We start from the raw sequence: 55,873 nt of genomic DNA, 5'->3' as shown, positions 1-55,873 counted from the left end.
GTAAAGCCCCATCGGGTCAGCATCTGCTGCATATGCTCGGTCAATGGCGCCGCGGGTATGGTGCCGGCATTGCGCCAGACGCCTTGTGTGAAATGGACGTGGCTGTTCCAGAAGCCAGCCACGATCGTCTTGCCGCTGCAATCGATCACGCGCGCATCCGCGGGCACCTGGATGTCGCCGGACTTGCCGACCGCGCTGATGACGCCGTCGGTCATCACGATCACGGAATTGAGTAGCGGAGCTGCGTCGGGCGAGGCGTAAAGATTGCCGCCGCGGAGCACGACCGTTTCGGCGTGGGCCGTCGCGGTGATGGCGGCCGAGCCAAGAAGCCCGAGGAGCAGCGCCGTGCGGAGCCAGATCCTGGTCATACACAACCCCTTTCGATCATGAACGCAGGCCGGCCGATCCCGGCACACGGCACGGTAGCCGCGACGTTCGACACCGCTTTGATCGTTGTTGCTGTCGGCGAAGTTTATTCCGCGCCGGCGCCTGAGCGCCGGTCATTCCTCGGGCGCGTTCTCGATCGGGTCGAACCGGTCGGACTCGAGCCCAAGCAGATTCCAGGATTGCAGCATGTGCGGCGGCAGCGGTGCGGTCGCGTCGATCACGCCGCCGCGCGGGTGCGGAATCACGATGCGGCGGGCGAGCAGGTGCAGCCGGTTCTGCAGGCCGCCGGGCAGCTCCCAATTCTCCTTGTTGAAATATTTGGCATCACCGACGATCGCGTGATCGATATGCGCCATGTGCGCGCGCAATTGATGCGTCCGACCGGTCACCGGCTTCAGCGAGACCCAGGCGAGCTTCTGCGCCGAGGTCTCGACCACGGCATAATAGGTCACGGCATGGCTGGCGCCCTCGTCGCCATGCGCCGCGATCCGCATGATGGTGTCCTCCTCGCTCTCCTCCTTGGCGAGATAGGTCGAGATGCGGCCCTGCTTCGGCTTCGGCACGCCGGCGACCAGCGCCCAGTAGATCTTGCGCGCGGAGCGATGTCGGAAGGCGCCGGTCAGATGCGTCGCGGCAAACCGCGTTTTGGCGACCAAGAGGCAGCCCGATGTCTCCCTGTCGAGGCGATGCACCAGGCGCGGCTTCTGCCCCTTTGCATCGCGCATCACCTCCAGCATCTGGTCGACATGACGCGTCATGCCGGAGCCACCCTGCACGGCGAGACCTGCCGGCTTGTTCAGCACCAGCACGTCGTCGTCCTCGTAGAGGGTCATCTCCTTCAGCGCCTGCAAGGTCTTGGTCTGAGCCTCGGACAGCGCGCCCGCCGCCTTGGGCGTGTCGAGCCGCAACGGCGGGATGCGGACGCTCTGCCCCTCCTCCAGCCGGTCCTTGGAGTCGGCACGCTTGCCGTTGACCCTGAGTTCGCCTTTGCGGACGATGCGCTGGATGTGGGAGAACGACAGGCCCGGAAACCGCGCCTCGAGGAAGCGATCGACCCGCATGCCGTTCTCGTCCGCCGTCACCACGACGGTCTGCACCTTGGTCGGCAGCGGCCGCTCGCTCGCAGCCTTCGCCGGTGTCGAGGCGACGGGCTCGCCCCGCTCCCGCCGCGGCTCGGCAAAACGCGCCGCCTTGGCCGGCGCGCGGTGCGACGGCGGGCGGTCGCTCACCTTGCACTCGTCCGGCTTGCGGCTGCGCTGCCCCGGTCCGCCCTTTGTCCGATCCTTCGGGCGATCCTTGGCTCGGTCCTTGGCGCGATCGCCCGGCGATATCGTTCTCTTGATGCGGCGGCTCATGGTGATTTTTCGGCTCCAGACCTGCATTGTGCGTAGCGCAAATGCCGCGAATCGTCACGGCGAAATCGGTGTAAATCCAGCGCGACATCGGCCGCCTTCGGCCGCACGCGGCAATCGACGGGGAAGCTTGCAATGAGACTGGCACTATCGGCCTTGGCGGCGGCGGCCGTGATGATCGCGGGCCCGGCGCTGGCGCAGAGCCCGATGCCGGACGATCTGGCCTGGAAGCTGCTGGAACTCGGCCGCGTCGGCGACTCGCCCAAGACAGCCGCGCTCTACGCGCCGCTGCAGCAGAAGGAGCCCTATCAGGGCGTCAAGGTGGAGCGCGACGTCAAATATGGTCCTGCCGACCGTCATTTGCTCGATGTGTTCACGCCCGATACGGCGTCGTCGCCCCGGCCGGTGCTGATCTTCATCCATGGCGGCGCCTTCGTCGCGGGCAACAAGCGCAATCCGGGCAGTCCATTCTACGACAACATCATGCTGTGGGCGGTGAAGAACGGCTTTGTCGGCGTCAACGCGACCTACCGCCTGGCGCCCGCCTTCCCGTGGCCGGCCGGCCCTGAGGACATGGGCGCGATCGTGCAATGGGTCTCGGAGAAGATCGGCGAGCGCGGCGGCGATCCCGCGCGCATCTTCCTGATGGGCCATTCGGCCGGTGCGATCCATGTCGCGAGCTATGTTTCCCATCCCGAATTCCACAAGGTGAAGGGCGGCGGGCTTGCCGGCGCCATCATGGTGTCGGGCATCTATGACCTGACGGCCTCTCCGGTCGGCGATGCCGAGCTCGCCTATTACGGCTCCGACCCGTCGCGCTACGCCGAGCGCTCCTCGCTGCAGGGCCTGGTCGCAAGCCCGATCCCGATGATGGTCGCCGCGGCCGAGCTCGACCCGCCGCGCTTTGTCGAGCAGTTCGAGCTGTTGAAGCAGGCCACCTGCAAGCGGCCGAGCGGCTGTGTGCGCACCTTCATGCTGCCGCAGCACAGCCACGTGTCGGAGGTCTATTCGATCAACACATCGGACACGCGGCTGACCGACCAGGTGCTGGACTTTGTGAAAAGCGGAAAATGAGGCGCTATTTGCCGCCTCGCTCCTTGCGAAGCCTTTCCCAATAATCCAGCCGCTTGCGGATCTCGCGTTCGAAGCCGCGGTCGGGCGGATCGTAGAAGGTCTGGCGTCCCAACGCCTCCGGGAAATAGTCCTGCCCCGAGAACGCATCGGGCATATCGTGATCGTACTGATAGCCGGAGCCGTAGCCTTCCGACTTCATCAGCTTCGTCGGCGAATTCAGGATGTGCTTCGGCGGCAGCAGCGAGCCGCCCTGCTTGGCGGCCTGCATCGCAGCCCCAAACGCGGTGTACGCCGCGTTCGATTTCGGCGCGGTGGCGAGATAGATCACGGCCTGCGCGATCGCGAGCTCGCCCTCCGGCGAGCCGAGGAAGTCGTAGGCATCCTTGGCGGCGTTGCAGATCACCAGCGCCTGTGGATCGGCGAGCCCGATATCCTCCACCGCCATGCGCACCACGCGCCGCGCCAGGAACAGCGGGTCCTCGCCGGCATCGAACATGCGCGCGAGGTAGTACAGCGCGGCATCGGGATCAGAGCCGCGCACCGACTTGTGCAGCGCCGAGATCAGGTTGTAGTGACCGTCGGCCGACTTGTCGTAGATCGGCGCGCGGCGTTGCAGGATGTCCTGAAGCTGCGCCGCGTTGAACACCTCGCCCTGGCGCGCGGCGCGCCAGACCTCTTCGGCAAGTGTCAGCGAGGCGCGACCGTCGCCATCGGCCATCCGCACCAGCACCGCACGCGCCTCGGCATCAAGCGGCAGCTTCCTGCCCTCGACATTCTCGGCATTGGCGAACAGCCTTTCGATCGCAGCCGCGTCGAGCGAGTGAAACACCAGCACGCGGGCGCGCGACAGGAGCGCCGCGTTGAGCTCGAACGAGGGATTTTCCGTGGTGGCGCCGACCAGCACCACGGTGCCGTCCTCCATCACGGGCAGGAAGGAATCCTGCTGCGCGCGATTGAAGCGATGCACCTCGTCGACGAACAGGAGCGTGCCCTTGCCGGTCTCGCGGCGGGCGCGCGCGGCGTCGAACGCCTTCTTCAGATCGGCGACGCCGGAGAACACCGCCGAAATCTGCTCGAAATGCAGCTCGGTGGCGTCGGCCAACAGCCGCGCCACGGTGGTCTTGCCGGTGCCGGGCGGGCCCCAGAACACCAGCGAGCCCAGCGTGCGCGTCTCCAGCATGCGGGTCAGCGCGCCGTCGGGACCGAGAATGTGATCCTGGCCGACGACATCGGCAAGCGTCCGCGGGCGCAGACGGTCGGGGAGCGGATGCGGCGCATCCTGCTCCATCCCCGCCACAGCGAACAGATTGGAAGCCTCGCGTGGTTGCTTCGGGCTCATCCGCCAAGCGTCACGTTGATCTGCTGGCCGCCGCGCACCAGCGTAATCCGCCAGATCCGCGTCCCCGTCTTCGATGCCCTCTCGAGATCGCTGGTCCGCGCGATCTTCTGGTTATTGACCGCGATGATAATGTCACCCTTCTGGAAGCCGACATTGGCCGCCGTGCCGTCATCGGCAAGCTCGGTCACCACGACACCCTCGGCTCCCGCGTCGAGATGCAGCTCGTCGGCCAGCGCCGGCGAGATGTTGGCGACCCTGGCGCCCTGGAACGGCGAGCGCGCGGTCAGCACGATCTCGTCACGGTTGGTGTCCGGCGCGGTCTCCAGCGGCACCGTGAGCTTCACCGGCTTGCCGGCGCGCTGCACGTCGATCTCCGCGCTGCCGCCAAGCGGCCGGGTGGCGAAGCGGTAGTCAAACGCATTGGGATCGTCGATCGGCGTGCCGTCGATCGCGACGATCAGGTCGGAGAGCTTCAGCCCCGCCTTCGCCGCCGGGCTGTTCGGCGCGACGTTGGCAACCAGCGCGCCGGTCGGCAGCTTGAGCCCCAGCGTCTCGGCGATCTCTGGCGTCACCGCCTGCAGCCGCGCGCCGAGCCACGGCCGCTTCACCGCCTTGCCGCCGCTCTTGGCCGAGGCCACCACCACGCGCACCATGTTGGCAGGAATCGCAAAGCCGATGCCCTGCGAGCCGCCGGAGCGCGAGAAGATCGCGGTGTTGATGCCGGCGAGCCGGCCGGTCATGTCGACCAGCGCGCCGCCCGAATTGCCGGGATTGATCGCGGCATCGGTCTGGATGAAGAACTGATAATCCGTGATGCCGACCTGGGTGCGCGCCAGCGCCGAGATGATGCCGTGCGTGACGGTCTGGCCGACGCCGAACGGGTTGCCGATCGCGAGCACGACGTCGCCGACCTGCAACTGGTCGGAATTGGCGAAGTCGAGCGTCGCGAATTTCTCCTTGTTGGTGTCCTTCAGGCGTAGCACCGCGAGGTCGGTGCGGCTGTCCTTCAGCACGATCTCGGCTTCGTATTCGCGCTTGTCGGCGAGCGACACCTTCACCTGGTCGGCGCCCTCGATCACGTGATTGTTGGTGACGACGAGACCGGATGCATCGACCATCACGCCGGAGCCGAGCGAGCGCTGCATCTGCTCGGGCTGCTGTCCCGGCACGCCGAAGAAGCGGCGGAAGATCGGATCGTCCAGGAGCGGATTGCGGTTCTGCACCATCTTGGCCGCGTAGACATTGACCACCGCCGGCTGCACCCGCTGCACGATCGGCGCGTAGGACAGCTGCAGCTCCGCCTGCGAGGACGGGACGCGACGGTCCTGCGCCGCGGCGGGATAACGGCTCGCCGTGAAGGCCAGCGCGCACAGGACGGGAATAGCGGCAAAGCGGATGAATCGGAGCATTCTCACCTCTTGCGGAAAACGCCGGAATATAGGCGCGTTCGTGCGGCAATTGAAGGGTATCCGGCCTAATATCTGGCGCCCGATCGGACGGTGCGAAGCCGGCCGGACCTGCGTCGAAGCAGCCACTACGTATCCAATGATGCTCGTCATCTTGCAGCGCAATTTCGCCTGTTGCCCACGCGCAAGCGGCCCTGCGATCGCGGACGGCGCTGTCGCGCGTCAGTCACGGTAGCCTTTCGAGACTCGTTCCCGAGTACTGCATTAGCAACTGAGGACGTGCGGCGCGACGCGGCAGCAATGCATTCGCTGTGCCGACCAGTTCGCGCTCTGATGGGACAGGATTGGCAATAGTATCCAAACGGGGACTAGTTCCCTGAATTTACGGGACTTGCCAATCGGAGGCCAGCGCGACAATTAGACATCAGGCAATCGTCGCTACCCATGGAGACCGGGCATGAAAGCCGTCGGATACCAAAAATCGCTGCCGATCGAGGCGGCGGATTCGCTCGTTGATTTCGAAACCGCAACGCCGGAGCCGAGGGGGCGCGACATCCGGGTCGCGGTGAAGGCGATCTCGGCCAATCCGGTCGACTACAAGGTACGCAAGCGCGCCGCACCGCCCGCGGGCGAATACAAGATCCTCGGCTTCGATGCGGCCGGCGTGGTCGACGCGGTCGGCCCCGATGTCAGCCTGTTCAAGCCAGGAGACGAAGTGTTTTACGCCGGCTCGATCCAGCGCCAGGGCACCAATTCAGAGTTTCACCTGGTCGACGAGCGCATCGTCGGGAAGAAGCCCAAATCCCTGTCATTCGCGCAGGCCGCGGCGCTGCCGCTGACCTCGATCACTGCCTGGGAATTGCTGTTCGACCGGCTCGGCGCGGTGCCGGGCAAGAGCCTCGATCCGCGCACGCTTCTGATCATCGGTGGCGCCGGCGGCGTCGGCTCGATCCTGATACAGCTCGCACGCCGTCTTACCGGCTTGACCGTGGTGGCGACGGCAACGCGTCCGGAATCTCAGAAATGGTGCCTCGATCTCGGCGCCCATGCCGTGATCGATCATGCCAAGCCGATGAAGGAGCAGATCGAGAAGCTGAGGCTGCCACCGGTCGGGCTGGTCGCCAGCCTCACTTTCACCGACCAGCACTACAAGTCGATCGCCGACTTCATCGCGCCGCAGGGCAAGTTCGGCCTGATCGACGATCCGCCGGAGTTCAACGTCGCGGTGTTCAAGGGCAAGGCGGTGTCGGTGCACTGGGAATCGATGTTCACGCGCTCCTCGTTCCAGACGCCCGACATGATCGCCCAGAATCATCTGCTCAATGACGTCTCGGACCTCATCGACAAGGGCGTGCTGCGCACCACCCTCGACCAGACCTTCGGCACCATCAACGCCGCCAATCTCAAGCGCGCCCACGCGCTGCTCGAAAGCGGCAAGTCGCGCGGCAAGATCGTGCTGGAGGGGTGGTAGGCATCGATGCGTAGGGTGGGTTAGCCCTAGGCGCAACCCACCGCCGCATTACCGTCGAGACATCGGCCGCGATGCCGCGCACCTTGCTGCCCGGCACCGCCGTTGCGATCGCGTTGCCGATGCCTGCGGTCGAGCCGGTGACCAGCGCAGTTTTTCCGGAAAGGTCGATTTTCATTCGGAGGTCTCCTGTCATAGCCCCCTCGCCCGCAGCACGCACATGAGTGGCAACTGTGGCATCCCTCGCGCCATGCGGTTCTCGCCGACTTTCATCCAACCGTCACAAAACGCATCGTTTGCACGCCAGTCGCTTTCACAGATTGTCAATTCAACGACTGTAAGTCGTCGCCGCAAATAGCTCGAGCGGACCTCTGGCTATATCTTCGGCAACCGGGCGCAGATCCTCTTTCAGCGACGACGACGTCCGGAGCCGTGCGACTTGACAGGAAAGCATCAGATGTTCGTAATCTCCAGGACGAAGCAGCTCCGCGCGATCATTCTGAAGCGATTCCGACCAAGCCTTCGAAGCCAGATCGCGATGCTTGGTATCGGCGGAGTAGTCATCGTCAGCGCAGCCTGTCTCGGCGGCCTCGAATACGCGGCACGCATGCAGCGCGAGTCGGACGACAGCATGCGCTTCAGAACGCAATTGTCCGAGCTGTCCGACGGCTTCCTGGAGACGCAGCAGATCGCGGCCAAGTTCCTGCGCACGCGCAATGAAGACCTGGCGAAGACTCTCGCCAATCGCGTCCAGGACGAGACGGCGATGCTCGACAGGCTCGAAGCTTTCGCAGCAGCGCTGCCGGAGGACGATCCGATCAGGCAGGTGTCCTCGTTGCGGAGCGGCATCAATCTCTATGCGACCAGGTTCCAGAATATCGTCGGCGCCCAGCGCATGCTGGGCCTGACCGACAATGATGGCTTGCGTGGAAAACTGCGCAGCTCGGCGCAGCAGTACGAGTCCCGGCTGGCGCAGCTCGACCAGCCCGGGCTGACCGTCCTTTTGCTGACGATGCGCCGTCTCGAGAAGGATTTCGTCCTGAGCGGCGAAGAGCGATTTGGCGACCAGCTCGATGAGCGTGAGGCCGAGTTCGAGATGGCGCTAGCTGCGTCAACGCTGGCTAAGGACGAGAAATCCGAACTCCTTGGTCTCGCCCGATCCTACAAGCTGGCGTTCGCCGGCGTCCTCGTCTCCCGCCAGGCGCTCGATGACCAGATGGAGGACCTCTATCAGATCTTCGACCGTATCCGGCCGATGCTGGTCAAGGTCGCCGCGGCAGCCAGCGCTCGCGCCGATCTCGCACAGCGCAAGGCCAGTGAATTCAGGCAGGTTCTGACGTGGGTGATCGGACTGACCGCGTTCGTGCTCACGTTGTTTGCCGTGTTGTTCGGCCGGCGCCTCGCTGGGCTCATCAGCGGCATGACGGCCGCGATGCGGCAATTGGCCGACGGTCGGTTCGACGTCGTCCTGCCCGGCCTGGAGCGGTCAGACGAAATCGGCGAAATGGCGCGCGCCGTCGAATCGTTCAAGACCAAGGCGCAGGAGAAGGCCCGTCTTGAGCTTGACGCGAGGCTGGAGGAGAACCGTCGCACCGCCGATCGGCACAAGGGCGAACTCGCGCGGCTGGCCGAAGCATTCGAGGCCAGCGCCGGTGGCGTCATCGATACCGTCTCCACGGCATCGGAGGAACTGGCCGCCTCGGCTCGCGATCTCAGCGACACGGCCCATCACACGCAGGAGATGTCGGCAAACGTCGCGGCAGCCTCCGAAGAAGCCTCCGACAATGTCAGGCGCGTTGCGGCCGCGGCGGAACAAATGATCGCCTCGGCGTCCGAGATCGGACAACAGGTCGAGGAATCGGCCAGCATCGCCAGCGAGGCCGTGCAGCAGACAAGGCAAACCGACGATCGGATGGCGCAGCTCGCATCCGCCGCCGACCGTATCGGCAACGTGGTACAGCTGATCGCAACGATCGCGCATCAGACCAACCTGCTCGCCCTGAACGCGACGATCGAGGCCGCCCGCGCCGGCAAGGCGGGTTCCGGCTTCGCCGTGGTCGCGCAGGAGGTCAAGACGCTCGCCAGGCGGACCGCGGAGGCGACAGAGGAGATCCGCGAGCAGATCGCCGGCATCCAGACCGCCACAAAGGAATCCGCCGAGGCTATCAGCGATATCGCAGGCATTGTCCGCCGGATCTCCCAGATCGCCTCTGGCGTTGCGAAGGCGATCGAAGCGCAAGGCGACGCGACGCGGAGCATCGCGCAGAACGTTCAGGTCGCCTCCGAGCGGACCTCCCAGGTGGCCGTCAGCATCGGCCAGGTGGCAAGCGGCGCCTCCCGGACCGGCAGCGCCTCCTCCCAGGTCCTGAGCTCCGCAAGACTGCTGTCGGACGGCAACAATCGTCTCAAGCAGGAGCTCGACAATTTCATCGCCACCATCCGCGCCGGCTGAGCGGTTACAAAAAAAGCGGCGCCCAAAGGCGCCGCTTTCGAAAACTTGACCCGACACCGGCTTACGCCGCCTCGGCTTCCTTCTCCTGCGTCGGGCCGGAATCCTGGCCCTTGGCATCGACGTCGCGATCGACGAACTCGATCACGGCCATCGCCGCGTTGTCGCCGTAGCGGAAGCCGGCCTTGATGATGCGGGTGTAGCCGCCCTGGCGGTCCTTGTAGCGGGGCGCCAGCGTGTCGAACAGCTTCTTGACCTGGTCGACGTCGCGCAGCTCCGAGATCGCCTGACGGCGCAACGCCAGACCGCCCTTCTTGCCGAGAGTGACGAGCTTCTCGACGATCGGCCGCAGCTCCTTGGCCTTCGGCAGCGTGGTGACGATCTGCTCGTGCTTGATCAGCGCGGCCGCCATGTTGGCGAACATCGCACGCCGATGCTCGGCGGTGCGGTTGAGCTTCCGATGAACCTTGCCGTGACGCATAGTCTATTCCTTACTTTGTATCTGCCGCGACGGTTCGTCGGACATGTTGCTCAGGTCGGCTACCTGCGTTCGCCCGCAAAAGCGCTATCGAGCGCTTTTGCTTTCTTGTTTGAGCATGATCCTTGTCGGAAAACCGCTACACACTTTTCCGGGATCATGCTGGTGCTTAGTAGTGATCCTCGAAGCGCTTGGCGAGCTCGTCGATGTTCTCCGGCGGCCAGCCCGGCACTTCCATGCCGAGATGCAGACCCATCTGGGCCAGCACTTCCTTGATTTCGTTCAGCGACTTGCGGCCGAAGTTCGGGGTGCGGAGCATTTCCGCTTCCGACTTCTGCACGAGGTCGCCGATGTAGACGATGTTGTCGTTCTTCAGGCAGTTTGCCGAACGCACCGACAGCTCGAGCTCGTCGACCTTCTTGAGGAACGCCGGGTTGAAGGCGAGATCGGGGATGATCTCCTGCGCGACTTCCTTGCGCGGCTCCTCGAAGTTGACGAACACGTTGAGCTGATCCTGCAGGATGCGCGCGGCATAGGCGACGGCATCCTCCGGCGAGATCGCGCCGTTGGTCTCGATCGTCATCGTCAGCTTGTCGTAGTCGAGGATCTGGCCCTCACGGGTGTTCTCGACCTTGTAGGAGACCTTGCGGACCGGCGAGAACAGGCTGTCGACCGGGATCAGTCCGATCGGCGCATCCTCGGGTCGGTTGCGCTCGGCGGCGACGTAGCCCTTGCCGGTCGTGACCGTGAACTCCATGCGGATCTCGGCGCCATCGTCCAGCGTGCAGAGCTGCAGGTCGGGGTTGAGAACGGTAACGTCGCCGACGGTCTGGATGTCGCCGGCAGTGACCGCACCCGGACCCTGCTTCTTCACGACCATGCGCTTCGGGCCTTCGCCCTGCATCTTGATCGAGATGTCCTTGATGTTGAGCACGATGTCGGTGACGTCCTCACGGACGCCAGCGATCGAGGAGAACTCGTGCAGCACGCCGTCGATGTGCACCGACTGCACCGCCGCGCCCTGCAGCGAGGACAACAGGATGCGGCGCAGCGCGTTGCCGAGCGTCTGGCCGAAGCCACGCTCGAGCGGCTCGGCGACGACGGTGGCGAACCGGGACGCGTCCGAGCCCGGCGTCACCTGCAGCTTGTTCGGTCGAATGAGTTCTTGCCAATTTTTCTGGATCGTCACTGTTTCACCCATGTGCCAGTCGAATGGACGAGCCTGGCGTTGGAGATCGCGGAACAGTCCGCGCGGTCAATTCCAAAAACGATCGCGAGCGGCCGGGCCACCCGCGATTTCAATCAAACGCGCCGACGCTTGCGCGGGCGGCAGCCATTGTGCGGGATCGTGGTCACGTCGCGGATCGAGGTGACGGTGAAGCCCGCAGCCTGCAGCGCACGGAGCGCCGATTCACGGCCCGAACCGGGGCCGGCCACTTCAACCTCCAGCGTGCGCATGCCGTGCTCCTGCGCCTTCTTGGAGACGTCTTCGGCCGCGACCTGCGCGGCATAGGGAGTCGACTTGCGCGAGCCCTTGAAACCCATGGTGCCCGCCGACGACCAGGCGATCGTGTTGCCCTGCGCGTCGGTGATGGTGATGGTCGTGTTGTTGAACGACGAATTCACGTGCGCGATGCCGGAGGCGATGTTCTTGCGTTCGCGGCGGCGTACGCGGGTGGCTTCCTTGCCCATTTCAAACCTTTCCTGTGATCTCAAGCGCCGCCGTAACGCCAGCGGCTACACCTCAAAACGCAAATAGCGAGTAGCGAACGTCCATTCGCTACTCTCCACCCGCAATTCGCAAAACTTACTTCTTCTTGCCGGCGATCGCCTTGGCCGGCCCCTTGCGCGTACGCGCATTGGTGTGGGTACGCTGGCCGCGCACCGGCAGACCGCGGCGATGCCGCAGGCCGCGATAGCAGCCGAGGTCCATCAACCGCTTGATGTTGATGCCGACCTCGCGACGGAGGTCGCCCTCGACCAGATAGTCGCGGTCGATGACTTCGCGGATCTGCAGGACTTCCTGGTCGGTCAACTGGTTGACGCGACGGTCCAGCGGGATCTTGACCTTCTCCATGATGTCGGCCGCGTTCTTCTGGCCGATGCCATGGATGTACTGAAGCGCGATCAGTACGCGCTTGTTGGTGGGAATGTTGACGCCGGCAATACGGGCCACGGACTTCTCTCCTGTCGCCGATCCCTTACGGATACGGGCTTCTCAAGTTCTTGCTTTCGCGGGCAGGTGTCCACAAACGCGAACACGACGCCCTTCCCCTCATGTCCTTCGGGGCCCGGCATCGTCATAAAACTATCCGACTTGGATGCGGGGCTTATTAAAGGATTCATGTCGGTTTCGTCAACCGCTCCTAACGCTTAGCTCGCTGTTTCGTGAGCTTTTTTGCTGCCTTCTTGGCGGTTTTCCTGCTCTTCCCGGCGGCCTTGGTCTTGGCCACCTTTTTGGCCTTTTTGGCGACCTTGGCAGCCTTCCGGGCCGGTTTGGCGGTCTTTTTGGCCCCCTTGGCGGCCTTTTTGGCTGCCCTGGACGCCGCCGCAGTCTTCCTGGCGGGCTTCGCAGCCTGCTTGGCGGGCTTCCTCGCCGCCTTGACGGCGGACTTGGCCGACTCAGCGGCCTTCGGTTCCAGCGCGCCGATCGCACCCAGGATCCGATTAATCTCGCGGGTGACGTGCTCGATGGTCATCATGCCATCGACGGTCAAGAGCTTCCGCCGCTCCGAATAATAGTGAATCAACGGTTCCGTCAGCGAACGGTACTGCGCAAGGCGCTTGGTCAGCACCTCCGGCGTATCGTCGAGGCGGACCTCCTCGCCACGCGCGCGGGTCTCCTCGGCGCGCTTCTCAACTCGGTCCAGCAATGCGCTCTCGTTCACGCGCAGTTCGACGACAGCGTCGAGCTTGAGATGCTTCTTCCTGAGGAGCTCGTCGAGCGCTTCCGCCTGCGGAACCGTGCGCGGGAAGCCATCCAGGATGAAGCCCTTCCTGGCGTCGGGCTGCTCGATGCGATCCGCGATAATTCCGACCACGACCTCGTCCGGCACCAAGCCGCCATTGGCCATGATTTCCTTGGCCTGCAGTCCGATCGGCGTGCCGGCGGCGACCGCCGCGCGCAGCATCTCGCCGGTCGAGAGCTGGACAATGCCATGCTTGTGGACCAGCCGCTGCGCCTGGGTCCCCTTGCCCGAGCCCGGCGGCCCCAAAAGGATCAATCTCATGACTAATTCGCCCCCCGGCTAGGTGAGCGAGACCCGCACACCCGTGATGTGAGTTTGGAACCGCCGCGCACCCCAATCAGCGCCGACGACCCCTGAGCTTCGACTTCCTGATCAGCCCTTCATACTGATGGGCGAGCAGATACCCCTGAACCTGCGCCACGGTATCCATCGTCACGCTGACGACGATCAAAAGCGACGTACCACCAAAGTAGAACGGCACCGAGGCGTAGGAAATCAGAATTTCCGGAATCAGACAGACGATAGCAAGATAGATCGCACCAAGCACCGTGATACGCGACAGCACGTAGTCGATATATTCGGCGGTGCGTTCGCCGGGCCGGATGCCCGGGATGAAACCGCCATGCTTCTTCAGATTGTCGGCGGTCTCGGTCGGGTTGAACACGATCGCGGTGTAGAAGAACGCGAAGAAGACGATTAGCGCGAGATAGAGGATCAGAAACAGCGGTCGGCCATGGCCGAGTTGGGTGGTGATCCACTGGAACCACTCCGGACCCTTGCCGGCATTGAAGTTCGCAACGGTGGTCGGCAGCAGCAGCAGCGACGAGGCGAAGATCGGCGGAATCACGCCCGAGGTGTTGAGCTTGAGCGGCAGATGCGAGGACTGGCCCTCGAACATCTTGTTGCCGACCTGGCGCTTCGGATACTGGATCAACAGCCGGCGCTGTGCCCGCTCCATGAACACGATGAAGGCGATCACCGCGATCGCCATCACGATGACGATCAGGATCAGGCCGGTCGACATCGCGCCCTGGCGACCAAGTTCCAGCATGTTGGCGAGCGCCGACGGCAGTTCGGCGACGATGCCCGACAGGATGATCAGCGAGATACCGTTGCCGATACCGCGCGAGGTGATCTGCTCGCCGAGCCACATCAGGAACATGGTGCCGCCGGTCAGCGTGATCGCGGTCGAAAGGCGGAAGAACATGCCGGGGTCGCTGACGACATTGCCGGCGCCTTCGAGGCCGACCGCGATGCCGTAGGACTGGAACAAGGCCAGGATCACCGTGAGATAGCGGGTGTACTGGTTCAGCGTCTTGCGGCCCGCCTCGCCCTCCTTCTTCAGGGCCTCGAGCTGCGGCGAAACGGTGGTGAGGAGCTGGATGATAATCGATGCCGAGATGTACGGCATGATGTTCAGCGCAAAGATCGCCATGCGGTGGATGCCGCCGCCGGCAAACATGTTGAACATGCCGAGGATGCCGCCGGACTGGGTGCGGAACACCTGTTCCCAGATGTTTGGATCGATGCCGGGCAGCGGGATGTAGGTGCCAAGCCGATAAACAAGCAGCGCACCCAGGGTAAACCAGATGCGCTTCTTCAGCTCGTCAGCCTTCGCCAGAGCTCCGAAATTGAGGTTTGCTGCAAGTTGTTCGGCTGCTGAGACCATGTTTCGGCTTTCTCCCGGAGCCCCCTTCGCCGACGCCCCCGCGGGGACGATCGGCAGACACCGGACATTATCTGGTGCTCGGCCTCGATAAGTCCATCATTCGATCTGCGGATTGCCCGAGCCGCGCGCGGGCAATGACGCAGATGTTACGCCGCCTCGCCTTCTTCCGCCTTGGCGGGGGCCAGGATCTTGACCGAGCCGCCAGCCTTCTCGACCGCGGCAATCGCCGACTTGGAGGCGCCGTGCACCTCGATGGTCAGCTTGGCCTTGATCTCGCCGCGGCCGAGCAGCCGCAGGCCATCCTTGGCGCGGCGCAGCACGCCGGCCTTGACCAGGGTTTCGGCGTTCACGGTCGCAGACGCATCGACCAGCTTGTTGTCGATCGCTTCCTGCAGACGATCGAGATTGATCTCGGCGAAGTCGAGCTTGAAGATGTTGTTGAAGCCGCGCTTGGGCAGACGGCGATGCATCGGCATCTGGCCGCCTTCGAAACCCTTGATGCGGACGCCCGAACGCGCGGTCTGGCCCTTGCCGCCGCGGCCCGAGGTCTTGCCCTTGCCGGAACCGATGCCACGGCCGACGCGCATCCGCTTCTTGCGGGCGCCGGCGTTGTCGGCGATATCGCTGAGCTTCATCGCCCTTCTCCTTATATCTTGCTTACTCGCCGACGACGCGGACGAGATGCTGGACCTTGCTGATCATGCCGCGAACTTCAGGGGTGTCCTGCAGCTCGGCGACCCGACCGATCTTGTTGAGCTTGAGGCCGATCAGCGTCGAACGCTGCGAGTGATGGCGGCGGATCGCGCTGCCGATCTGCTCGACCTTGATCGTCTTGCTGGCCTTGGCCATGACAATAACTCCAAATAGCGCGCTGGTTTCCCGCGCGGGTTATTCCGCCACCACTTCGGCGTCGCCGCCGACGCGGCGCGACTGCAGGGTGGAGACCTTGATGTTGCGGCGGGCGGCCACCGAACGCGGCGAATCCTGATGCTTCAGCGCGTCGAAGGTCGCGCGAACCATGTTGTAGGGATTCGACGAGCCGATCGACTTCGCCACCACGTCCTGGATGCCGAGCGTCTCGAACACCGCGCGCATCGGGCCGCCGGCGATGATGCCGGTACCGGCCGGAGCGGCACGCAGATAGACGCGGCCGGCGCCGTGACGGCCGGCGATGTCGTGGTGCAGCGTGCGACCTTCGCGAAGGGCGACGCGCGTCAGGTTCCGCTTGGCCGACTCGGTCGCCTTGCGGATCGCCTCGGGAACTTCGCGCGCCTTGCCGTGGCCGAAACCGACCCGGCCCTTCTGGTCGCCGATCACGACCAGCGCCGCAAAGCCGAAGCGCTTGCCGCCCTTGACGACCTTCGCCACGCGATTGATGTGGACGAGCTTGTCGACGAACTCGCTGTCGCGCTCCTCGCGCTCCCTGCTCCGTTCGCGTCCGCCGCGTTCGCGTTCACCTGCCATGGTGTTTTCCAATCTCTAGGAGGCCTGCGCCTCTTTCCTCGTAATCGTTCGATTCGTTTAGAAGCTCAATCCGCCTTCGCGCGCCGCATCGGCGAGCGCCTTGACGCGCCCGTGATAGATGTAGGCGCCGCGATCGAACACGACTTCCTTGACACCCTTCTGCGCCGCACGTTCCGCCAGCAGCTTGCCGACCGCCTTTGCCGCATCGATGTCGGCGCCGGTCTTGCCGGATTCGCGCATGGTCTTCTCCAGCGACGAGGCGGACGCCAGCGTCTCGCCCTTCTGGTCGTCGATGACCTGGGCGTAGATGTGCTTCGACGAGCGGAACACCGACAGCCGTGGACGGCCGCCTGCCGAACGGCGAAGCGCAAGGCGCACGCGCTGCTTGCGCCGGGCATTCGTAACCTTGAGTGACATGACCGGCTCCGTTACTTCTTCTTGCCTTCCTTGCGGAAGATAAATTCGTTGGCGTACTTCACGCCCTTGCCCTTGTAGGGCTCCGGCGGACGGTAGGCGCGGATCTCGGCGGCGACCTGACCGACGCGCTGCGGGTCGTTGCCGGTGATCGTGATCTCGGTCGGCTTCGGCACCGCGATGGTGATGCCTTCCGGGATCGCGTAGATCACGTCGTGGCTGTAGCCGAGCGCGAGCTGCAGGTTCTTGCCCTGCATCGCGGCGCGGTAGCCGACGCCGGTGATCTCGAGCTTCTTCTCGAAGCCCTTGGTGACGCCCTCGACGAGGTTCGCCACCTGCGCCCGCGCGGTGCCGTACATCGCCTGCGCGCGGTTGGTCTTGACGCGCGGAGCGACCTTGACCTGGCCGTTCTCGAACTTCACCTCGACGTCGTCATGCACGACGAACTGAAGCTGGCCCTTCGGCCCCTTCACCTTCACCGTCTGGCCTTCGACGGTCGCCGTCACACCCGACGGGATCGCCACCGGCTTCTTGCCGATACGTGACATCGTAAATTCCTTCCTCAGAACACCGTGAAGAGAACTTCGCCGCCCACATTCGCCTCGCGCGCCTCGTGGTCAGCCATGATTCCCTTCGGCGTCGACAACACCGAAATGCCGAGACCGTTGTTCACGCGCGGCAGGTTCTTCACCGAGGCGTAAACGCGGCGGCCCGGCTTCGACACCCGCTCGATCTCGCGGATGACGGGCTCTCCGTCGAAATACTTCAGCTCGATCTCGAGCTCGCTGCGGCCGCTCGCATGCTCGACGCTGGCGTAGCCGCGGATGTAACCCTCGGCCTTCAGCACCTCGAGCACGTTGGCGCGCATCTTCGAGCCGGGGCTCGAGACCTTGGACTTCGAGCGCATCTGCGCGTTGCGGATGCGGGTGATGAGATCGGAGATCGGATCGTGCGTGGACATGGTTCCGACCCTCCTTACCAGCTTGACTTCACGAGCCCGGGAACCAGGCCCTTGGAGCCGAGTTCACGCAGCGCGATGCGCGACAGCTTGTTCTTGCGATAGTTCGAGCGCGGACGCCCGGTCAGCTCGCAGCGGTTGCGGATGCGCGTCGGCGACGAGTTGCGCGGCATCTCGGCGAGCTTCAGCGTCGCCGCGAAGCGCTCTTCCATCGGCTTGGTCTTGTCGGCGATGATCGCCTTCAGCTTCTCGCGGCGGGGAGCGGCGTTCTTCGCCATCCGCTTGCGCCGGTTGTTCTTCTCGACTGAACTCTTCTTTGCCATGCTTGGCTCCTGGGTATCCGCGTTTGAGTTGCCTTGACTCAGCTACTCACTGCCGGAACGGGAAATTGAAAGCGGTCAACAAGGCGCGCGCCTCGTCGTCGGTCTTGGCGGTGGTGCAGACCGTGATGTCCATGCCACGCGCTTCCGAGACCTTGTCGAAGTCGATCTCGGGGAAAATGATGTGCTCCTTGATGCCGAGCGAATAGTTGCCGCGGCCGTCGAAGCTCTTCGGGTTCAGGCCGCGGAAGTCGCGGACGCGGGGCAGCGCCACGTTCACCAGGCGGTCGATGAACTCGTACATATGGGCCTTGCGCAGCGTGACCTTGCAGCCGATCGGCTGGTTCTCGCGCAGCTTGAAGGTCGCGATCGCGACGCGCGAATAGGTCACGATCGCCTTCTGGCCGGCGATCAGGGTCAGCTCGGCAGCGGCGGTCTCGGCCTTCTTGCGGTCGTTGACGGACTCGCCGACGCCCATGTTGAGCACGACCTTGTCCAGGCGCGGAACCTGCATCACGTTGGCATAGCCGAACTTCTCGGTCATCATGCCGCGGATCTTCTTGTCATACTCCGCGCGCAGGCGCGGCACGTAAGCGGTATCAGCCATCGATCTCTGCTCCCGAGCTCTTGGCAACACGAACCTTCTTGCCATCGGCCTGAATCTTGAACCCAATGCGGGTCGGCTTTCCGTCCTTGCCGACATACGCAATGTTCGACAGGTGGATCGGCGCCTCCTTGGAGATGATGCCGCCCTCCTGGGACTGGGTCTGCTTCTGGTGACGCTTCACCATGTTGATGCCGCGGACGAGAGCCTTGTTCTCGTCCGGACGCACCTCGAACACCTCGCCGGTGCGACCCTTGTCGCGGCCGGTGAGCACGATCACCTTGTCGCCCTTGCGGATTTTGGCAGCCATCACAGCACCTCCGGCGCGAGCGAAATGATCTTCATGTGGTTCTTGGCGCGAAGCTCGCGCGGCACCGGCCCGAAAATACGGGTACCGACCGGCTCCGACTGGTTGTTGATCAGCACGGCGGCGTTGCGGTCAAAACGGATGACCGAACCGTCGGCGCGGCGGATGTCCTTGCGGACCCGCACCACGACGGCCTTCATCACGTCGCCCTTCTTCACCTTGCCACGCGGAATGGCTTCCTTGATCGACACAACGATAATGTCGCCCACGGTGGCATAGCGACGCTTGGAACCGCCAAGCACCTTGATGCACATGACACGGCGTGCGCCTGAATTATCGGCCACGTCGAGGTTGGTCTGCATCTGAATCATTGATGCACCTCGTCCTCTTTCTGCGCTTTAGCGCGCTCAAAATTTCCCTGAAATGCCTCGGCTAAGCCGAAGTTATCAGGCCGTTTTCTTGTGTTCGCCCCGGACCACGGTCCAGCGCTTCAGCTTCGAGATCGGCTTCGATTCCTCGATCCAGACCATATCGCCGGGCTTGAACTGGTTGTTCTCGTCGTGCGCGTGGTAGTTCTTGGAACGGCGGATCGTCTTCTTGTAGATCGGATGGGTGAAGCGGCGATCGACGCGCACCACCACCGTCTTGGCTTGCTTGTCGCTGACGACCACGCCCTGCAGAGTACGTTTCGGCATAGCTTGGCCCCTTACTTCTTCTTCGCGCGCTGCTCGGCAGCGATGGTCTTGATACGGGCGATGTCACGGCGGGCTTCCCGCATCCGCGACGTGTTCTCCAGCTGACCGGTGGCGCGCTGGAAGCGGAGGTTGAAGCGCTCCTTCTTCAGGTTGAGGATCGCGTCTTCCCGCTGGTCGTCGCTCATCGCGCGAATGTCTGCAACTTTCATCTCGGCCATGGCGATTACTCCGCAATGCGCGCGACGAAGCGCGTCTTGATCGGCAGCTTGGCGGCGGCGAGCGACAGCGCTTCCCTCGCGGTCTGCACCGGCACGCCGTCGATCTCGAACATCACGCGGCCCGGCTTGATCCGGACCACCCACAATTCCGGCGAACCCTTGCCGGAGCCCATGCGGACTTCGGCGGGCTTCTTGGACACCGGCACATCGGGGAACACGCGGATCCAGACGCGGCCGGCGCGCTTCATGTGACGGGTCAGCGCGCGGCGGGCGGCTTCGATCTGGCGGGCGGTGACGCGCTCAGGCTCCATCGCCTTCAGGCCGAACTGGCCGAACGCCAACGTCGCGCCAGAGGTCGCAACGCCGTGGATACGGCCCTTATGCGCCTTCCGGAACTTCGTTTTCTTAGGTTGCATCATGGCTTTAAGCCCTCAAATTCCTGCTTTGCCTCAAGCGGCGGCCGCATCGCGGCGCGAACGCGGGGTGTCGCCTTCGGCCATCTTCTTGTCCTGGGCCATCGGATCGTGCTCGAGGATCTCACCCTTGAAGATCCAGACCTTGACGCCGCAGGTGCCGAAGGTCGTGAACGCGGTCGCAACGCCGTAATCGACGTCGGCGCGCAGCGTGTGCAGCGGCACGCGGCCCTCGCGGTACCACTCCATGCGCGCGATTTCAGCGCCGCCGAGACGGCCCGAGCAGTTGATGCGGATGCCTTCGGCACCGAGGCGCATCGCCGACTGCACGGCGCGCTTCATGGCGCGGCGGAACGCGACGCGGCGCTCGAGCTGCTGGGCGATCGATTCTGCGACCAGGGTCGCGTCGAGCTCGGGCTTGCGGATCTCCACGATGTTGATCACGACGTCCGACGAGGTGATGTCGGCGACCTTCTTGCGCAGCTTGTCGATGTCGGCGCCCTTCTTGCCGATCACCACGCCCGGACGCGCCGAGTGGATCGTCACGCGGCACTTCTTGTGCGGACGCTCGATCACGATACGCGCCACGGCCGCCTGCTTGAGCTCCTTGTGCAGGATCTCGCGGATCTTGACGTCCTCGTGCAACAGCTTGCCGTATTCCTGCTTGCCGGCGAACCAACGGGAATCCCAGGTCCGGTTGATGCCGAGACGCAGCCCGATTGGATTGATCTTTTGACCCATCGTCTTCTCCTGCGCCCTTAAGCGCTTGCCTCGGCCTCGACCTGACGAACCACGATGGTCAGGTGCGAGAACGGTTTGTACACACGGCCCGAACGGCCACGACCACGCGGCGCAAAGCGCTTCATCACGAGACCGTTGCCGACATGCGCCTCGGCAACGACGAGATCGTCGACATCGAGGTCATGGTTGTTCTCGGCGTTCGCGATTGCCGACTCCAGGCACTTCTTGACGTCGACCGCGATCCGCTTGCGCGAGAACTGCAGGTCGGCGAGCGCAGCAGACGCCTTGCGGCCGCGGATCAGCTGCGCCACCAGGTTGAGCTTCTGCGGGCTGACGCGCAGCATGCGGGCGACGGCCTTGGCCTCATTGTCCGCGAGGCTACGTTCGCGCTTTGGTTTGCTCATCGTCTAATCCTCAAGCCTTCTTGGCTTTCTTGTCGCCTGAGTGGCCATGGAAGGTCCGGGTCGGCGAGAACTCGCCGAACTTGTGACCCACCATTTCCTCGTTGACCGCCACCGGCACATGCTTCTGGCCGTTGTAGACGCCGAACGTCAGGCCGACGAACTGCGGCAGGATAGTCGAGTGGCGGCTCCAGATCTTGATGACGTCGTGACGGCCGGACGCGCGCGCGGCATCTGCCTTCTTGAGCAGAGAGCCTTCGACGAACGGGCCTTTCCAGACTGAACGAACCATGTCCGGCGTTCCTTACTTCTTCCGCTTGTGGCGGCTTAGGAGAATGAATTTGTTGGTCGACTTGTTGGTGCGGGTCTTCTTGCCCTTGGTCGGCTTGCCCCACGGAGTAACCGGGTGGCGACCGCCCGAGGTACGACCTTCACCACCGCCGTGCGGGTGATCGATCGGGTTCATGACGACGCCGCGGTTGTGCGGACGCCAGCCGAGCCAGCGAGTCCGACCGGCCTTGCCGATCGAGATGTTCATGTGATCGGGGTTGGAGACCGCGCCGATCGTGCCGCGGCAACGGCCGTGCACCAGGCGCTGCTCGCCCGAGTTCAGGCGGATGATCACGTAGTCCTGGTCGCGGCCGACGATCTGGGCGTAGGTACCGGCCGAGCGCGCGAGCTGCCCGCCCTTGCCGATCTTGAGCTCGATGTTGTGCACGATCGTGCCGACCGGCATGTTGCCGAGCGGCATGACGTTGCCGGGCTTCACGTCGACATAGTTGCCGGCGACGACGGTGTCGCCCGCCGCCAGACGCTGCGGCGCCAGGATGTAGGCCTGCTCGCCGTCCTGGTACTTGATCAGCGCGATGAACGCGGTGCGGTTCGGATCATATTCCAGCCGTTCCACGGTCGCCGGCACGTCCACCTTGTCGCGGCGGAAGTCGACGGTGCGGTAGGCCTTCTTGTGGCCGCCACCGCGGAAGCGCACGGTGATGCGACCGGTGTTGTTGCGGCCGCCGGTGCCGAGCTTGCCCTCGGTCAGCGTCTTCACCGGCTTGCCCTTGTAGAGCGCCGAACGATCGACCATGACCAGCTGGCGCTGGCCCGGCGTCGTGGGATTGTAGGTTTTCAATGCCATCGTCGTTGCGCCTTATAGTCCGGTAGTCACGTCGATCCGGTGGCCCTCTTCCAGGGTCACGATCGCGCGCTTGGTGTCCGACTGCGAGCCGAGATTGCCGCGGAACACCTTGGTCTTGCCCTTGCGAACGAGGGTGTTGACGCTCTTCACCTTGACGTCGAACAGCTTCTCGATCGCTTCCTTGATCTGCGGCTTGGTGGCCTTGCCGGAGACCTTGAACAGCACCTTGTTGTGCTCGGAGGCCAGCGTCGCCTTTTCCGTCACGACCGGAGCGACGATCACGTCGTAGTGGCGCGGATCAATATTCTTCATTTGAAGCGCGCCTCCAGCGCATCAACCGCGGCCTTGGTCAGCACCAGCTTCTGGCGGCGGAGAATGTCGTAGACGTTGATGCCCTGGATGGGCAGCACGTCGATGTTCGGGATGTTGCGGGCCGCCGTCGCGAAACCGGCGTTCAGCTCCGCACCGTCGATGATCAGCGCGTTGGTGAGCCCGAGGCCGGAGAATTGACCGAGCAGCGCCTTGGTCTTGGCCTCCTTGACGGCTGCATTGTCGATCACGACAAGCCCGCCATCCTTGGCCTTGGCCGACAACGCATGCTTCAGCGCGAGCGCCCGCACCTTCTTCGGCAGGTCGGTCGCATGCGAGCGAACGATCGGACCAAACGCTCGGCCACCGCCGCGGAACTGCGGCACGCGAGCCGAGCCGTGACGGGCGCCGCCGGTGCCCTTCTGCTTGTACATCTTCTTGCCGGTGCGCCAGATCTCAGCGCGGCCCTTGGCCTTGTGCGTACCGGCCTGACGCTTGTTCAGCTGCCACTGCACGCAGCGCTGGATGATGTCCGCGCGCGGCTCGAGACCGAAGATCGCGTCCGAGAGCTGAACCGATCCGGCGTCCTTGCCTTCAAGGGTCGTGACTTTCAGTTCCATCTCACGCGCCCTCCTTCTCGGCCGGAGCCTCGGCAGCCTCGCCGCCGGCAACCTTGAACTTGCCGGGCTTCGGGGCTTCCTTCGGCAGCGGCTTCTTCACCGCGTCGCGCACCGAGATCCAGCCGCCCTTGGAGCCGGGAACGGCGCCTTCGACGAGGATCAGGCCGCGCTCGACGTCGGTCTGCACCACGCGCAGATTGAGCGTGGTGATGCGATCAACGCCCATGTGACCGGGCATCTTCTTGTTCTTCCAGGTCTTGCCGGGATCCTGACGACCACCGGTCGAACCGATCGAACGGTGCGAGATCGACACACCGTGGGTGGCGCGCAGGCCGCCGAAATTCCAGCGCTTCATACCGCCGGCAAAACCCTTACCGACCGAGGTGCCGGTCACGTCGACAAACTGGCCGACCACGAAATGGTCCGCCTGGATTTCCGCGCCCACCGGGATCAGCGAGTCCTCGGACACGCGGAACTCGGCGACCTTGCGCTTGGGCTCGACCTTGGCGACCGCGAACTGGCCGCGTTCGGCCTTGGGCATGTAGACGGTCTTGCGGGTGCCCGCGCCGAGCTGAAGGGCGACATAGCCGTTCTTCTCGGTCGTGCGGTGACCCAGCACCTGGCAGTTGCCCAGCTTCAGCACGGTCACAGGGATATGCTCGCCGGTCTCCGTAAAGACCCGCGTCATCCCGACCTTTTGTGCGATCACTCCGGAGCGCATCGGCGTGCTTCCTGTCTTTCTGTCCGCAAGCGGCGGACGTAAAAATCCAAATCCTTAGAGCTTGATCTCGACGTCGACACCAGCGGCCAGGTCGAGCTTCATCAGCGCATCGACGGTCTGCGGGGTCGGGTCGACAATGTCGAGGAGGCGCTTGTGGGTGCGCATCTCGAATTGCTCGCGGCTCTTCTTGTCAACGTGCGGCGAACGGTTGACGGTGAACTTCTCGATGCGGGTCGGCAGCGGAATGGGTCCGCGAACCTGCGCACCGGTGCGCTTCGCCGTGTTCACGATCTCACGGGTCGACGTATCGAGGATTCGATGGTCGAACGCCTTGAGACGGATGCGAATGTTTTGGCCGTTCATTGCCGTATTCTCTCTTTAGTGAGTGGCGAGTAGCGAATAGCGAATGGAGTGACCCACTCGCTACTCGCCATTCCCTATTCGCGTTCTTACTCGATGATGGCGGCGACGACGCCGGCGCCGACGGTGCGGCCGCCTTCGCGGATCGCGAAGCGCAGCTTTTCTTCCATCGCGATCGGCACGATCAGGTGCACTTCCATCGCGATGTTGTCACCCGGCATCACCATCTCGGTGCCTTCGGGCAGGTGCACGACGCCGGTCACGTCGGTGGTGCGGAAGTAGAACTGCGGACGGTAGTTTGTGAAGAACGGGGTGTGGCGGCCGCCCTCTTCCTTGGTGAGGATGTAGGCCTCAGCCTTGAACTTGGTGTGCGGCTTGACCGAACCGGGCTTGCACAGCACCTGGCCACGCTCGACTTCCTCGCGCTTGGTGCCGCGGAGCAGCGCACCGATGTTGTCGCCAGCCTGGCCCTGATCGAGCAGCTTGCGGAACATTTCGACGCCGGTGACGATGGTCTTCTGGGTGTCGCGGATACCGACGATTTCGATTTCGTCGCCGACCTTGACGATGCCACGCTCGACACGGCCGGTGACGACGGTGCCACGGCCCGAGATCGAGAACACGTCTTCGACCGGCATCAGGAACGGCTGGTCGATCGGACGCTCCGGCTGCGGGATGTACTCGTCGACGTTGCGCATCAGCTCGAGGATGGCGTCGTGGCCGAGCTTCTTGTCCTTGTCTTCGAGGGCGGCGAGCGCCGAGCCCTTGATGATCGGGATCTTGTCGCCCGGGAATTCGTACTTCGAGAGCAACTCGCGGACTTCGAGCTCGACGAGCTCGAGCAGCTCCGGATCGTCGACCATGTCGCACTTGTTGAGGAACACGACGAGCGCGGGCACGCCGACCTGGCGGGCGAGCAGGATGTGCTCGCGGGTCTGCGGCATCGGGCCGTCAGCGGCCGACACGACCAGGATCGCGCCGTCCATCTGGGCAGCGCCCGTGATCATGTTCTTCACGTAGTCGGCGTGGCCGGGGCAGTCGACGTGGGCATAGTGACGGTTGGTCGTCTCGTACTCGACGTGTGCGGTCGAGATGGTGATGCCGCGCGCCTTCTCTTCCGGCGCCTTGTCGATCTGGTCGTAGGCGGTGAACGTCGCACCACCGGTTTCTGCGAGCACCTTGGTAATCGCTGCGGTCAGCGAGGTCTTGCCGTGGTCGACGTGACCGATGGTTCCGATGTTGCAGTGCGGCTTGGTACGTTCGAATTTAGCTTTGGCCATTTGACTCTCCGTTCAATCGTTAGTTGCCAACCAACGACAATCAGGCAAACTTCTTCTGGACTTCAGCCGACACGTTCGCCGGAGCTTCGGCGTAGTGATCGAACTGCATGGTGAAGGTCGCGCGACCCTGGCTCATCGAGCGCAGATTGTTCACGTAACCGAACATGTTCATGAGCGGGACCATCGCGTTGATGACGTTGGCATTGCCGCGCATGTCTTGGCCCTGGATCTGGCCGCGCCGCGAGTTCAGGTCGCCGATGACCGAACCGGTGTAGTCTTCCGGGGTCACCACCTCGACCTTCATGATCGGCTCGAGCAGAACAGACTTGCCCATCTGCAGCGCCTCGCGGAAGCAGGCGCGCGTGGCGATTTCGAAGGCCAGCGCCGACGAGTCAACGTCGTGGAACTTGCCGTCGATCAGCTGCACCTTGACGTCGACCACCGGGAAGCCGGCGACCACGCCCGACGACAGCACGCTCTCCAGACCCTTTTCGACGCCGGGGATGTATTCCTTCGGCACCGCACCGCCCACGATCTTCGACTCGAACTCGTAGCCCTTGCCGGCCTCGTTCGGCTCGACGATCAGCGTCACGGCAGCAAACTGGCCGGTACCGCCGGTCTGCTTCTTGTGGGTATAGCTGTGCTCGACCCGCTTGGTGACACGCTCACGGAACGCCACCTGCGGCGCGCCGATATTGGCGTCGACCTTGTAGGTGCGCTTGAGGATGTCGACCTTGATGTCGAGATGGAGTTCGCCCATGCCCTTCAGGATGGTCTGACCGGACTCGTGGTCGGTCGATACGCGGAAGGACGGATCCTCCGCGGCGAGCTTGGCGAGCGCCACGCCCAGCTTTTCCTGGTCGGCCTTCGACTTCGGCTCGATCGCGATCTCGATCACCGGCTCCGGGAATTCCATCTTCTCGAGGATCACGGGGTGGGTCGGATCGCACAGCGTGTCACCGGTGCGCGCTTCCTTCAGGCCTGCCAGCGCGACGATGTCGCCGGCATAGGCTTCCTTGATGTCTTCGCGGTTGTTCGCATGCATCAGCAGCATGCGGCCGATACGCTCCTTCTTCTCGCGGGTCGAGTTCACCACGCCGGTGCCCGACTGCAGGATGCCAGAGTAGATGCGACAGAAGGTGATCGTGCCGACGAAGGGATCGTCCATGATCTTGAACGCGAGCAGCGACAGCGGCTCCTTGTCGTCCGCCTTGCGCACCACTTCGTTGCCCTTGTCGTCGGTGCCCTTGATCGCGGGCACATCGAGCGGCGACGGCAGATAGTCGACGACGGCGTCGAGCAGCGGCTGCACACCCTTGTTCTTGAACGCGGAGCCGCACAGCACCGGATAGAAGGCGCCGGTCAGCACTGCCTTGCGAAGCAGCCTCTTGAGCGTCGCCTCGTCGGGCTCCTTGCCGTCGAGGTAAGCGGCCATGGCATCGTCGTCGAGCTCGACGGCGGCTTCCACCATCTTCTCGCGATATTCCTTGGCCTGCTCGACCAGATCTTCCGGGATGTCGACATAGTCGAACTTGGCGCCGAGCGATTCATCGTTCCAGATGATGCCCTTCATCTTCACGAGGTCAACGAGACCCTTGAAGTTGTTCTCGGCACCGATCGGAAGCTGGATCGCGATCGGCTTGGCGCCGAGGCGGTCGACGATGTCGGACAGGCACTTGAAGAAGTCGGCGCCGGTCTTGTCCATCTTGTTGGCGAACACGATGCGCGGCACCTTGTACTTGTCGCCCTGGCGCCACACGGTCTCGGTCTGCGGCTCGACGCCCTGGTTGGAGTCGAGCACGCACACGGCGCCGTCGAGCACGCGCAGCGAACGCTCGACCTCAATGGTGAAGTCGACGTGGCCGGGGGTGTCGATGATGTTCAGGCGCTTGCCGTTCCAGAACGCGGTGGTCGCAGCCGAGGTGATCGTGATGCCGCGCTCCTGCTCCTGCTCCATCCAGTCCATCGTCGCGGCACCTTCGTGCACTTCGCCGATCTTGTGGCTCTTGCCGGTGTAATAGAGGATGCGCTCGGTGGTCGTGGTCTTGCCGGCGTCGATATGCGCCATGATACCGAAGTTGCGGTAGTCCTCGATGGCATGTTGGCGGGGCATGAGACTGTTCCTTAGATTCCGTTGTTCGCCTTACCAGCGATAGTGCGAGAAGGCGCGGTTGGCTTCCGCCATCCGGTGCACGTCTTCACGCTTCTTGACGGCGTTCCCGCGATTGTTCGACGCATCCAGCAGCTCCGCCGAGAGCCGCTCCGTCATGGTCTTCTCGTTGCGCTCGCGCGCGGCCGAAATGAGCCAGCGGATGCCGAGCGCCTGACGGCGCACCGAGCGGACTTCCACCGGCACCTGGTAGGTCGCGCCACCGACGCGGCGGGAGCGGACCTCGATGGTCGGCATCACATTCTCGAGCGCCTGCTCGAACACGCCGAGCGGGTTCTGCTTGGTCTTGGCCTCGATCATGCCGAGCGCACCGTAGACGATGTTTTCGGCAACCGACTTCTTCCCGGCGTACATCACCGAGTTCATGAACTTCGTAATGACAATGTTCCCGAACTTCGGGTCGGGAAGAACTTCACGCTTCTCAGCAGAATGGCGACGCGACATCTGATCGGTTCCCGCTTACTTCGGACGCTTCGCGCCGTACTTCGAACGGCGCTGCTTACGGTTCTTGACGCCCTGGGTATCCAGCACGCCGCGGAGGATGTGGTAGCGCACGCCCGGCAAGTCCTTGACGCGGCCGCCGCGGATCATGACCACCGAGTGCTCCTGCAGGTTATGGCCCTCACCCGGGATGTAGCCGATCACCTCGAAGCCGTTGGTCAGGCGCACCTTGGCGACCTTGCGAAGCGCCGAGTTCGGCTTCTTCGGGGTCGTGGTGTAGACGCGCGTGCAAACGCCGCGCTTCTGCGGCGACTGCTGCAGCGCCGGCACCTTCTTGCGCGACTTCTGCACTTCACGTGGATTAGCGATCAGCTGGTTGATCGTCGGCATGCAGCCTTCACCCTTTAGTTCGCGCGAAACCTTGAATGGCTCCGCAAATTCTTCTCGGGATCAGCCATCCCGTACGGCCCGCTCGACGCGGAACAATCAACCGCGCAAAACGAAATCGCGCCAACCACTCATCGCTGAGCGGAAAGCGCTTCGACGCCACAGAGGACCGCGATTCCCGGACTGCTCAGCGTTCGCTGCCCAGCCCGCCACCGAGGTCATGCATCCGAATTCACTCTCAAGAGGACTTGCTCAAGAGAACTAAAATCGTCCTGGCATTGCCTAGCTATCATCGACAGCGTTTGAGCGGCATTCGTCGAGGTTGGTGCCCGTCCGTCTCCCAAAAGGGACCCTAGGGTGTTCCGTTCCGACGCTGGCGTAGCTCACCGCCTGTCGTTAAGTGGGCGCCTTGTATAAGCGCGGGATAGTGAAGTCAAGCAAAACGATAATCAAAGAAGCGCCTCTGGCGCCTGCGGATTTCGCATTTCCTCCGCGCCCGCGTGCACGCCGGATTATGACAATTCCCCTGCCCCACACTACCCCACGGTGCGTTCGGGTGAATCATATTTTACCCGGACATAATATGATCAGAAACAATTCTTCCCGACCGGGTACGGGAGTCGGCCGCAAAACTAAGGTTTTATTTGCCATTCGCAGCGCAAAAAAGGCGGGTCCTGTCGTCTCGGACCCCTTATGCGGCACACCGACATTGCAATCATCGGCGGAGGCCTCGCGGGTTCGACCGCTGCGGCCATGCTCGGGCGCGCCGGGATTCCGAACATTTTGATCGACCCGCACCGGACCTATCCGTTCGATTTCCGCGTCGAGAAGCTCGGCGGAGTTGAGCAGCTGCAGCGATTCGCTGCGACGGGATTCGCCGAATCCGTGCTGCGCTCGGCCACAAGGAGCGGCGAAAACTGGATCGCGCGATTCGGCTATCTGCTCGACACTCCCCCGAACCAGCAATTCGGCATCATGTACGACGCGCTGATCGCAGCAATCCGCGCCGAAATCGCCGGACCGGCCGAATTCGTCTGCGACAAGGTTATCGATGTCAGGACCAGCGCCGAACGCCAGACGCTGGCGCTTTCCAACGGCGATACGATCTCGGCCCGGCTCTTGGTGCTCGCCAATGGACTGAACGTCGGGCTGCGCCGCAGCCTCGGCATTGGGCGCGAGGTCACCAGCCCCTGCCACTCCATCTCGTTCGGCTTCGATCTCGTGCCGGTGGGGCGTTCGGCCTTCCCGTTCGCGGCGATGACCTATTTCTCCGAGCGGCCAAGCGATCGCATCCCCTATCTGACGCTGTTTCCGATCGAAGGCCGGATGCGCGCCAATCTCTTCACCTATCGCCAGGCCGAAGATCCCTGGCTGCGCGCGATGCGGCGCAATCCGGTCGAGGCACTCAACGCCGCGCTGCCGCGGTTGCGCCGGATCACCGGCGACTTCGATGTCTCCGGCGACATCAGGGTCAGGCCCACCGACCTCTATGTCAGCACCGGCTATCGGCAGGCCGGCGTCGTGCTGGTCGGCGACGCCTTTGCGGCCACCTGCCCGGTCAGCGGCACCGGAACCGACAAGGTGTTCACCGACGTGGTGCAGCTCTGCAGCGTCCACATCCCGGCCTGGCTCGCGACCGACGGCATGGGTGCGGACAAGATCGCAACCTATTACGACGATCCGCTCAAGACGGCGTGCGACGCCTGGTCAAACGCCAAGGCGTTCTCGTTCCGCTCGGTGTCGATCGACCCCGGGCTCTATTGGCGCGCTCAGCGCTGGGCGCGCTTTCTCGCCTATCTTGTCAAAGGCCGGCTTCGGCGGCTGCGCAGCGGCGGACGCCGGGCGGCGGTGGCGCATGCGGTGCCGCAGACGCCGCAGTAGCTGGTAACCGAGCTGGCGCCCCGCTTCCATCCGGTAGCCCAGCGAATGACCGGCGCGAACGTCGATCAGCATGTCCACCATGGGACGGCGGCCGGCCCATAGCTGCGCCATGAAGCTGTCCTCGGCGGCGCACGAATTGATCGCCTGGATACCGGATCCGGCAAGCAGCTGGTCCGTGACCTTGTCGACCAGCAGCGCGCCGGGCGAGTACTTGCCGAACGTCAGATCGAACGCCGTCTTCCAGGTATAGGCCGTCGTTCCGCAATACATCAAAACCTGTGCCGCGATCGGTTCATCGTTGACCTGCAGCAGCGCGACCGATGCGCATTGCACGGCGGCGAGATTCTGCATCAGTCTCCGCGCAAACACCGCATCGCGGCCGTCCGACAGCAGCGCGGTGCCGCGCGCGCCCTTCCAGCTCGCCTGCTCCATCGTCAGAAATGTCTCGAACGCGGCGGGCACGGCGGCGGGCGATCGGTCGTTGATCACCTCGACGTTGCCCAGCGCCGACAGCCTGTTCCAGTCCTGGCGCAGCTTCTTCCGCGTCGAGCCGGAGCGCTTCACGCCGAACTCCCGCGTCACATAAGGCCGTGCGCTCGTCGTCAGCACCAGCGGAGCCACGCCGCGCGCGGCGAGCATATCCATCATCGCTTTGTGGCTCGGCGTTTCCGCATCGAACTGCATCAGGTTCATCATCTTCGGCAGCTGCGGGTTCATCTCGACTGCCGCCAGCAGCGCCGGCATCACCTCGTCGACATGGAGGGGATCGACCACCGGGTTGGACAGAAAGGCGTAGTTGTAAGGCAGCCCCTCCAGCACCTCGGGCCAGCACGGGACCACCCTGCGCCGCTGCAGGGCCCAGGCGCCGACCAGGCGGCGCGAACCTGTGCCCTCATGCCATGCGAGCATCATCCCGATGCGGGCAAAATGAGTGTCGTTCGCCGCCTTCAGCGCGGCAGGATTCATGAACACGTTCGGCGATGCCCGCAGAACGAGATCGTCCCACTGCGTGCCAAGGTCCAGATTTGGTGAATCGATCGTTACCGAAATCATCCGCAATTTGCCTGTTCGGTCGTTTCGACAGGGCATCGTGCGATGCGGAGATTGTGATTCGATTAAGCGCGGCGGTGTTGACCGGATCGTGATCAGGCGCTTCAGCGTTTTTTTGCCATTGAGGCGCAGACTCGCCGCTTCAATTCGGGGCCCATCATCCATGCGGTACACGGACGTTGCGATCGTGGGCGGCGGCCTTGCCGGCGCGACTGCCGCAGCAATGCTCGGGCGCGCCGGCGTGACGGCCTGCCTGATCGATCCGCACGTGACCTACCCGCCCGAGCTGCGCTGCGAGAAGCTGGCCGGAAACCAGCTCGAGCTGTTGCGCAAGACGGGTCTCGCCGAACAAACGCTGGACGCCACCACGCTCGACGGCGAGGTCTGGGAGGCACGCTTCGGCCTCGTGGTCGCCAGGAAACCGAGCGACCAGCACGGCGTGATGTACGACACGCTGGTCAATGCCGTCCGTGCGCAGGTCCCCGCGAGCGTAGAGATCATCCACGGCAAGGCCTACGCGATTGTAACCAGCAGCGACCGCCAAAGGATCACGCTCGCCGACGACAAGGTGGTTTCGGCGCGCCTCGTCGTGCTCGCAAACGGACTGAACATCGGTCTTCGCGAGATGCTCGGCATGCAACGCCGCGTCATCAGCTCATGTCATTCGATCACGCTTGGCTTCAACATCGCGCCGGTCGGCCGCGCCTCGTTCGAATTCCCGGCGCTGACCTACTGGCCGGGGCGGCCAGGCCAGCGGATGGCCTATCTCTCGGTCTTCCCGATCGGCGACAAGATGCGCGCCAACCTGATGGTCTACCGCGACATGACCGATCCGTGGCTGCGCGATTTCCGGCAGGCCCCCGAAGCGACGATGATGGCGGTGATGCCGGGCCTGCATCGCATGATGGGGGATTTCAAGGTGGGCACGCCGATCCGGATCAGGCCCGCCGATCTCTGCGTGACCGACGGCTATCTTCGGCCCGGCGTCGTGCTGGCCGGCGACGCGTTTTCGACGTCCTGCCCGGCCGCCGGCACCGGGACGACCAAAGTCTTCACCGATGTCGAACGCCTCTGCAACGTCCATATCCCTGCCTGGCTCGCCACGGACGGCATGGACGTCGACAAGATCAAGCAATTCTACGAGGACCCCATCAAGGTCGCATGCGAGGCGCGATGCCTCGCCAAGGCCTATCACCTGCGGTCGCTCTCGATCGAACGCGGGGTTGCATGGCGGGCTGGTCGTTGGGGCCGCTTCGCGGTTCGCCTCGCCCAGGGCGTCCGCTACGCGATCCGCAAACGGCTGCCGGTGAGGTCTGCCCGCCCCGAACGCCGCGTGATCGGCGGACAACCGCAGCGAGGCCGGCTCGCCTGATCCAGGCGAGCGCGACCGGCGACAACCCGACGGGATTACTCCTCGTCGTCCTCATCCTCATCATCGTCTTCGTCGTCATCGTCCGCGCCATGCGAGGCGTGGCCCTGGTCGTCCCAGAGCTTGCGGTAGACGCCGTTCCCGGCGAGCAACTCGGCATGCGAGCCGCGCTCGATCGCCCTGCCGCCCGATATCACGATGATCTCGTCCATCTCGACCACCGAGGTCAGGCGGTGCGTCGACCAGATCATGGTGCGGCCCTTGGCGACCTTGAGCAGCGTGTGGTTGATCGCGGCCTCCGTGGTCTGGTCGAGGGCCGAGGTCGCCTCGTCGAGCAGCAGCACGGATGGATTGCGGATGATCGCGCGCGCGATCGCGATGCGCTGGCGCTGACCGCCCGACAGCGTGTCGCCGCGTTCGCCGACCGGCGTGTCGTATCTGTGCGGCAGGCTCATGATGTAGCGGTGGATCTCGGCCTTCTTCGCAGCGTCCTCGACCTCCGCGTCGGTCGCCCCCTCCTTGCCGAGCCGGATGTTCTCGCGGATCGACATGTTGAAGAGCATGTTCTCCTGGAACACGATCGCCATATTCGCCCGCAGCGATTCCCGCGTCACCTTGCGGATGTCGACGCCGTCGATGGCGACGCGGCCTTCGTCCGGCACGTAGAGACGCAGAATCAGGTTCAGCAAGGTGCTCTTGCCGGAGCCGCTGGGGCCGACGATCGCGACGCTCTTGCCGGCCTTGAGCTTGAGGCTGAGATTGTCGAGCACCGGCGTCGACGCGCCCTCGTATTTGAACGTGACGTGGTCGAAGGTGATGTCGTTGGTGATGCGCGGCAGATCCGGTGCGCCGGGGCGGTCGGCACCGCGGGTCGGCTCGTCGAGCAGTTCCTGGATGTGCTGCACCGCCGCCGCCGACTGGATCGACATCGGAATGAAATGCATGAGATGAGCGATGTTGTACGACACCTCCCAGAACGCGCTCTCGAAGGTCACGAAGGTACCGACGGTGATCTGCCCCTTGGTCGCCAGGTAGGCGCCGATCGCCAGCACCACGAGGTGCAACAGCAGTACCGCGATGGTGACGGTGCGCTCCACCATGGTCGACAGGAACATGGCGGAGGCCGCCTTCGCCCTGACGTCGCGGTTGCGCAGGGTGAACCAGCCGAGCGCTCGGCGCTGCAGGTTGAACGCCTTCACCACCGCCTGCGCTGCCACGTTCTCCTGCACCGTCCCCAGCAGCGCCGCCTCGTTCAGCTTCTGCTCGTAGTTCGCCTGCACCGCCTTCGGTGTCAGGATGCGCGGGCCGATCAGCGTGATCGGAAATATCAGCAGTGCGACCGCAGCGAGCTGCCAGCTGAGGAACAGCATCAGGATGATGCCAGCGAACAATTCGAAGAACGGCAGCGCCGCGCTGTTGGCAAAGTTCTTGATCGAGCCTTCGAACGCCGAGAGGTCGATCGAGAAACGCGACAATATCTCGCCGCGCTTGGTGCGCGCGAAATAGGCAGACGGCAGGTTCTGGACATGCTCGAACAGCCGCGTCCGCACGTCGGCAATGATGCCGGCGGCGAGCCGCGCGTCCCAGCGCTCGTACCACACCGCGATGATCGAGGTGACGATGCCCGCGACGGCAAGCACGCCCAGGATTTTGTAAAGGGCTCCGAAATCCTCCTCGCCGAGCGCGTCGTCGATCAGGAATTTCAGGCTCAGCGGCATGATGACGTTGAACAACGTCTCGACCAGCACGCCGATGGTCACGAAGGCGAACGGCCTCTTGTAGCCAGCCAGGATTGGCTTGACGAAGCCGAAGATCGTGGAGAGCGCGCCGGCGGCTTCCTTGGCGGTGAAGACGGCCAGATCCTCGTCGTCATCATCATCGTCGAGATCGAGCTCGTCCTCCTCGTCGTCATCGTCCTGTAGCGGCGCGGCAGCCGGCTTCGGCGAGACGGCCGGCGTAGGCGCGCCCGGGAGCTTCTTCTTCAGCTCGGGATCGTCGGGATCGAGCAGTTTCGGAGTGTCGGATGCGGGAGACTTGGGCGCCATGAAACCAACCGATGCTCCACGGCCGGCATGACCGCAAATCGAAATTGCAGCGGCAAGCACTGCGGCGGCGATCCTATGCGATCAGGACCAGTTCGGCAAAGCGTTTGGGACAACCAACCCGTGGCGCGGCGGCCCCATGGATTCGGCCGGACCGCTGCTGCTTGACGGATTGTTGACGCGAGATGCCTGCCTCGCGCCCCTCCCCGTTAATCGTCCTCGTCGGCATCGACCTTGTCGAAGAAGGAATAGCGCAGGCTGTCGGCGTCGGCGTACCACTGCCCCGGTCCCTTGTTGGCTGCAAGCGTCAGCGCCCACAACGCATCGGTGCAGTCGTGGCGGTGCATCGACAGGTCGAACCCGTTGCTGAAGAACAGCTCCGACCATTCCCACCAGGTGCCGAGCTTCTTCACCCCCCGCAACAGGTCGTAGCGGTCGATCACCGCCGGCGCCATGTCCGAGGTCACCGAGCCGAACACAAGGCCGGTCTTGACCACACGGTTGAGCTCGCGCACGGCGCGCGGCACCTGCTTTTCGCCGAGATGGCACAGGCTGGTCTCGAACACGAAATCGAACTCGTTGTCCTTGAACGGCATGTCGGCGATCGAGCCGAGCTTGTTGTACTTCGTCAGCGCCTTCGGCGTCTTGCCGTGGATGTAGCGGTTGTTCTCGATACCCCAGGCGTCGATGCCGCGTTCGCGCAGCGCGCCCACCAGCTCGCCGCTGGCGGAGCCCGCGATCAGCAGCTTGTGGTCCTTCGCCCGGCCCCACACCGTCTTGATCAGGTCCGTCAGATAGTCCGGATCGCTGAACTGACGCCAGGCTTCGCTGTACGGACCGGCGCCGCGGTAGTTGTCGAAGTAGCTGCGGTCGATCTTGTCGGAGAACGTCGGATCCGCCTGCGCGCGGGCGCGGCGCAGCCGCATCATCTCGGTAACGATGATGTCGGTCGCGGCGTCCGAAGAGTCGAGCAACCCGTTCAACGTCGAATCGAACAGATAATCGCCGACCACCACGATGCCCGGATGCTCCTTCGGCTCGGGGCGGTGGTTGGTCATGATATCGCGCACCGGCAGGCCGCCGGGCAGCGCGTTGACCGACGACAGCCAGCGGTGGATCTTGCCTTCCAGGAAATGCTCGCGCGCGTTGCCGAGCGAGGCCGGCAGCGACTTCAGCGCGGCGTCGATCAGCTCCTGGTCGCTGAGATTGGCGAAGGCGAGCGCGTCGGAGCCGGCGATCAGCCAGTTCAGCACGCCGTGCTTGCCGACGTCGTGGCGCGCGCCCTCATTGTAGACGCAGCAGCCGCCGAACGCCTCCGACATGAACCAGGCGCCCGGGATCTTCTCGCCCCAGAACGGCTCGTCGAACAGGATCGAGACGCGCAGATAGTGCGCGGGACGGTCGAAATAGGCGACGTGCTTGACCATCGACCGGCGCAGGGCCTCGCCGTCCCAGCGCATGGTCGCAAGCCAGGAATGCGGCAGACAGACCAGCACGAGGTCGAAGTCACGCGTCTCCGGTCCCTTGCCGTTCATCATGTTGAGCTGATAGCGGCCGTTTGCGGTCTTGCCGACCTTGAGAACGCGATGGTTGAGCTGGATGTCGGCATCGACTTCCGAGCGCAGGCAGTCGATCAATTGCTCATTGCCGTTCTGGATCGAGTAAAGGCCGATATAGCCGTCGACGTCCATCACGTAGTTCTTCAGCGCGTTGAGGCCGTTGGTGTTGTGGCTCTCTGTCGCGATGTCGGAGCGCGCCATCACCTTGAAGAAGCGCTTGGCGGTCTCGTCCTCGACCTCCTCGTCGAGCACCTGCTCGGCGGTCTTGTAGGCCCATGGGTGTTCGTTGTCGTGGGCGCCGATGCCCTCGTAATATTCGATCGGCGACACCAGGTCGGCGCAGCGCTTGCGGAACGCCTCGATCGCGGCCGCGGTCTGCGGGCCGTATTTGCGCCGCATGCCGGAGACGTCGGCGAGCAGCTCGCCGTCGAGCTGAACCTGCTCGGCGTCCATCGGAATCGTCTGCAGTCCGAAATGCTGGATCAGCTCGCGGAGCGGATCCGGCCCCGTCATCGAGTAATCGTAGATTTCGGCAACGCCGGCCTCGTACATCGCGGGCGCGGACTCGAATTTGCGCGTGAGAATCTTGCCGCCGAGTCGGTTCGACGCCTCGAAGATCGTGACGCGGCAGAGGTCGCCGAGCTTACGCTTCAAGTACCAGGCGCTCATCAGCCCCCCGGGGCCGCCGCCAACGATAGCCAAGTCAAGCATGTGAATTCCGTGGTCTCCGGAAACTGCAAAGCAGCCGGCCTAAGTCAGCCTAGCAAAAGCGCTTTTTTGCCTGAAGGAAAGATGAACAAAGTGCGTCCCAGCACCGCAACACCAAAAGAAAGCAGCAAAAAGGCCGGCGCGAAGCCGGCCTTCTCGTTGGCTACCGTAGTTCTGCGGGGCCCTATTCGGCGGGCGGCAGCGCCAGCGGCTCCGCTTCCGGAGCCGTCGGCACGATCGCCGCCTGCTTCTCGCGCTCGTCGAGAATCAGCTTGTCGCGCTTCATCGCGACTTCGCGGATCCGCGCCATCGAGGCGCCGGTGCCGGCCGGAATCAGGCGGCCGACAATGACGTTCTCCTTGAGGCCTTCGAGCGGGTCCACCTTGCCGTTGACGGCCGCTTCGGTGAGCACGCGCGTGGTCTCCTGGAACGACGCCGCCGAGAAGAAGGAGCGGGTCTGCAGGCTCGCCTTGGTAATGCCGAGCAGAACCGGCGTACCCGTGGCGGGCTTCTTGCCCTCCTCCTTGGCCTTGGTGTTGAGCGCGTCGAACTCGATCTTGTCGACCTGCTCGCCCGAGATCATGTCGGTGTCGCCCTGATCGGTGATCTCCACCTTCTGCAACATCTGACGGACAATCACCTCGATGTGCTTGTCGTTGATGAGCACGCCCTGCAGCCGGTAGACCTCCTGGATCTCGTTGACCAGATAGGCAGCGAGTTCCTCGATGCCCTTGATCGCCAGGATGTCGTGCGGTGCCGGGTTGCCTTCGACAATGAAATCGCCCTTTTCGACGATATCGCCGTCCTGAAGGTGGATGTGCTTGCCCTTCGGGATCAGGTACTCGCGCGGCTCCTCGGTCTTGTCCAACGGCTCGATCGAGATGCGGCGCTTGTTCTTGTAGTCGCGGCCGAAGCGGATCGTGCCCGCGGTCTCCGCGATGATCGCCGCGTCCTTCGGCTTGCGAGCCTCGAACAGTTCCGCCACCCGCGGCAGACCGCCGGTGATGTCACGCGTCTTGGCGCTCTCGGTCGAGATGCGCGCCAGGATGTCGCCCGGCATGACCTTCGCGCCGATGTCGACCGACAGAATGGCGTCGACCGACAGCATGTAGCGGGCGTCGCCGCCGCGCGCGAGCTTCATCACCTTGCCGTCCTTGCCCTTGACCACGATGGCCGGACGCAGGTCCGAGCCGCCGCGCGCCGTGCGCCAGTCGATGACCACGCGCTTGGCGATACCGGTGGACTCGTCGAGCGTTTCCGAGATCGACTGGCCCTCGACCAGGTCCTCGAACCCGATCGTGCCCTCGACTTCGGTGAGCACCGGGCGGGTGTAGGGATCCCACTCCGCGATGCGCTGGCCGCGCTTGACCGTGTCGCCGTCGTCGACATGCATCCGCGAACCGTACTGGATACGGTGGGTCGCACGCTCGGCGCCGTCGGCATCGACGATCGCAACGACCATGTTGCGCACCATCGCGATCAAGTGGCCTTCGCTGTTGCGGGCGATCGCCTTGTTCTTGATCACGATCTTGCCGTCGAAGTTCGATTCGACGAACGACTGCTCGTTGAGCTGCGCCGCGCCGCCGATGTGGAACGTGCGCATCGTGAGCTGCGTGCCCGGCTCGCCGATCGACTGCGCCGCGATGACGCCGACGGCCTCACCGTGGTTGACCGGGGTGCCGCGGGCCAGATCGCGGCCGTAGCACTTGCCGCAGATGCCGTTGATCAGCTCGCAGGTCAGCGCCGAGCGGATCTTCACCTCCTGGATGCCGGCCTGCTGGATCGCGTCGACATGGCTCTCCTCCATCAGCGTGTCGCGCTTGACGATCACGTTGTTGGTGACGGGGTCGCGCACGTCATCGCAGGCCACGCGGCCCAGGATGCGCGAGCCGAGCGAGGCGACGACGGTGCCGGCATCGACGATGGCGCGCATCTTGATGCCGAGCGTGGTGCCGCAGTCGGCCTGCGTGATGATGCAGTCCTGTGCGACGTCGACCAGACGGCGGGTCAGGTAACCCGAGTTCGCGGTCTTCAACGCGGTGTCCGCGAGGCCCTTGCGGGCGCCGTGGGTCGAGTTGAAGTACTCGAGCACCGACAGACCTTCCTTGAAGTTGGAGATGATCGGCGTCTCGATGATTTCACCCGACGGCTTGGCCATCAGGCCGCGCATGCCGGCGAGCTGGCGCATCTGCGCCGGCGAACCACGCGCACCGGAGTGCGCCATCATGTAGATCGAGTTGATGTCGGCGTCGGCTCCGCTCGCCGTCTTCTTGGTGGCGGAGATCTCCTTCATCATCGCCTTGGCGATCTCTTCGGTCGCCTTCGACCAGGCGTCGACGACCTTGTTGTACTTCTCGCCATGGGTGATCAGGCCGTCGTTGTACTGCTGCTCGAAATCCTTCGCCAGCGTACGGGTCGAATCGACGATCTTCCACTTGCCGTGCGGCACCACCATGTCGTCCTTGCCGAACGAGATGCCGGCCTTGAACGCGTTGTAGAAGCCGAGCGCCATGATGCGGTCGCAGAAGATCACCGTCTCCTTCTGGCCGCAGTGACGATAGACCTGGTCGATGACGCCGGAGATCTCGCGCTTGGTCATCAGCTTGTTGATGATGTCGTACGAGATCTTCGGATGCTTGGGCAACAGATTGCCGAGCATGATGCGGCCCGCGGTGGTCTCGATCCAGCGCTTGGACGGCTTGCCGTCCTCGCCGAGGCTCTCCCACCGGTACTTGATCTTGGTGTGGAGGTGGATGACCTTCGAGTGCAGCGCATGCTCGAGCTCGGCCATGTCGCCGAAGATCTTGCCCTCGCCGGGCAAGCCTTCGCGCATGATCGAGACGTAGTAGAGGCCGAGCACGATGTCCTGCGACGGCACGATGATCGGCTGGCCGTTCGCGGGATGCAGGATGTTGTTGGTCGACATCATCAGGACGCGCGCTTCCAGCTGCGCTTCGAGCGACAGCGGAACGTGCACGGCCATCTGGTCGCCGTCGAAGTCGGCGTTGAAGGCGGCGCAGACCAGCGGATGCAGTTGGATCGCCTTGCCCTCGATCAGCACCGGCTCGAACGCCTGGATGCCCAGGCGATGCAGCGTCGGCGCACGGTTGAGCAGCACCGGATGCTCGCGTATCACCTCATCGAGGATATCCCAGACCTCCGGACGCTCCTTCTCGACCAGCTTCTTGGCCTGCTTCACCGTGGTGGACAGCCCCTTGGCGTCGAGCCGCGAATAGATGAACGGCTTGAACAGCTCGAGCGCCATCTTCTTCGGCAGGCCGCACTGATGCAGGCGCAGCTCGGGACCGACCACGATCACCGAACGGCCCGAATAGTCGACGCGCTTGCCGAGCAGGTTCTGGCGGAACCGACCCTGCTTGCCCTTCAGCATGTCGGCGAGCGATTTCAGCGGGCGCTTGTTGGCCCCGGTGATGACGCGGCCGCGGCGGCCGTTGTCGAACAGCGCGTCGACGGCCTCCTGCAGCATGCGCTTCTCGTTGCGGATGATGATGTCGGGCGCGCGCAGCTCCATCAGCCGCTTCAGGCGGTTGTTGCGGTTGATGACGCGGCGGTAGAGGTCGTTGAGATCCGAGGTCGCGAATCGGCCGCCATCGAGCGGCACCAGCGGACGCAGGTCCGGCGGGATCACCGGCACGACCGTCATGATCATCCATTCCGGCTTGTTGCCGGAGACGCGGAACGCTTCGACGATCTTCAGACGCTTGGCGAGCTTCTTGTGCTTGATGTCGGAATCGGTCTCCGCCATCTCGGCACGCAGCTGCGCCTCGAGCTTGTCGAGGTCGAGCCCCTTGAGCAGCTCGCGGATCGCCTCCGCGCCGATCATGGCGGTGAAGCTATCCTGGCCGTACTCGTCCTGAGCCTTCAGATACTCGTCTTCCGACAGCAGCTGACGGTCCTTCAGCGCGGTCAGACCCGGCTCGAGCACAACGTAGTATTCGAAGTAGAGGATCCGCTCGAGATCCTTCAGCGTCATGTCCAGCAGCAGGCCGATGCGCGACGGCAGCGACTTCAGGAACCAGATGTGGGCGACCGGCGCGGCCAGCTCGATGTGACCCATGCGCTCGCGACGGACGCGCGACAGCGTCACCTCGACCGAGCACTTTTCGCAGATGATGCCCTTGTACTTCATCCGCTTGTACTTGCCGCACAAGCACTCGTAGTCCTTGATTGGACCGAAGATGCGCGCGCAGAACAGGCCGTCACGCTCCGGCTTGAACGTGCGGTAGTTGATGGTCTCCGGCTTCTTGATCTCGCCGTAGGACCACGACAGAATCTTCTCCGGAGACGCGATCGAAATCCGGATCTGGTCGAAGACCTGGGCCGGCGTCGTCGGATTGAAAAGATTCATAATCTCTTGGTTCATGGTCTTCTCCTCGCGTGCCGATCGTCACCGGCAGCAAATTCGAAATTTTTATCGACCCGCGCCCCGCTCAACGTCCGAGCGGAGCGCGAAGGCCCGGCGCTTTCGCGCCGGGCATGAATCACAGCGTCACTCGGCCGCTTCCGACGTCGGCGCCGGCCCCATCTTGGAATTGTGCAGGTCGACGTTGAGGCCGAGCGAGCGCATTTCCTTGACCAGCACGTTGAACGATTCCGGAATACCGGCCTCGAAAGTGTCGTCGCCGCGCACGATCGCCTCGTACACCTTGGTACGGCCAGCGACGTCGTCCGACTTCACCGTCAGCATTTCCTGCAGCGTGTAGGCGGCGCCGTAGGCTTCGAGCGCCCAGACCTCCATTTCGCCGAAACGCTGGCCGCCGAACTGCGCCTTGCCGCCCAGCGGCTGCTGGGTGACGAGCGAGTACGGACCGATCGAACGCGCGTGGATCTTGTCGTCCACCAGGTGATGCAGCTTGAGCATGTAGATGTAGCCCATCGTCACCTTGCGATCGAACGCATCGCCGGTGCGGCCGTCATAGACGGTCGACTGGCCGGAGGCGTCGAAGCCGGCAAGCTTCAGCATCTCCTCGATGTCGGCCTCCTTGGCGCCGTCGAACACCGGGGTGGCGATCGGCACGCCGTGGCTCAGATTGCGGCCGAGCTCGAGCAGCTCGTTGTCGTTCAGCGACCTGATGGTTTCATCCTCGCCATAGATCTTCTTCAGGGTCTCGCGCAGCGGCTTGAGGTCCTGCTTGTGATAGTAGGCGTCGATGGTCTGGCCGATGCGCTTGCCGAGGCCGGCGCAGGCCCAGCCCAGATGCGTCTCCAGGATCTGGCCGACGTTCATGCGCGACGGCACGCCGAGCGGGTTCAGCACGATGTCGGCATGGGTGCCGTCCTCGAGGAACGGCATGTCCTCGATCGGAACGATCTTCGACACCACACCCTTGTTGCCGTGACGGCCCGCCATCTTGTCGCCGGGCTGAATCTTGCGCTTCACCGCGACGAAGACCTTGACCATCTTCATCACGCCGGGCGGCAACTCGTCGCCACGCTGCAGCTTCTCGACCTTGTCGAGGAAGCGCTGCTCGAGGCCCTTCTTCGACTCGTCGTACTGCTTCCGCATGGCCTCGATCTCGGCCATCAGCTTGTCGTTCGGCGAGGCGAACAGCCACCACTGCGACTTCGGATACTCGTCGAGCACCGCGCGGGTGATCTTGGTATCCTTCTTGAAGCCCTTGGGGCCGGCGATGCCCTGGCGGTTCTCCAGCAGCTCGGCGAGGCGGTTATAGACGTTGCGGTCCAGGATCGCTTGCTCGTCGTCGCGGTCCTTGGCCAGACGCTCGATCTCCTCGCGCTCGATCGCCAGCGCACGCTCGTCCTTGTCGACGCCGTGGCGGTTGAACACGCGGACTTCCACGATCGTGCCCTGCACACCGGGAGGAACACGGAGAGAAGTGTCGCGGACGTCGGAGGCCTTCTCGCCGAAGATGGCGCGGAGCAGCTTCTCTTCCGGCGTCATCGGGCTCTCGCCCTTCGGCGTGATCTTGCCGACCAGGATGTCGCCGGCGCGGACTTCCGCACCGATGTAGACGATACCGGCTTCGTCGAGGTTCTTCAGCGCTTCTTCCGAGACGTTCGGAATGTCGCGGGTGATTTCCTCAGGACCGAGCTTGGTGTCGCGGGCCATCACCTCGAACTCCTCGATGTGGATCGAGGTGAAGACGTCGTCCTTCACGATCCGCTCGGAGAGCAGGATCGAGTCTTCGAAGTTGTAGCCGTTCCACGGCATGAACGCGACCAGCACGTTGCGGCCGAGCGCGAGCTCGCCGAGATCGGTCGACGGGCCGTCGGCGATGATGTCGCCCTTCTTGACGATGTCGCCGACCTTCACCAGCGGACGCTGGTTGATGCAGGTCGACTGGTTGGAGCGCTGGTACTTCATCAGCCGGTAGATATCGACGCCCGACTTGGTCGGATCGAGATCTTCCGTGGCGCGGATGACGACGCGGGTGGCGTCGATCTGGTCGATCACGCCGGAGCGGCGCGCGGCGATCGCAGCACCCGAGTCGCGGGCCACCACGCCTTCCATGCCGGTGCCGACGAACGGCGCCTCGGCGCGAACCAGCGGCACCGCCTGGCGCTGCATGTTCGAGCCCATCAGCGCGCGGTTGGCGTCGTCGTTCTCGAGGAACGGGATCAGGGCTGCTGCGACCGAAACCAGCTGCTTCGGCGACACGTCCATGTAGTCGACCTTGTCCGGCGTGACCGGCATCACTTCGCCGGCGTGACGGCAGACCACGAGGTCTTCGGTGAAGCGGCCCTTCGGGTCGAGCGGCACGTTGGCCTGCGCGACGCGGTAGCGGCCCTCTTCCATCGCCGACAGATAGACCACCTCGTCGGTGACCCGGCCGTCCTTGATCTTACGATAGGGCGTCTCGACGAAGCCGTACTTGTTGACGCGCGCGAACGTCGCTAGCGAGTTGATCAGGCCGATGTTCGGACCTTCCGGCGTCTCGATCGGGCAGATACGGCCGTAATGCGTCGGATGCACGTCGCGGACCTCGAAGCCGGCGCGCTCGCGGGTCAGACCGCCCGGGCCAAGCGCCGACAGGCGCCGCTTGTGGGTGATCTCCGACAGCGGGTTGGTCTGGTCCATGAACTGCGAGAGTTGCGAGGAACCGAAGAACTCGCGCACCGCGGCGGCCGCTGGCTTGGCGTTGATCAGGTCCTGCGGCATCACGGTGTCGATGTCGACGCTCGACATGCGCTCCTTGATCGCGCGCTCCATGCGGAGCAGACCGATCCGGTACTGGTTCTCCATGAGTTCGCCGACCGAGCGCACACGGCGGTTGCCGAGATGGTCGATATCGTCGATCTCGCCCTTGCCGTCGCGCAGGTCGACCAGCGTCTTGATGACCGCCAGGATGTCTTCCTTGCGCAGCGTGCGGTGGGTGTCGGGCGCATCGAGCTCGAGACGCATGTTCATCTTGACGCGGCCGACCGCAGACAGGTCGTAGCGCTCTGCGTCAAAGAACAGCGACTGGAACATGGCCTGCGCCGAATCCAGCGTCGGCGGCTCGCCCGGACGCATCACGCGGTAGATGTCGAACAGCGCGTCCTCGCGCGTCATGTTCTTGTCGGCGGAGAGCGTGTTGCGGATGTAGGCGCCGACATTGACATGGTCGATGTCGAGCAGCGGCAGATCCTTGTAGCCCTGCTCGTTCAGCACCTTGAGCGACTTGTCGGTGATCTCCTCGCCGGCCTCGGCGTAGATCTCACCGGTCTTCGGGTTGACGAGATCCTCGGCGAGGTAGTTGCCGACCAGCTCCTCGTCCGACATCCGCAGCGCCTTCAGGCCCTTCTCCTGAAGCTGGCGCGCCTGGCGCACGGTCAGCTTCTTGCCGGCCTCAAGCACCACTTTGCCGGTGTCGGCGTCGATCAGGTCATTGACGGTCGAATAGCCGCGGAAGCGGTTGGCGTCGAACGGCACGCGCCATCCGTCCTTGGTCCGCTTGTAGGTGATCTTCTTGTAGAAGGTCGACAGGATCTGCTCGCCGTCGAGACCGAGCGCGTACATCAGCGAGGTCACGGGGATCTTGCGGCGGCGGTCGATGCGCGCGAACACGATGTCCTTGGCGTCGAACTCGATGTCGAGCCAGGAACCGCGATACGGAATCACGCGCGCGGCAAACAAGAGCTTGCCGGACGAATGGGTCTTGCCCTTGTCGTGATCGAAGAACACGCCCGGCGAACGGTGCATCTGCGAGACGATGACGCGCTCGGTGCCGTTGACGACGAAGGTGCCGTTCATCGTCATGAGCGGGATGTCGCCCATGTAGACGTCCTGCTCCTTGATGTCCTTCACCGACTTGGCGCCGGTTTCCTCGTCGATATCGAACACGATCAGGCGCAGCGTCACCTTGAGCGGCGCGGCAAAGGTCATGCCGCGCTGGCGGCACTCGTCGACGTCATACTTCGGCGGCTCGAACTCGTAGCGGACGAATTCAAGCATCGAGGTGCCGGAGAAATCCGAGATCGGAAACACCGAACGGAACACGGCCTGCAGCCCCTCATCCGGGCGCCCACCGGCCGGCTCTTCCACCATCAGGAACTGGTCATAGGACGCCTTCTGAACCTCGATGAGGTTCGGCATCTCCGCAACTTCCTTGATGTGACCGAAAAACTTGCGTACGCGTTTGCGACCAGTGAATGTCTGCTGCGCCATCGTGGCCTCTCATTTTCGTCGCCTTGTGGGGCGAACCTTCCGGGACACGACTGCCATCGCCCCCGGGTTGAATTTCGAATCGCTTCGAAGGAACGAAGCCCAAATTCAGGAATTAAATCCCAACCCGGACCAGCGGCCTTCAAAACGCAAAACGACGCGCGGGGCGCATGCCTGCACCCGCCCGTCAAAACCTTCCGCTTCTACGGACTGAAAAAGCCCGAAATCTGACTGTCTCCCAACGGCTTCCGCCGGGAGCCCCTGCCGCTCCCGCCGCCGACCGTGTTTTTCCGCTGCCGACCCGATATGGGTAGGCAATAATGGAGATTCGAGGGTTAAGTCTACGGATCCCCACACTTTTTTGTGTCCACCACGCCACGCGACAATCCGTCGCACGCCGTTTTGCAAGGCCCGAACACTCCCGGGCCGTGCAGTGCTCGTCCTGTCCCGCCCGCGCCGCCATGACCGGAACCCGGCCACTCGCGTCCCGTTCGGACAGACCCGGGCCCGCTTTCGCGCGCCCGGGATGTCGCCCAAATAACCAGCGGTTACTTGAGTTCGACCTTCGCGCCAGCCTTCTCGAGCTGGGCCTTGATCTTGTCGGCTTCTTCCTTGTTGACGCCTTCCTTGAGCGGCTTCGGAGCGCCTTCGACGAGGTCCTTGGCTTCCTTCAGGCCCAGGCCGGTGATGGCGCGGACTTCCTTGATGACCTCGATCTTCTTGTCGCCGGCGGCAGCCAGCACGACGGTGAAGTCAGTCTTCTCTTCAGCCGGAGCAGCGGCAGCGCCGCCAGCGGCCGGACCGGCCACCGCAACGGCGGCAGCGGCGGACACGCCCCACTTTTCTTCGAGGAGCTTGGCGAGTTCGGCCGCTTCGAGCACGGTGAGGCTCGAGAGGTCGTCGACGATTTTCTGCAAGTCAGCCATTGATGTGTTTCCTTAAACGTTTGGTTCGAACCAGGTTTGAGATTAGCGAAGGGGTCAGGCCGCTTCGCCCTTTGAGGCATGAGCCTGAATGACGCGTGCGAGCTTGGCCGCGGGCGCGTTGGACAGCTGAGCGAGCTTGGTCGCCGGCGCCTGGATGAGGCCGACAAGCTTGCCGCGCAGTTCGTCGAGCGACGGCAGTGAGGCAAGCGCCTTCACGCTGTCGACATTCAGGACGGTTTTACCCATCGAACCGCCGAGAATGACGAACTTCTCGTTCGCCTTGGCGAATTCGATGGCAACCTTTGGCGCCGCGACCGGATCGTTTGAAGTTGCGATCACGGTCGGCCCCTTCAGCAGGGAGCCGATGGCTGCGACGTCAGTGCCTTCAAGAGCAATTTTGGCGAGACGGTTCTTCGAGACCTTCACCGACGCGCCCGCCTGCTTCATCTGCTTGCGCAGGGTCTGCATCTGGGCGACGGTGAGGCCGGAATAATGAGCAACGATCGCGACGCTCGTGGTCTTGAAGACCTCGTTGAGCTGTTCGACCGCCTCTTTTTTTGCCGCTCGTTCCACAGCAAGCTCTCTCCGGTTGGCGGCCTTTCCGCGAGGACAGGACCGCCGGGTTGCACCCATCGTCCCGCCCAAAACCTGACCCGTCGGGCGTGAACCCTTCGGACATGCCGGGCAAGACGACGTTCTAGAAGCCTGCCCTCCCAGAGCCTTGCGGCCATGGGCTGTCGAGGTTCGAACCAAATCAGCGCCCAGCCGCGAGGTCGTCGCAAACTGGAATGCGAAATCCGGTCTTCACCCGTCTATGCAGGCCATGCGATTAAGCCGTTGAAAACGCGAAGTTCTCGCTGGCGCCTGCAGTCTCGGACAGGATCGAGGCAATTCGGCTCAGCCGAATGCCCCTGCTCTCGTTCCGTTCGAGCCGATGGGTCTCCTTCCTTTCGACATCCTTGCGGGCATGCGGAAAGGAATGGTCTCCTATCGTCTCAGGTTTTCGGAATGCAAGCACAGACATGCCAGCAACCGCTGGCACGCCCGGAGCGCGGTATTTAGCGAGTTTCGCCCCACTTGCCAAGAGCAAAATTCAGACCAGTTCGGATCGGCCTCCGGAACCCGGTTCCGTGATCCGGTCAGCCCGCTCAGACGCCTTTCACCCGATAGGGCAGCGGCCTGCCGGCAAAGAACGCCTCGAGATTGGCGAGCACACAGTCCTGCATCGCCACGTGCGATTCGAGGGTGTGACCGCCAAGATGCGGCGAGAGCACCACGTTGGGAAGCGCCGTCAACGCGTCGGGGGCATGCGGCTCCTCGGCGAACACGTCGAGACCGGCGCCGGCGATGGTCTGGCCGGTCAACGCCGCGACGAGCGCCGTCTCATCGATGACCGAGCCGCGCGAGATGTTGACGACAAAGCCGTCGCTGCCGAGCCGGCGCAGGATGTCGGCGTCGACGGCATGGTTGGTCTCAGGGCCGGCGCGGACCGCGACCATCAGCACGCTGCACCAATCGGCGAGCGCTTCCAGGCTCGGCAGGTACTGATAGGGCAGATCGTATCTGGTGCGGCTGAAATAGCCGACCTCGGTCTCGAAGGCGGCGACGCGGGCGGCGATCTTCCGGCCGATTTCGCCCATCCCGTAGACGCCGACCTTGCGACCGCGCATCCCGGCCTGCGGCCGCATCATCGGTGACGGCTTGCGGCCGGCCCAGTCGCCACTGCGGACATAATTGTCCGCCACCGGCAGACGGCGCACCGCAGCCAGCATCAACGTCACCGCCATGTCGGCCACGGACGCGGCGTTGGCGCCCGGGCTGTGACCGACGGCGATTCCCCGCTTCGCGGCGGCGGCCAGATCGACGCCGTCGAAACCCGTGCCGTAGCAGATGATCGCACCGAGCTTGGGCAGCAGGTCCATGGCATCACCGTCGAGCGGCGTCCCGCCGGCGGTGATCATGGCGCGGACCTCAGCGAGCTCGGCCGCCGGGAAGGCTTCGTCCGGCCGCTGGCCCGCTGTGTTGAGGAGCTCATAGCGTTCGCCGAAGCGCACCAGCTGAGCCTTGGGGAAGCGCGAGTAGATCAGGACCTTGTCGGACATTCTTGCCGCTTCTTGGAAGTAGCTTCACGCGCCAATACAAAGGGGCGGACCGGTTGCCCGATTCCGCCCCTCTTTATCGCATTGCTTGGAAAGATCTTAGCCCAGGATCGTGCCCGGCTCGACCTTCACGCCCGGGCCCATGGTGGAGGAAACCGCCACGCGCTGGATGTAGGTGCCCTTGGAACCCGCCGGCTTCGCCTTGGCGACTGCATCAGCGAGCGCCTTGACGTTCTCGACCAGCTTGTCCTCGGAGAACGAGGCCTTGCCGATACCGGCCTGGACGATGCCAGCCTTCTCGACGCGGAACTCGACCGAGCCGCCCTTGGCGCCCTTCACGGCGTTGGTGACGTCCATGGTCACGGTGCCGATCTTCGGGTTCGGCATCATGCCGCGCGGACCGAGCACCTTACCGAGGCGGCCGACCAGCGGCATCATGTCGGGAGTGGCGATGCAGCGGTCGAAATCGATCGTGCCGCCCTGCACCTTCTCGACCAGGTCTTCGGCTCCGACGACGTCGGCACCGGCGGCCTTGGCTTCCTCAGCCTTGGCGCCGCGCGCGAACACGCCGACGCGGAGCGTACGGCCGGTTCCGTTCGGCAGGTTGACCACGCCGCGGACCATCTGGTCGGCGTGGCGCGGGTCGACGCCGAGATTGATCGCGATCTCGATCGTTTCGTCGAACTTCGACTTGGCGCGCTCCTTGACCATCTTGATGGCGTCCGCGAGCGGGTAAAGCTTCTCGCGATCAATACCTTCGCGGGCCTTCTTCAAACGCTTTCCGATTGACATGGCGCCTTACCCCGCAACTTCCAGACCCATCGAACGGGCCGAGCCCTCGACCATCTTCATGGCCGCTTCGACGGTGTCGCAATTCAAGTCCTTCATCTTCTTCTCGGCGATCTCGCGCACCTGCGCCTTGGTCACCTGGCCGGCCTTGTCACGGCCCGGCGCCTTCGAGCCGGACTGGATCTTGGCAGCCTGCTTGAGGAAGTAGGACATCGGCGGCGTCTTCATCTCGAAGGTGAAGGAACGGTCCGCATAGATGGTGATGATCACGGGGATCGGGGTGTTCTTCTCTTCCTTCTGGGTCTGCGCGTTGAACGCCTTGCAGAACTCCATGATGTTGAGACCGCGCTGACCAAGCGCGGGGCCGATCGGGGGCGACGGGTTCGCCGCGCCGGCCGGGACCTGAAGCTTCAGGTATCCGGTCACTTTCTTTGCCATTTATCGCTCCTGTTGTGCCGGACGACGCCGGCGGTTTCAGGTTCCGTGGTTCGGTTGAAGGGGCTGGCGACCGCCTCCCGCCTCCCACGGCCTTTGCTGACGCGAGGCATATACCCCGCGCCCTCCGGTCAGACCACCTTTTCGACCTGACCGAATTCCAGTTCGACCGGCGTGGCGCGGCCGAAGATCGACACCGCGACCTTCACGCGCGAGCGCGCCTCGTCGATTTCTTCCACTACGCCCGAGAACGAGGCGAACGGGCCGTCGGCCACGCGCACGTTCTCGCCGATTTCAAACGACACCGACGCCTTCGGCCGTTCCACGCCCTCCTGCACCTGGTGCAGGATGCGCATGGCCTCGGCTTCCGAGATGGGCATCGGCTTGTTTTCCGCGCCGAGGAAGCCCGTCACCTTCGGAGTGTTCTTGATCAGATGAAACGCCTCGTCGGTCAGCTTCATCTTCACCAGCACATAGCCGGGGAAAAACTTGCGCTCGGCGTCGATCTTGCGGCCGCGGCGCACCTCGGTGACCTTCTCGGTCGGCACCAGCACCTGCTCGAACAGTTCTTCCAGTCCGCGCTGCTTCGCCTGCTCGCGGATCGACTCCGCGACCTTCTTCTCGAAGTTCGAGTAGGCGTGAACGATGTACCAGCGCTTGTCCATCAATTGAGTTCCAGTGCTCATCAGTGGATACCCAGTATCATGGTGACCAGGTAGCGGATGATCTGATCCGCCGCGAAAAAGAAGATCGAGGCCAGCGCCACCATCACGAACACCATTATGGTGGTGATGGTCGTCTCGCGGCGCGTCGGCCAGGTGACCTTGGCGGTCTCCGAGCGCACTTCCTGCAGGAATTTGAACGGGCTGAAAGCCATCGTAAGATCCGCGTCCGTCACCGAACGATTTGCAAAGCTTCAAGGAATCCGAACAGCCGATCTTGAGGACCCAGCCCTCGTTTGGAAGGTTGAGCCGATGAACGAGCTCGATTGTTCGGGGGAATTCAGGCCGCGCCGGATATCCGCGGTCAAAACGGGCCGGCAGCGAGTGGCGGGTATCTACTGCGGGACCGGCCAAAGGTCAAGGTCGGCGAAGCCGCACCCTCACCCCGGCCGGCTGGAGGCCGGACGGGACAGGCCCTCTCAAATCAAGGGCTTAGGCGGCGGGATTGGTACCACCTGGTCCCGCTCTCCCACGCCCCAGCCGGGCCGACGGATTACCCGGCAAAGCTCTTCTGGACCGCCTGGTCGAGCGTGGCCGCGCTGACATAGCGCTGGCGCAGCTCGCGCTTGAGCAGCTTGCCGCTCGGGTTCTTCGGCAGGCTGTCGACGAAGATGACCCGCTTCGGCACCTTGAAATGGGCCATCGCGGCGGCGCAGTGCTTGATGACTGCGTCCTCATCGAGGTTCTGTCCGGCCTTTACCACCACGATCGCCGTCACCGCCTCGATCCAGCGCGGATCGGGCAGCCCGACCACCGCGACCTCCGACACCGCCGGCAGCCGGTAGATCATCTCCTCGACCTCGCGGCTTGCGACGTTCTCGCCGCCGCTCTTGATCATGTCCTTCACGCGATCGACCACGGTGATGTAGCCGTCGGCATCGACGGTCGCGAGATCGCCGGAGTGAAACCAGCCGCCGGCGAATGCCGCCGTGGTCTTGACCGGATCGTTGTAATAGCCCGACAGCAGATGCGGCGAGCGGTGCACGATCTCGCCCACCTCGCCGACCCTGACGTCGGTCATGTCAGGATTGACCACCCGGGTCTCGACATTGATGGCGGGCTTGCCGGCCGAACCCGCCTTCGGCAATTGATCCTCCGGCGTCAGCACGGTTGCGAGCGGCGCGATCTCGGTCTGGCCGTAGAAATTCCAGAACTTCACGTTCGGCAGCCGGCGCTGCAGCTCGAGCAGGACCTCGACCGGCATGATCGAGGCGCCGTAGTAACCCTTGCCCAGCGTCGACAGATCGGTGCGATCGAACGCCGGTGAGCGCAGCATCGCGATCCAGATCGTCGGCGGCGCGAAGAATGCATTGATCTTGTGGGCTGCGATCAGCGCCAGGATATGGTCCGGCACCGGCTTGCCGGTGATCAGGCTGGTGGCGCCGAGATAGATCGCGGGCCCCAGAAAGACGTCGAGCTGCGCGCAATGATAGAGCGGCAGCGCGTGCAGGACATTGTCGTCGGTTGCCATGCCGCCATCGATGATGCAACTGACATACTGCCACATCACGGCTTCATGGGTGAGGATCGCGCCTTTCGGCAACGACTCCGTGCCGCTGGTGTAGATGATCTGCGCGGGGTCGCGGCTGTCGACCGAGGCATCGAGCGCCGAGGCATCGCCGTGCAACAGGCCGTCGAAGGTCTTGATGCCGTCAGGTACCGTCGCGGGATCCTCGCCCGGCAACCAGACCAGCGTCTCGACGGCGGAGCCCTTGGCGGCCGCGGCACGCGCGGTGTCGACAAAGTCCGGCCCGACCGCGAGCAGCTTCGCGCCGGAATTGGAGAGAATGAAATTGATCTCGTCCGGGTTCAGCATGAAGTTGATCGGCACCAGGACCGCACCGATCCGCGCCACCGCGAAGCGCAGCGCCGCGAACGCATGCGAATTGCGCGACAGTACGGCAATGCGGTCGCCCTTCCCGATGCCAAGCCCGAGCAGGCCGCGTGCCAGCCGGTTGCAGATCGCGTCCATCTCCGCAAAGGTCCAGCTCACCTCGCCGCAGATCAGCGCCGTCTTGTTTGGATAGCGCCTTGCGGACCGGCGCAAGAGATCGCCGATGCTGTGCTCGCGGGCGCGCTGGATGGCTGCCGCGATATCTCCACTCATGTCTTCCTCCCGAATGTGCTTGTTGTCGTTGTTTCTGATTTGAGCGTCCCGCCGCCCTACCGTCGGGCGGCGTCGACCGGTGCTCGCCGAGGTGCCCGGCGACCACGCCTTCCGCCCGCTGAAGGACGGCGGCTGCCCGCTCATCAAGTGAGCGAAAGTGATCATGACCGGGGTCCGGGGCCTCGGCCAACTGCTTCAAATTGTTCGGTAAAGGCTGGCAGGAGTGGAGAGGCTCGAACTCCCAACCCCCGGTTTTGGAGACCGGTGCTCTACCAATTGAGCTACACTCCTGCAGGGAACCGGCGTCGCCGCGGGTTCGCGCCGTTTCAAGCACAGGGCATGGCCGCTTTGCAAGGGCGAAGCGTTGAACCTGCTGTTCAATGCAGAACTTCTGCGCCAGACTTCGCCCACCACCCCTCGCCGGCACCCCGCCGCAACAATCACAAGAGCACAGGGAGAGACCATGAACGCTCAAACCGCCGCCAGGCACGCCGCCAGTCCGAAGACCCCGTCCCTCCCCCTCGCCAAACCCGAATCGATCGGGCTGTCGAGTGTGCGGCTGCAGGCGATGTCCGACACCTTCAAGCGCGAGGTCGACAAGGGGAACACGCCCGGCGTGACAGTGCTGGTGGCGCGGCGCGGCCAGATCGGCTGGTTCGACGCGATCGGCCGGCAGAGCCCGACGGCCAGCGCGCCGATGGCGCATGACACGATCTTCCGCATCTTCTCGATGACCAAGCCGATCGTCTCGGTCGGCATCATGATGCTGCTGGAGGACGGCCACTTCCTGCTCAACGACCCCGTTGCGAAATTCATCCCCGAATTCGCCGAGACCAAGGTCGGCGTCAAACACAACGGCAAGCTCGAGCTTGTCCCGGCCAAGCGGCAGATGACGATCCAGGACCTGCTCCGCCACACCTCCGGCCTGACCTATGATCACACCGGCAACGGCATGGTGCAGCAGCTCTACCAGCAGTCGCGGCTGCGCAGCCGCAAGATCACCAATGCCGAGCACGCCACCATGCTCGCTGGCATGCCGCTGGTCTGCCAGCCCGGCGCCGAGTGGAACTACAGCCGCTCCACCGACATCCTCGGCCGCATCATCGAGGTGGTCAGCGGCAAGACGCTCGGCGCGTTCCTGACCGAACGTATCCTCAGCCCGCTGCAGATGACCGAGACCGCCTTCCACACGCCGGAAGCCAATGCCGGCCGGCTCGCCGAGGCCTTCGCGGCCGATCCCTGGACCAATGAGAAGGTGCAACTGTTCAACATGCTGGAGAAGCCGGCCATGGAGTCCGGCGGCGGCGGGCTGGTCTCGACTACGATGGATTATGCGCGCTTCGCACAGATGCTGCTCAGCCGTGGCTCGCTCGACGGCACCAGGATCATCGGGCGCAAGACGCTCGAGCTGATGGCGTCGGATCATCTCGGCGCCAACGTCAAGATCCAGGGCACGCTGGTGCCGCCCGGCCACAGCTTTGGCCTCGGCTTCGCCGTGCGCATGCAGCAGGGCATGGCGTCGTTCTCCGGCTCGGTCGGCCAGTTCTTCTGGAGCGGCATGGCCGGCACGTTCTTCTGGATCGACCCGAGCGAAGACCTGATCGCGGTCTTCATGATGCAGGGTCCCGGCCAGCGCGAATATTTCCGCTCGCTGGTGCGCAATGGCGTGTACGCGGCGGTGGAGTGACTGTAGCACTCCCCTGATCCTCAACGCTGTCATGCCCCGCGCAGGCGGGGCATCCAGTACGCCGCGTCGATCGCGATAAACCGAGAGGCCTCCGCGTACTGGATCACCCGCTTTCGCGGGGTGATGACCAGTTGAGCGTGTGGCGCGCTTTGCGCACCAACGTCGGCGTCAGCTGATCGTCGCCCCGCCGTCGATCACCATGGTCTGGCCGGTCATGAAGTCGCCGGCGCGCGAGCCCAGGAAAACGGCAGCGCCCGCGATCTCGTCCGGCACGCCGATCCGCAGTAGCGGCGAGCGCGAGGTCGAGGCCTTCAGATTGTCCGGATTGTCCCACAGCGCCTTGGCGAAGTCGGTCTTGATCAGGCCCGGCGCGATGCAGTTCACGCGGATGTTGTGCTTGCCGTATTCGCAGGCGAGGTTGCGCGCGAGCTGCATGTCGGCCGCCTTCGAGATGGCGTAGGCGCCGAGGATGGTCGAGCCCTTCAGGCCGCCGATCGAGGAGACGATGATGATGGAGCCGTCCTTGCGCTCGATCATCTGCGGCACCACCATCGAGATCAGCCAGTTGTTGGCGACGATGTTGTTGTCGAGGATCTTGCGGAACTGATCGTCCGAGATGCCGGCGAGCGGGCCGTAATACGGGTTCGACGCCGCGTTGCAGACCAGCACGTCGATCTTGCCGAACGCGCGATTGCTCTCGTCGACGAGGTTCTGCAGGTTTTCCTTCGAGGAAATGTTGGCCGCGATCGCAACCGCGGTGCCCTTGCCGTAGGTCTCGTTGATCTCCTTCGCCACCTGATCGCAGACGTCGGCCTTGCGCGAGGAGATCACGACTTTGGCGCCGTGCTCGGCCATGCGCTCGGCAATGGCGCGTCCGATGCCGCGCGTCGAGCCGGTGATGACGGCGACTTTTCCCTTCATGTCGAACAGAGTCATGTTTCTCTCCCAAATCTGAGGTTTTGAGTCTGATGTCTTGAATTCTGCGTTGAGCTTAAGCAGCGTTCCGGTGTTGCGATAGCGGCATCATGCGAGCTTGGTCGCCGGGCGAACTTCGGGCCCGGCCTGCTGATGCATCGCGGCGTGCCTGACATCGGCGATCCAGGGCTGCTGGTTCACCATCGGCAAGCGCCAGGTCGACAGCCCGGACGCCGCGACATGATCGAGCCGCGTCACCGAGACATTGTCGATGTCGAAGGCGAGCCCCCTGTCCGGCTGGCCGCCGAGCGCAAGACCGACAGCGCACTTGATCACGCCGCCATGGCCGACAGCGATGACATCCCTGCCCGCCTCCGCGGCATTGATCCGCACGATCGTGCGACAG

At 63.9% G+C, this 55,873-nt stretch carries 55 protein-coding genes, 1 tRNA gene and 2 pseudogenes (2 of these 58 only partly in view); 6 read left to right on the top strand and 52 right to left on the bottom strand.

Annotated elements, in window-relative coordinates; all coding sequences use genetic code 11:
* Together MTX23_RS14705 and MTX23_RS14700 are read right to left on the bottom strand one after the other, a co-directional pair.
* Positions 1–368, bottom strand: partial view of an amidohydrolase family protein gene (locus MTX23_RS14705; RefSeq protein ID WP_280977375.1) — the 5' portion only. The gene continues 853 nt to the left of window position 1, outside the view; the window shows 368 of its 1,221 coding nt (coding positions 1–368); its start codon is at positions 366–368; its stop codon lies off the left edge, out of view.
* 132 nt (positions 369–500) lie between these two features.
* A complete protein-coding gene (locus tag MTX23_RS14700; RefSeq protein ID WP_280977374.1) occupies positions 501–1,742 on the bottom strand; it encodes an RluA family pseudouridine synthase in 1,242 nt (413 codons plus the stop codon).
* 132 nt (positions 1,743–1,874) lie between these two features.
* On the opposite strand from MTX23_RS14700, the gene MTX23_RS14695 reads away from it, so the two are divergent.
* Positions 1,875–2,813 (top strand): alpha/beta hydrolase, encoded by a 939-nt coding sequence (locus MTX23_RS14695; RefSeq protein WP_280977373.1) that lies wholly within the window; start codon positions 1,875–1,877, stop codon positions 2,811–2,813.
* Positions 2,814–2,817: 4 nt separating this feature from the next.
* Here MTX23_RS14695 and MTX23_RS14690 read toward each other — a convergent pair whose 3' ends face one another.
* Both MTX23_RS14690 and MTX23_RS14685 read right to left on the bottom strand, forming a co-directional pair.
* Complete coding sequence (locus tag MTX23_RS14690) at positions 2,818–4,152, bottom strand: replication-associated recombination protein A (protein WP_280977372.1); 1,335 nt, start codon at positions 4,150–4,152, stop codon at positions 2,818–2,820.
* Positions 4,149–5,561 carry a DegQ family serine endoprotease gene (locus MTX23_RS14685; RefSeq protein WP_280977371.1) on the bottom strand — a complete coding sequence of 471 codons (1,413 nt, stop codon included), beginning with the start codon at positions 5,559–5,561 and terminating at the stop codon, positions 4,149–4,151. The genes MTX23_RS14690 and MTX23_RS14685 overlap by 4 nt, the downstream gene beginning before the upstream one ends.
* Positions 5,562–6,015: 454 nt before the next feature.
* On the opposite strand from MTX23_RS14685, the gene MTX23_RS14680 reads away from it, so the two are divergent.
* Entirely contained in the window at positions 6,016–7,029 is a 1,014-nt protein-coding gene (locus MTX23_RS14680; RefSeq protein ID WP_280977370.1) for a zinc-binding alcohol dehydrogenase family protein, read from the top strand.
* 85 nt (positions 7,030–7,114) lie between these two features.
* Here the strand turns inward: MTX23_RS14680 and MTX23_RS14675 are convergent.
* A pseudogene (locus tag MTX23_RS14675) lies at positions 7,115–7,204 on the bottom strand (oxidoreductase); the annotation flags it as partial.
* A 279-nt stretch (positions 7,205–7,483) separates the two neighbouring features.
* Here MTX23_RS14675 and MTX23_RS14670 point away from each other — a divergent pair.
* On the top strand, positions 7,484–9,478 hold the full coding sequence (locus MTX23_RS14670; RefSeq protein ID WP_280977369.1) for a HAMP domain-containing methyl-accepting chemotaxis protein: 1,995 nt from the start codon (positions 7,484–7,486) through the stop codon (positions 9,476–9,478).
* A gap of 61 nt (positions 9,479–9,539) precedes the next feature.
* Here MTX23_RS14670 and rplQ read toward each other — a convergent pair whose 3' ends face one another.
* From rplQ to rpsL, 31 genes are all read right to left on the bottom strand, one after another.
* Complete coding sequence (gene rplQ, locus MTX23_RS14665) at positions 9,540–9,956, bottom strand: 50S ribosomal protein L17 (protein WP_280977368.1); 417 nt, start codon at positions 9,954–9,956, stop codon at positions 9,540–9,542.
* A gap of 166 nt (positions 9,957–10,122) precedes the next feature.
* Positions 10,123–11,154, bottom strand: a complete 1,032-nt coding sequence (locus MTX23_RS14660) for a DNA-directed RNA polymerase subunit alpha (RefSeq protein ID WP_280977367.1) — start codon at positions 11,152–11,154, stop codon at positions 10,123–10,125.
* 101 nt (positions 11,155–11,255) lie between these two features.
* Positions 11,256–11,645, bottom strand: coding sequence for a 30S ribosomal protein S11 (gene rpsK, locus MTX23_RS14655; RefSeq protein WP_006021048.1), 390 nt, complete (start codon positions 11,643–11,645; stop codon positions 11,256–11,258).
* A gap of 115 nt (positions 11,646–11,760) precedes the next feature.
* A complete protein-coding gene (rpsM, locus tag MTX23_RS14650; protein WP_137483446.1) occupies positions 11,761–12,129 on the bottom strand; it encodes a 30S ribosomal protein S13 in 369 nt (122 codons plus the stop codon).
* Positions 12,130–12,319: 190 nt separating this feature from the next.
* Positions 12,320–13,183: an adenylate kinase gene (locus tag MTX23_RS14645; protein WP_280977366.1), complete on the bottom strand. Its 864-nt coding sequence runs from the start codon at positions 13,181–13,183 to the stop codon at positions 12,320–12,322.
* 76 nt (positions 13,184–13,259) lie between these two features.
* Positions 13,260–14,591, bottom strand: a complete 1,332-nt coding sequence (gene secY, locus MTX23_RS14640; protein ID WP_280977365.1) for a preprotein translocase subunit SecY — start codon at positions 14,589–14,591, stop codon at positions 13,260–13,262.
* 146 nt (positions 14,592–14,737) lie between these two features.
* Entirely contained in the window at positions 14,738–15,226 is a 489-nt protein-coding gene (rplO, locus tag MTX23_RS14635) for a 50S ribosomal protein L15 (RefSeq protein WP_280977364.1), read from the bottom strand.
* A 22-nt stretch (positions 15,227–15,248) separates the two neighbouring features.
* Positions 15,249–15,440 carry a 50S ribosomal protein L30 gene (gene rpmD / locus MTX23_RS14630; RefSeq protein ID WP_028335461.1) on the bottom strand — a complete coding sequence of 64 codons (192 nt, stop codon included), beginning with the start codon at positions 15,438–15,440 and terminating at the stop codon, positions 15,249–15,251.
* A gap of 39 nt (positions 15,441–15,479) precedes the next feature.
* Complete coding sequence (gene rpsE / locus MTX23_RS14625; RefSeq protein WP_016843761.1) at positions 15,480–16,055, bottom strand: 30S ribosomal protein S5; 576 nt, start codon at positions 16,053–16,055, stop codon at positions 15,480–15,482.
* A gap of 57 nt (positions 16,056–16,112) precedes the next feature.
* Positions 16,113–16,472 (bottom strand): 50S ribosomal protein L18, encoded by a 360-nt coding sequence (gene rplR, locus MTX23_RS14620; protein WP_280977363.1) that lies wholly within the window; start codon positions 16,470–16,472, stop codon positions 16,113–16,115.
* Between the two features lie 11 nt (positions 16,473–16,483).
* A complete protein-coding gene (gene rplF, locus MTX23_RS14615) occupies positions 16,484–17,017 on the bottom strand; it encodes a 50S ribosomal protein L6 (protein WP_280977362.1) in 534 nt (177 codons plus the stop codon).
* Between the two features lie 14 nt (positions 17,018–17,031).
* Positions 17,032–17,430, bottom strand: coding sequence for a 30S ribosomal protein S8 (gene rpsH, locus MTX23_RS14610; protein ID WP_280977361.1), 399 nt, complete (start codon positions 17,428–17,430; stop codon positions 17,032–17,034).
* Between the two features lie 14 nt (positions 17,431–17,444).
* Entirely contained in the window at positions 17,445–17,750 is a 306-nt protein-coding gene (rpsN, locus tag MTX23_RS14605; protein WP_280977360.1) for a 30S ribosomal protein S14, read from the bottom strand.
* A gap of 46 nt (positions 17,751–17,796) precedes the next feature.
* Positions 17,797–18,354: a 50S ribosomal protein L5 gene (gene rplE / locus MTX23_RS14600; protein WP_280977359.1), complete on the bottom strand. Its 558-nt coding sequence runs from the start codon at positions 18,352–18,354 to the stop codon at positions 17,797–17,799.
* Positions 18,347–18,661 (bottom strand): 50S ribosomal protein L24, encoded by a 315-nt coding sequence (gene rplX, locus MTX23_RS14595; RefSeq protein ID WP_280977358.1) that lies wholly within the window; start codon positions 18,659–18,661, stop codon positions 18,347–18,349. The genes rplE and rplX overlap by 8 nt, the downstream gene beginning before the upstream one ends.
* Entirely contained in the window at positions 18,661–19,029 is a 369-nt protein-coding gene (rplN, locus tag MTX23_RS14590; protein WP_006611848.1) for a 50S ribosomal protein L14, read from the bottom strand. The genes rplX and rplN overlap by 1 nt, the downstream gene beginning before the upstream one ends.
* A gap of 75 nt (positions 19,030–19,104) precedes the next feature.
* Positions 19,105–19,353 carry a 30S ribosomal protein S17 gene (gene rpsQ, locus MTX23_RS14585; protein WP_066499426.1) on the bottom strand — a complete coding sequence of 83 codons (249 nt, stop codon included), beginning with the start codon at positions 19,351–19,353 and terminating at the stop codon, positions 19,105–19,107.
* Between the two features lie 11 nt (positions 19,354–19,364).
* On the bottom strand, positions 19,365–19,571 hold the full coding sequence (gene rpmC / locus MTX23_RS14580) for a 50S ribosomal protein L29 (protein WP_280977357.1): 207 nt from the start codon (positions 19,569–19,571) through the stop codon (positions 19,365–19,367).
* Positions 19,572–19,576: 5 nt separating this feature from the next.
* On the bottom strand, positions 19,577–19,990 hold the full coding sequence (gene rplP, locus MTX23_RS14575) for a 50S ribosomal protein L16 (protein ID WP_280977356.1): 414 nt from the start codon (positions 19,988–19,990) through the stop codon (positions 19,577–19,579).
* Positions 19,991–20,020: 30 nt separating this feature from the next.
* Positions 20,021–20,725, bottom strand: a complete 705-nt coding sequence (rpsC, locus tag MTX23_RS14570; protein ID WP_280977355.1) for a 30S ribosomal protein S3 — start codon at positions 20,723–20,725, stop codon at positions 20,021–20,023.
* 17 nt (positions 20,726–20,742) lie between these two features.
* Positions 20,743–21,129 (bottom strand): 50S ribosomal protein L22, encoded by a 387-nt coding sequence (gene rplV / locus MTX23_RS14565; RefSeq protein ID WP_280977354.1) that lies wholly within the window; start codon positions 21,127–21,129, stop codon positions 20,743–20,745.
* Between the two features lie 10 nt (positions 21,130–21,139).
* On the bottom strand, positions 21,140–21,418 hold the full coding sequence (gene rpsS / locus MTX23_RS14560; RefSeq protein WP_280977353.1) for a 30S ribosomal protein S19: 279 nt from the start codon (positions 21,416–21,418) through the stop codon (positions 21,140–21,142).
* A 12-nt stretch (positions 21,419–21,430) separates the two neighbouring features.
* Positions 21,431–22,264: a 50S ribosomal protein L2 gene (gene rplB, locus MTX23_RS14555; RefSeq protein ID WP_280977352.1), complete on the bottom strand. Its 834-nt coding sequence runs from the start codon at positions 22,262–22,264 to the stop codon at positions 21,431–21,433.
* Between the two features lie 12 nt (positions 22,265–22,276).
* Positions 22,277–22,576, bottom strand: coding sequence for a 50S ribosomal protein L23 (locus MTX23_RS14550; RefSeq protein WP_044538543.1), 300 nt, complete (start codon positions 22,574–22,576; stop codon positions 22,277–22,279).
* On the bottom strand, positions 22,573–23,193 hold the full coding sequence (rplD, locus tag MTX23_RS14545; protein ID WP_280977351.1) for a 50S ribosomal protein L4: 621 nt from the start codon (positions 23,191–23,193) through the stop codon (positions 22,573–22,575). The genes MTX23_RS14550 and rplD overlap by 4 nt, the downstream gene beginning before the upstream one ends.
* Position 23,194: 1 nt before the next feature.
* Positions 23,195–23,914 carry a 50S ribosomal protein L3 gene (rplC, locus tag MTX23_RS14540; protein ID WP_280977350.1) on the bottom strand — a complete coding sequence of 240 codons (720 nt, stop codon included), beginning with the start codon at positions 23,912–23,914 and terminating at the stop codon, positions 23,195–23,197.
* Between the two features lie 54 nt (positions 23,915–23,968).
* A complete protein-coding gene (gene rpsJ / locus MTX23_RS14535; RefSeq protein WP_002712302.1) occupies positions 23,969–24,277 on the bottom strand; it encodes a 30S ribosomal protein S10 in 309 nt (102 codons plus the stop codon).
* A gap of 86 nt (positions 24,278–24,363) precedes the next feature.
* Positions 24,364–25,554 carry an elongation factor Tu gene (gene tuf, locus MTX23_RS14530; protein WP_280977349.1) on the bottom strand — a complete coding sequence of 397 codons (1,191 nt, stop codon included), beginning with the start codon at positions 25,552–25,554 and terminating at the stop codon, positions 24,364–24,366.
* Between the two features lie 40 nt (positions 25,555–25,594).
* A complete protein-coding gene (fusA, locus tag MTX23_RS14525) occupies positions 25,595–27,667 on the bottom strand; it encodes an elongation factor G (protein WP_280977348.1) in 2,073 nt (690 codons plus the stop codon).
* Between the two features lie 30 nt (positions 27,668–27,697).
* Positions 27,698–28,168 carry a 30S ribosomal protein S7 gene (rpsG, locus tag MTX23_RS14520; RefSeq protein ID WP_280977347.1) on the bottom strand — a complete coding sequence of 157 codons (471 nt, stop codon included), beginning with the start codon at positions 28,166–28,168 and terminating at the stop codon, positions 27,698–27,700.
* Positions 28,169–28,183: 15 nt separating this feature from the next.
* A complete protein-coding gene (gene rpsL, locus MTX23_RS14515) occupies positions 28,184–28,555 on the bottom strand; it encodes a 30S ribosomal protein S12 (protein WP_006611834.1) in 372 nt (123 codons plus the stop codon).
* A gap of 690 nt (positions 28,556–29,245) precedes the next feature.
* Here rpsL and MTX23_RS14510 point away from each other — a divergent pair.
* Positions 29,246–30,433, top strand: a complete 1,188-nt coding sequence (locus MTX23_RS14510; RefSeq protein WP_280977346.1) for an NAD(P)/FAD-dependent oxidoreductase — start codon at positions 29,246–29,248, stop codon at positions 30,431–30,433.
* A 198-nt stretch (positions 30,434–30,631) separates the two neighbouring features.
* On the opposite strand, the pseudogene MTX23_RS36360 reads toward MTX23_RS14510, so the two are convergent.
* Positions 30,632–31,072: pseudogene (locus tag MTX23_RS36360) on the bottom strand (GNAT family N-acetyltransferase); the annotation flags it as partial.
* Between the two features lie 574 nt (positions 31,073–31,646).
* On the opposite strand from MTX23_RS36360, the gene MTX23_RS14500 reads away from it, so the two are divergent.
* Positions 31,647–32,855, top strand: a complete 1,209-nt coding sequence (locus MTX23_RS14500) for an FAD-dependent monooxygenase (RefSeq protein WP_280977345.1) — start codon at positions 31,647–31,649, stop codon at positions 32,853–32,855.
* Positions 32,856–32,890: 35 nt separating this feature from the next.
* On the opposite strand, the gene MTX23_RS14495 is transcribed toward MTX23_RS14500, so the two are convergent.
* The 13 genes from MTX23_RS14495 to MTX23_RS14435 form a co-directional block, all read right to left on the bottom strand.
* The gene (locus MTX23_RS14495; RefSeq protein ID WP_280977344.1) at positions 32,891–34,897 is read right to left on the bottom strand and encodes an ABC transporter ATP-binding protein; all 2,007 of its coding nucleotides are present in this window, start codon (positions 34,895–34,897) and stop codon (positions 32,891–32,893) included.
* 206 nt (positions 34,898–35,103) lie between these two features.
* On the bottom strand, positions 35,104–37,164 hold the full coding sequence (locus MTX23_RS14490; RefSeq protein WP_280977343.1) for an FAD-dependent oxidoreductase: 2,061 nt from the start codon (positions 37,162–37,164) through the stop codon (positions 35,104–35,106).
* Between the two features lie 181 nt (positions 37,165–37,345).
* The gene (gene rpoC / locus MTX23_RS14485; RefSeq protein WP_280977341.1) at positions 37,346–41,545 is read right to left on the bottom strand and encodes a DNA-directed RNA polymerase subunit beta'; all 4,200 of its coding nucleotides are present in this window, start codon (positions 41,543–41,545) and stop codon (positions 37,346–37,348) included.
* A gap of 126 nt (positions 41,546–41,671) precedes the next feature.
* A complete protein-coding gene (gene rpoB, locus MTX23_RS14480) occupies positions 41,672–45,790 on the bottom strand; it encodes a DNA-directed RNA polymerase subunit beta (protein ID WP_280977340.1) in 4,119 nt (1,372 codons plus the stop codon).
* Positions 45,791–46,335: 545 nt separating this feature from the next.
* Complete coding sequence (rplL, locus tag MTX23_RS14475) at positions 46,336–46,713, bottom strand: 50S ribosomal protein L7/L12 (RefSeq protein ID WP_016847588.1); 378 nt, start codon at positions 46,711–46,713, stop codon at positions 46,336–46,338.
* 54 nt (positions 46,714–46,767) lie between these two features.
* Positions 46,768–47,286 (bottom strand): 50S ribosomal protein L10, encoded by a 519-nt coding sequence (gene rplJ, locus MTX23_RS14470; protein WP_280977339.1) that lies wholly within the window; start codon positions 47,284–47,286, stop codon positions 46,768–46,770.
* Positions 47,287–47,861: 575 nt separating this feature from the next.
* A complete protein-coding gene (locus MTX23_RS14465; protein WP_280977338.1) occupies positions 47,862–48,815 on the bottom strand; it encodes a 2-hydroxyacid dehydrogenase in 954 nt (317 codons plus the stop codon).
* 96 nt (positions 48,816–48,911) lie between these two features.
* A complete protein-coding gene (gene rplA, locus MTX23_RS14460; RefSeq protein ID WP_280977337.1) occupies positions 48,912–49,604 on the bottom strand; it encodes a 50S ribosomal protein L1 in 693 nt (230 codons plus the stop codon).
* A 6-nt stretch (positions 49,605–49,610) separates the two neighbouring features.
* Complete coding sequence (rplK, locus tag MTX23_RS14455; protein ID WP_027583240.1) at positions 49,611–50,039, bottom strand: 50S ribosomal protein L11; 429 nt, start codon at positions 50,037–50,039, stop codon at positions 49,611–49,613.
* Between the two features lie 128 nt (positions 50,040–50,167).
* Positions 50,168–50,701 (bottom strand): transcription termination/antitermination protein NusG, encoded by a 534-nt coding sequence (gene nusG, locus MTX23_RS14450; RefSeq protein ID WP_016840553.1) that lies wholly within the window; start codon positions 50,699–50,701, stop codon positions 50,168–50,170.
* Between the two features lie 20 nt (positions 50,702–50,721).
* Positions 50,722–50,913 carry a preprotein translocase subunit SecE gene (secE, locus tag MTX23_RS14445; protein ID WP_280977336.1) on the bottom strand — a complete coding sequence of 64 codons (192 nt, stop codon included), beginning with the start codon at positions 50,911–50,913 and terminating at the stop codon, positions 50,722–50,724.
* Between the two features lie 338 nt (positions 50,914–51,251).
* On the bottom strand, positions 51,252–52,865 hold the full coding sequence (locus tag MTX23_RS14440; protein ID WP_280977335.1) for an acyl-CoA synthetase: 1,614 nt from the start codon (positions 52,863–52,865) through the stop codon (positions 51,252–51,254).
* 215 nt (positions 52,866–53,080) lie between these two features.
* A tRNA-Trp gene (locus tag MTX23_RS14435) sits at positions 53,081–53,156 on the bottom strand.
* 172 nt (positions 53,157–53,328) lie between these two features.
* Between MTX23_RS14435 and MTX23_RS14430 the strand changes: the two genes are divergently transcribed.
* Positions 53,329–54,552 (top strand): serine hydrolase domain-containing protein, encoded by a 1,224-nt coding sequence (locus MTX23_RS14430; RefSeq protein WP_280977334.1) that lies wholly within the window; start codon positions 53,329–53,331, stop codon positions 54,550–54,552.
* A gap of 168 nt (positions 54,553–54,720) precedes the next feature.
* On the opposite strand, the gene MTX23_RS14425 is transcribed toward MTX23_RS14430, so the two are convergent.
* Both MTX23_RS14425 and MTX23_RS14420 read right to left on the bottom strand, forming a co-directional pair.
* Positions 54,721–55,488 carry an SDR family oxidoreductase gene (locus tag MTX23_RS14425; RefSeq protein WP_280977333.1) on the bottom strand — a complete coding sequence of 256 codons (768 nt, stop codon included), beginning with the start codon at positions 55,486–55,488 and terminating at the stop codon, positions 54,721–54,723.
* 87 nt (positions 55,489–55,575) lie between these two features.
* Positions 55,576–55,873: the final stretch of a histidine phosphatase family protein gene (locus MTX23_RS14420; protein ID WP_280977332.1), read on the bottom strand. The gene runs 410 nt beyond the window's last position; 298 of the gene's 708 nt are visible here — the last part of the coding sequence; its start codon lies off the right edge, out of view; its stop codon occupies positions 55,576–55,578.

Source organism: Bradyrhizobium sp. ISRA436, assembly GCF_029910015.1.
In the GTDB taxonomy this organism is placed as follows: domain Bacteria; phylum Pseudomonadota; class Alphaproteobacteria; order Rhizobiales; family Xanthobacteraceae; genus Bradyrhizobium.
The sequence above is the reverse complement of the archived record's forward strand: the minus strand, read 5'-3'. Positions and strand labels throughout refer to the sequence as shown.

Excerpts from the sequence above, each read along its gene's own strand:
- MTX23_RS14700 (WP_280977374.1), bottom strand. The coding sequence starts at position 1,742 with ATGAGCCGCCGCATCAAGAGAACGATATCGCCGGGCGATCGCGCCAAG.
- MTX23_RS14695 (WP_280977373.1), top strand. The coding sequence starts at position 1,875 with ATGAGACTGGCACTATCGGCCTTGGCGGCGGCGGCCGTGATGATCGCG.
- MTX23_RS14690 (WP_280977372.1), bottom strand. The coding sequence starts at position 4,152 with ATGAGCCCGAAGCAACCACGCGAGGCTTCCAATCTGTTCGCTGTGGCG.
- MTX23_RS14685 (WP_280977371.1), bottom strand. The coding sequence starts at position 5,561 with ATGCTCCGATTCATCCGCTTTGCCGCTATTCCCGTCCTGTGCGCGCTG.
- MTX23_RS14680 (WP_280977370.1), top strand. The coding sequence starts at position 6,016 with ATGAAAGCCGTCGGATACCAAAAATCGCTGCCGATCGAGGCGGCGGAT.
- MTX23_RS14670 (WP_280977369.1), top strand. The coding sequence starts at position 7,484 with ATGTTCGTAATCTCCAGGACGAAGCAGCTCCGCGCGATCATTCTGAAG.
- rplQ (WP_280977368.1), bottom strand. The coding sequence starts at position 9,956 with ATGCGTCACGGCAAGGTTCATCGGAAGCTCAACCGCACCGCCGAGCAT.
- MTX23_RS14660 (WP_280977367.1), bottom strand. The coding sequence starts at position 11,154 with ATGGGTGAAACAGTGACGATCCAGAAAAATTGGCAAGAACTCATTCGA.
- rpsK (WP_006021048.1), bottom strand. The coding sequence starts at position 11,645 with ATGGGCAAGGAAGCCACCCGCGTACGCCGCCGCGAACGCAAGAACATC.
- MTX23_RS14645 (WP_280977366.1), bottom strand. The coding sequence starts at position 13,183 with ATGAGATTGATCCTTTTGGGGCCGCCGGGCTCGGGCAAGGGGACCCAG.
- secY (WP_280977365.1), bottom strand. The coding sequence starts at position 14,591 with ATGGTCTCAGCAGCCGAACAACTTGCAGCAAACCTCAATTTCGGAGCT.
- rplO (WP_280977364.1), bottom strand. The coding sequence starts at position 15,226 with ATGAAGCTCAGCGATATCGCCGACAACGCCGGCGCCCGCAAGAAGCGG.
- rpmD (WP_028335461.1), bottom strand. The coding sequence starts at position 15,440 with ATGGCCAAGGCCAGCAAGACGATCAAGGTCGAGCAGATCGGCAGCGCG.
- rpsE (WP_016843761.1), bottom strand. The coding sequence starts at position 16,055 with ATGGCAGGTGAACGCGAACGCGGCGGACGCGAACGGAGCAGGGAGCGC.
- rplR (WP_280977363.1), bottom strand. The coding sequence starts at position 16,472 with ATGTCACTCAAGGTTACGAATGCCCGGCGCAAGCAGCGCGTGCGCCTT.
- rplF (WP_280977362.1), bottom strand. The coding sequence starts at position 17,017 with ATGTCACGTATCGGCAAGAAGCCGGTGGCGATCCCGTCGGGTGTGACG.
- rpsH (WP_280977361.1), bottom strand. The coding sequence starts at position 17,430 with ATGTCCACGCACGATCCGATCTCCGATCTCATCACCCGCATCCGCAAC.
- rpsN (WP_280977360.1), bottom strand. The coding sequence starts at position 17,750 with ATGGCAAAGAAGAGTTCAGTCGAGAAGAACAACCGGCGCAAGCGGATG.
- rplE (WP_280977359.1), bottom strand. The coding sequence starts at position 18,354 with ATGGCTGATACCGCTTACGTGCCGCGCCTGCGCGCGGAGTATGACAAG.
- rplX (WP_280977358.1), bottom strand. The coding sequence starts at position 18,661 with ATGGCTGCCAAAATCCGCAAGGGCGACAAGGTGATCGTGCTCACCGGC.
- rplN (WP_006611848.1), bottom strand. The coding sequence starts at position 19,029 with ATGATTCAGATGCAGACCAACCTCGACGTGGCCGATAATTCAGGCGCA.
- rpsQ (WP_066499426.1), bottom strand. The coding sequence starts at position 19,353 with ATGCCGAAACGTACTCTGCAGGGCGTGGTCGTCAGCGACAAGCAAGCC.
- rpmC (WP_280977357.1), bottom strand. The coding sequence starts at position 19,571 with ATGGCCGAGATGAAAGTTGCAGACATTCGCGCGATGAGCGACGACCAG.
- rplP (WP_280977356.1), bottom strand. The coding sequence starts at position 19,990 with ATGATGCAACCTAAGAAAACGAAGTTCCGGAAGGCGCATAAGGGCCGT.
- rpsC (WP_280977355.1), bottom strand. The coding sequence starts at position 20,725 with ATGGGTCAAAAGATCAATCCAATCGGGCTGCGTCTCGGCATCAACCGG.
- rplV (WP_280977354.1), bottom strand. The coding sequence starts at position 21,129 with ATGAGCAAACCAAAGCGCGAACGTAGCCTCGCGGACAATGAGGCCAAG.
- rpsS (WP_280977353.1), bottom strand. The coding sequence starts at position 21,418 with ATGGTTCGTTCAGTCTGGAAAGGCCCGTTCGTCGAAGGCTCTCTGCTC.
- rplB (WP_280977352.1), bottom strand. The coding sequence starts at position 22,264 with ATGGCATTGAAAACCTACAATCCCACGACGCCGGGCCAGCGCCAGCTG.
- MTX23_RS14550 (WP_044538543.1), bottom strand. The coding sequence starts at position 22,576 with ATGAAGAATATTGATCCGCGCCACTACGACGTGATCGTCGCTCCGGTC.
- rplD (WP_280977351.1), bottom strand. The coding sequence starts at position 23,193 with ATGGAACTGAAAGTCACGACCCTTGAAGGCAAGGACGCCGGATCGGTT.
- rplC (WP_280977350.1), bottom strand. The coding sequence starts at position 23,914 with ATGCGCTCCGGAGTGATCGCACAAAAGGTCGGGATGACGCGGGTCTTT.
- rpsJ (WP_002712302.1), bottom strand. The coding sequence starts at position 24,277 with ATGAACGGCCAAAACATTCGCATCCGTCTCAAGGCGTTCGACCATCGA.
- tuf (WP_280977349.1), bottom strand. The coding sequence starts at position 25,554 with ATGGCCAAAGCTAAATTCGAACGTACCAAGCCGCACTGCAACATCGGA.
- fusA (WP_280977348.1), bottom strand. The coding sequence starts at position 27,667 with ATGCCCCGCCAACATGCCATCGAGGACTACCGCAACTTCGGTATCATG.
- rpsG (WP_280977347.1), bottom strand. The coding sequence starts at position 28,168 with ATGTCGCGTCGCCATTCTGCTGAGAAGCGTGAAGTTCTTCCCGACCCG.
- rpsL (WP_006611834.1), bottom strand. The coding sequence starts at position 28,555 with ATGCCGACGATCAACCAGCTGATCGCTAATCCACGTGAAGTGCAGAAG.
- MTX23_RS14510 (WP_280977346.1), top strand. The coding sequence starts at position 29,246 with ATGCGGCACACCGACATTGCAATCATCGGCGGAGGCCTCGCGGGTTCG.
- MTX23_RS14500 (WP_280977345.1), top strand. The coding sequence starts at position 31,647 with ATGCGGTACACGGACGTTGCGATCGTGGGCGGCGGCCTTGCCGGCGCG.
- MTX23_RS14495 (WP_280977344.1), bottom strand. The coding sequence starts at position 34,897 with ATGGCGCCCAAGTCTCCCGCATCCGACACTCCGAAACTGCTCGATCCC.
- MTX23_RS14490 (WP_280977343.1), bottom strand. The coding sequence starts at position 37,164 with ATGCTTGACTTGGCTATCGTTGGCGGCGGCCCCGGGGGGCTGATGAGC.
- rpoC (WP_280977341.1), bottom strand. The coding sequence starts at position 41,545 with ATGAACCAAGAGATTATGAATCTTTTCAATCCGACGACGCCGGCCCAG.
- rpoB (WP_280977340.1), bottom strand. The coding sequence starts at position 45,790 with ATGGCGCAGCAGACATTCACTGGTCGCAAACGCGTACGCAAGTTTTTC.
- rplL (WP_016847588.1), bottom strand. The coding sequence starts at position 46,713 with ATGGCTGACTTGCAGAAAATCGTCGACGACCTCTCGAGCCTCACCGTG.
- MTX23_RS14465 (WP_280977338.1), bottom strand. The coding sequence starts at position 48,815 with ATGTCCGACAAGGTCCTGATCTACTCGCGCTTCCCCAAGGCTCAGCTG.
- rplA (WP_280977337.1), bottom strand. The coding sequence starts at position 49,604 with ATGTCAATCGGAAAGCGTTTGAAGAAGGCCCGCGAAGGTATTGATCGC.
- rplK (WP_027583240.1), bottom strand. The coding sequence starts at position 50,039 with ATGGCAAAGAAAGTGACCGGATACCTGAAGCTTCAGGTCCCGGCCGGC.
- nusG (WP_016840553.1), bottom strand. The coding sequence starts at position 50,701 with ATGGACAAGCGCTGGTACATCGTTCACGCCTACTCGAACTTCGAGAAG.
- secE (WP_280977336.1), bottom strand. The coding sequence starts at position 50,913 with ATGGCTTTCAGCCCGTTCAAATTCCTGCAGGAAGTGCGCTCGGAGACC.
- MTX23_RS14440 (WP_280977335.1), bottom strand. The coding sequence starts at position 52,865 with ATGAGTGGAGATATCGCGGCAGCCATCCAGCGCGCCCGCGAGCACAGC.
- MTX23_RS14430 (WP_280977334.1), top strand. The coding sequence starts at position 53,329 with ATGAACGCTCAAACCGCCGCCAGGCACGCCGCCAGTCCGAAGACCCCG.
- MTX23_RS14425 (WP_280977333.1), bottom strand. The coding sequence starts at position 55,488 with ATGACTCTGTTCGACATGAAGGGAAAAGTCGCCGTCATCACCGGCTCG.